This is a genomic window from Actinomadura sp. BRA 177 (assembly GCF_013372625.1).
Lineage (GTDB): Bacteria > Actinomycetota > Actinomycetes > Streptosporangiales > Streptosporangiaceae > Spirillospora.
This window is the reverse complement of the sequence record NZ_JABXFD010000489.1, coordinates 1-46,986: the sequence shown is the minus strand read 5'-3', so window position 1 is coordinate 46,986 and position 46,986 is coordinate 1. Positions and strand designations below refer to the sequence as shown.

The window sequence follows — 46,986 nt, the reverse complement described above, 5'->3', positions numbered from 1 at the left end:
ATTCCGACGGACATGGGCCGTGTCACTGCTGGAAGAGCGCTCGGCGGCGAGGCCGCCGAGCGCTCTTCCAGCAGTGACACGGCCCATGTCCGTACCTCCTGTATGACCAACTAGTCAGTAACCTACGGGCAACGCCACCACAAATTGACGGCGTAGTCCACCTCGAGACCGGGATGCTCGCGCAGGCAGGCGTCCGCGAGGTCGGGCGGGAACTCGATCCGCAGTACGGCGGCGAGATCGTCCCGGTTCTGGAAGACCCACCGGATCGTGAGGGGCTCGCGGGAGAAGCCGCGCCGCGTCCAGAATCGCTCGACGGCCTCCGGGTCGTATTTCGGCAGGCCGCGCCGGAACCAGCGGCCGAACGTGGAGCGGGTGGCGTCGTTGTCGATGATGAAGATCGCTCCGCCGCGCCGGACGACCCGGTCGAGTTCGGAAAGGCCCGGTTCGCAGCCCGGTCCGAAGAAGTAGGCCCAGCGGGCGTGGACGACGTCGATCGAGGCGTCCGGAAGCGGCAACGCCTGGGCCGCGCCCACACGGACGGTGACGTTGGGGAGATCGCGGGTCCGGCGGGCGGCGGCGGAGGCGAGGCCCGCGTGCGGCTCGACGCCGATCACGCGGTGCGCGTCGGCGGCGAAGAACGGCAGGTGGAAACCGGTGCCGCAGCCGAGGTCCAGGACGTCCGCGCCCGTCCACGGGCGGACGGCGCGCATCGCGGAGACCAGCACCCCGTCGGGGTCGACGGCGCGGTTCTCCAGTTCGTAGACCTGCGGGGAGTTCCAGATGTTGGGGCTCGGCACGGCGCCCGGCGCGATATCGGCCACGGGAACAGAGCGTAGCCAGTCAGGGGGGCAGAGCAATCAGGATCACTCCGGGCGGTTGTTTCAGCACGGCCGCCGCCGCATAGGCTTTACGGTGCGAACCTTGATGACCATCGTCGAGCGATCATTCCTGGCGAGGAAGCCTTGATCCCGCAGCACAACGGCGTCAGTACACCGGCTCTGCGTGTACCGGACGCGCCGATCACGCTCTCCACCGCGTCGGTCTACCCGGAGAAGGTACCGAGCGCGTTCGAGATCGCTGCGCTGCTGGGCTACGACGGTATCGAGGTCATGGTCTCCACGGACGCCTCGTCGCAGGACCTGAACGTCCTGCGCCGCCTGTCCGACTACCACCAGGTGCCGATCAAGTCGATCCACGCGCCGTGCCTGCTGCTCACTCAGCGGGTGTGGGGACGCGAGCCCTGGGGCAAGCTCGTCCGCTCCAAGGACGTCGCCGAGGAACTGGGCGCGGACGTCGTCGTCGTCCATCCGCCGTTCCGCTGGCAGCGCGACTACGCGAAGGAGTTCGTCGAGGGCCTCGCCCGCATGCAGGACGAGACCGATGTGCTGTTCGCGGTGGAGAACATGTTCCCGCTCAAGGCGCGCGGTGCCGAAGCGGGCATGTACCTGCCCGACTGGAACCCCGTCGACCAGGACTACCCGTACGTCACCCTCGACCTGTCCCACACCGCCGTTTCGGGGTCGGACCCCATCGACATGGCGGGGAGCCTGGGCGACCGTCTGCGGCATGTCCATCTCGCAGACGGCGTGGGCATCACGAACAAGGACGAGCACCTCGTCCCCGGCCGGGGCAACCAGCCGTGCGGGACGATGCTGGAGAACCTCGCCGAGGGCGGCTTCCGGGGGCACATCGTGCTGGAGGTGAACACGCGGCGCGCGTCCAGCCGGGTCGAGCGGATGGAGGACCTCGCCGAGGCACTGGCGTTCGCCCGCCTGCACCTGGCCGCCGCCGACCACACGTGGGAGGTCACGCCGGCCGGGGAGGTCTCCCGCCGGGGCGTCCGGTGACGGACACGTCCGCACCGCGCGGCCGCCGGCCCGGCCCGACCGAGACGCGCGAGAAGATCCTGGCCGAGGCGCGCGACCTGTTCGCCGAGAAGGGCTACGACGGCGCCTCGCTGCGCGCCATCGCCCGCGCCGCCGGCGTCGACCCGGCCCTCGTCCACCACTTCTTCGGCAACAAGGAGGGCGTGTTCATCGAGGCGATGCGCTTCCCGGTGGACCCGTCGGTGGTCCTGCCGCGCATCATGGGGGCGCCGCGTGACCGGCTCGGCGAGGCGCTGGTCCGCACCTTCCTGGACGTGTGGGGGGACGAGGACCGCCGCGCCCCCATGCTCGCGATGCTCCGCTCGGCGATGACGAACGAGCGGGCGGCGGCGCTGCTGCGCGAGTTCGTCACGGTCGCCCTGTTCGGGCGCGCCCGGCAGGCCACGGATGCGCCGCCGCTCGGCATCCAGGCGGCCGCCGCGCAGATGATCGGCCTGATGATCCTGCGCTACGTGCTGCGCATCGAGCCGCTGGCGTCCGCCACGGAGGACGAGCTGATCGAACTGGTCGCCCCGGCCATCCAGCGCTACCTGACCTCCTGAACCTTTCTGGAACCCCTTGACCGGACCCCCGTGGCCGCTTAAATTCAACACATGATGAGTTCTAGCTCGGAAGGCGGCGCCGAGGCGGCCGTGCGCGTCCGCGATCTGCGGGTCGTGCGCGGCGGCCGGGAGGTGCTGCACGGGCTCACCTTCGATGTCCCGCGCGGCTCGATCGTCGGGCTGGTCGGCCCGAGCGGCTGCGGGAAGAGCACGCTGATCAGGGCGCTCGTCGGCGTCCAGATCGTGAAGAGCGGCACGGTGACGGTGCTCGGCGCGCCCGCCGGGTCGGCCGGGCTGCGGCACCGCGTCGGCTACGCGACGCAGTCGCCGGCCGTGTACGCCGACCTGACGGTCGCGGAGAACCTGCGCTACTTCGCGTCCGTCCTGCGCGCGCCCCGCTCGGACGTCGACCGCGTCATCGACGAGGTCGGGCTCGGCCGCAGCCGCGACCAGACCGCGGCGACGCTGTCCGGAGGCCAGCTGAACCGCACCAACCTCGCCGTCGCGCTGCTCGGCTCGCCCGAGCTGATCGTCCTGGACGAGCCGACCGTCGGCCTCGACCCCGTCCTGCGGCAGGAGCTGTGGGAGCTGTTCCGGGAGCTGGCCGACCAGGGCGCCACCCTCGTCGTGTCCAGCCACGTGATGGACGAGGCGAGCCGCACCGACCGGCTGCTGCTGATGCGGGAGGGCGTGATCCTCGCCGACGGCACCCCGGAGGGGCTGCGCTCCCGCACCGGCACGTCCGACCTCGAAGCGGCGTTCCTGCACCTGATCACCGAGAAGACGGGGAGCCCGGCATGAGCGCGGCCGTCACGTTCGCCACGATGCGGCGCATCCTCGCGCAGCTCAAGCACGACCACCGCACGCTGGCGCTGCTGGTCGCCGTGCCGACGCTGCTGATGATCCTGCTGCGCTACGTCTTCGACCAGCCGATGGTCTTCGACCGGGTCGGCCCGATGCTGCTCGGCCTGTTCCCGTTCACCGTCATGTTCGTCGTGGCCAGCGTCGCCACCCTCCGGGAGCGGACGAGCGGCACCCTCGAACGGCTGATGACCATGCCGCTCGGCAAGCTCGACCTGCTCCTCGGGTACGCGCTCGCGTTCGGGCTGATCGCGCTCGTGCAGGTCGGTGTCGTCCTGGTGATCTCGCTGACCTGGCTGGGCCTCGACCTGAGCGGCTCGCTCGGGTCGCTGGTCCTGGTGTCCCTGCTGGACGCCCTGCTCGGGATGTCGCTCGGCCTGTTCGCGAGCGCGTTCGCGCGGACCGAGTTCCAGGCCGTCCAGTTCATGCCCGCGTTCGTCCTGCCGCAGGCGCTGCTGTGCGGGCTGATCATGCCGCGCGACGAGATGGCGTCCTGGCTGAACGCGATCTCGGACGTCCTGCCCCTGTCGTACGCGGTCGAGGGCATGCAGGAGATCAGCGGCCGCCCCGACTTCACCGGCACCCTGATCGTGGACGTCGCCGTCATCGCGGCCTTCACGGTCGTGGCACTCGTCCTCGGCGCCGTCACCCTCCGCCGCCGCACCGTGTGACCCCTGAAGGGCGCGTCCGGTTTACACGGAACGACGAGTTCCGCCTTAATCGGACAGGTGGGCTGAAGCGGGCCATCCCCGGTCGATCCTGCTGGTAGCTTCTGCGCCATGACCGCGCCAGATCATCCCGGATCGCTGCCGCCGCAGCGAGCCGACCAGGGCCCGCAGGCACCGGCCGCGGCTCAGGCCACCGAGGCCCCGGCACCGGACGCCCCCGCGGGCCCGGACGCCCCGAAGAGCGACTCCGGGGACGCGTTCTGGGCGGGCGCGGACGGCGCGGAGCGCACGCGCAAGCGGCGGTGGCCGCGCGTCCTGATCGCCGTCGGGGTGTTCTTCGCGCTGGTCGTGGCCGGGCTCGGCGGGCTGGCCTGGCAGCGCCAGTCGTCCTACAACGGCAACATCGACCGGATCAAGGGCGCGCTGCCGACCGACCAGGCGAACCGGCCGGGCCCGAACGTGGAGGGCACCGAGAACTGGCTGCTCGTCGGGTCGGACTCGCGGGCCGACTCGGCGACGACCGGGGAGGGCAACCAGGTCTGGAAGCCGGGCCAGCAGCGCACCGACACGATCATGCTGCTGCACCTGCCGGCGGACCGGAAGAAGGCCTACCTCATCTCCTTCCCGCGCGACTCGTGGGTGGAGATCCCCGGCTACGGCAACCAGAAGATCAACGCGGCGTTCTCGTTCGGCGGGCCGAAGCTGCTGATCGAGACGATGGAGAACCTCACCGGGATCCGCATCGACCACTACGGCGCGATCGACTTCGAGGGCTTCAAGGCGATGACGGACGCGCTCGGCGGCGTGACCGTCAACATCAAGCAGAGCGTGTACGACCCGGCCCGCAAGAAGCACTGGACGGCGGGCAAGCAGAAGCTGAACGGCGAGGAGGCGCTGCTGTTCGTCCGGCAGCGCTACAACCTGCCGAACGGCGACTTCGACCGGATCAAGCGGCAGCAGGCGTTCCTCGGCGCGCTCGCCAAGCAGGCCGCCGACCGCGGCACGCTCACCAACCCGCTCAAGCTCGACCGGTTCCTGTCCGCGCTCACCAAGTCGATCAGCGTGGACGAGAGCGTGTCGGCGGGCGACCTGCGCTCGCTGGCGCTGAGCATGCGCAGCGTCCGCGTGTCGGACGTGATGTTCATGACGCTCCCGCACAAGGGCACCGGCACGCGCGGCAAGCAGAGCGTCGTGTTCGTGGACGCGACGAAGGCGAAGCAGCTGTTCAACGCCGTCAAGACCGCCCAGATGCCCGAGTACGTGAAGCAGCACGGCGGCGGCAACAGGCTCGGCACCGTGTCGTGATCGCCGGGACGGGACGGGCTTAACCTGGGAAGCAGGGCCCAGAACCGACCAAGGGGTGCGCACAGTGCTTCGTCAGGCGTTGCTCATCGCGTCGCGCAGTGGCGGCGCGCGCAGGGTCGTGGAGACCGCGCCGTTCACCGGGGACGTCGTCCGCCGCTTCATCGCGGGCGAGACGATCGAGGACGCGGCGCGCGTCACCGGGCGGCTCACCGGTGAGGGACTGCTCGTCACGCTGGACGTCCTGGGCGAGGACACACCCGACAAGGGCCACGCAGAAGCGAACGTCACGCACTACGTCGAGTTGCTCGAACAGCTAGGTGCCGCCGGGCTCGGTGCACGCGCCGAGGTGTCGCTGAAGCTTTCGGCCGTTGGACAGACGCTCGACGAAGACCTCGCCCTGGAGAACGCCAGGCGAGTGTGCGTGGCCGCCCGTTCCGCTGGCACGACCGTGACTCTCGACATGGAAGAGCACACCACCGTCGATTCGACGCTGCGGATCGTCCACGAACTACGGCGCGACTTCCCTGACGTGGGCGCCGTCATCCAGTCGTACTTGCGCCGGGCCGAGGAACACTGTGCGGAACTGGCCTACGAGGGGTCGCGCGTAAGGCTGTGCAAGGGCGCGTATGCGGCACCGGCGGCGGTGGCCTTCACCGATAAGGAAGAGGTCGACAGGTCGTACGTCCGCTGCATGAAGGTCCTGATGGCTGGCAAGGGCTACCCGATGCTCGCCACGCACGACCCACGGCTCATCGACATCGCCGGTGCGCTGTCGGTCCTGCACGAGCGTGACGCCGACACGTTCGAGTACCAGATGCTCTATGGGATCCGTCCGCAGGAGCAGCGCCGGCTGGCCTCCCAGGGTGCGCAGGTCCGCGTCTACGTCGCGTACGGGCGCGAGTGGTACGAGTACTTCATGCGCCGCCTGGCGGAACGTCCCGCCAACCTGCGCTTCTTCGTGCGCTCCCTCGCCGGACGGTCGTGACCCACCCGGCACTAAGCTGGACCGGTCGTTGAAACCCCACGTCAAGGTATGCCGATGATCGCGATTCTGGGTGCCGGGAAGATGGGCGAGGCGCTGCTGTCCGGGGTCCTCCGGGCCGGCCGCCGCCCGTCCGAGCTGATGGCGACCGCGCGACGGGAGGAGCGGAGCGCGCTGCTGCGCGAGCGCTACGGCATCGCGACCGTGCCGAACGCGGAGGCCGCCGCCAAGGCCGAGACGCTGATCCTCGCGGTCAAGCCGCAGGACATGGGCGCCCTCCTGGACGAGATCGGCGCGCACGTCCCGCCCGGCCGGCTCGTGATCTCGATGGCGGCGGGCATCACCACGGGGTTCATCGAGGCGCGGCTGCCGGAGGGCGTCCCCGTCGTCCGCGTCATGTCGAACACGCCCGTCCACGTCGACCAGGCGATGAGCGTCATCTCGCCCGGCTCGCACGCGGCGGAGGAGCACCTGAAGCTGGCCGAGGAGCTGCTGGCCCCGGTCGGGAAGGTGCTGCGCATCCCCGAGTCGCTGCAGGACGGCGCGACGGCCCTGTCCGGCAGCGGCCCCGCGTACTTCTACTACCTGGTCGAGGCGATGGTGGACGCGGGCATCCTGCTCGGCATGCCGCGCGCCGCCGCGCTGGAGATGGTGATCCAGTCGGCGGTCGGCGCCGCGATCATGCTGCGCGACTCCGGCGAGCACCCGGTCCTGCTGCGCGAGGCGGTCACCTCCCCGGGCGGTACGACGATCTCGGCGATCCGCGAGCTGGAGCGGCACGGCGTCCGCGCCGCCGTCCTGGAGGCGATCGAGGCGGCCCGCAACCGCGGCCGTGAACTCGCGAGCGGCTGAATCGTGGGGCTTTCTCATCAAAAGTTCAGCTTTGAACATTGAGCCGGCCATGGGGGTCTGTTCGTGTTAGGGGTATGGGACTCATACTCCGACTGATCGTCGCCGCCGGGCTGGCGGCCGACGCCGTCGTGCACTGGATGTTCGCGCCCGACATGGCCTACGTCGAGGGCGGGTCCATCGGCGGCGACGACCTCTTCCGGATCCAGGCGGCGGTGGCGGGCGTGGTCGCCGTCATCGTCCTCACCTACGGCAGCCGCTGGGCGCACGCGCTGGCGTTCCTCGTCGCGGCGAGCGCGGCCGGCGCCGTCGTCCTCTACTACTACGTCGATCTCGGGGCGCTCGGCCCGCTGCCCGACATGCACGAACCGGTCTGGTACCTCGACAAGACGATCAGCCTGGTCGGGGAGGGCGGCGCCGCGCTGGCCGCCCTCGTCGGCTTCTTCGTCGCGGGCCGCAAGCGGCGCGCGGAGGACGATGTCTTCGAGCCCGAACCCGTCGGGCGCTTCTGACCGCTAGGCCGCCTTGGTGCGGCCGGGCGAGGCGTGGTGCGTGACCGCGCAGATGAACTCGGCCGCGGCGTCCATCGCCTCACCGGCCTCGGGCAGGACGCGGTTCAGGATCTGGAAGACGTGCATCTGGCCGTCCCAGACCTGCAGTTCGCAGTCGCCGCCGGCGGTGCGCAGCGCGTCCGCGAACGCCTCGGCCTCGGTGCGCAGGACCTCGGCGCCGCCGACCTGGATGAGGACGGGCGGGACGTCCGTCCAGGCGCAGGTGAGCAGGGCCAGCCGCGGGTCGTCGAATCCGGCCGGCCCCACCACGAGGCGGGCGACCCGGCGCGCCGACGCGGCGCTGATGTAGGGGTCGCGGGCGCGGTCCTGCGCCTGGGCGGAGAGTTCGCAGGTCAGGTCGACCCAGGGGGAGAACAGCGCGATCCCGGCGGGGGCCGGCAGGTCCAGCCGGCAGATCTCCCCGGCGAGCACGGCGGCGAGGTGGCCGCCGGCCGAGTCGCCCGCGATCACGATGCCGGACGCCGGGACGCCCCGCGCGAGCAGCCAGCGGTAGGCGGTGACGGCGTCCTCCAGCGGCGCCGGGAACGGGTGCTCGGGCGCCAGCCGGTACCGGGGCGCGAGGACGGGCAGGCCCGTGTCGTGCGCGAGCCGCGACGTGATCGGCCGGTGGGTGCGCGGCGAGCAGGCCACGTAGCCGCCGCCGTGCAGGTAGAGGACGGCGCCGTCCGGCCGGCCCTCCGGGGCGTCCCGGGGGATGAGCCACTCGCCCTTGATCGGGCGTTCGCCGAGGTCCTCGGCCGGCCGCTCGTTCAGCCCCTCGATCCGCACGCCCGCGCAGGGCCGCATCAGTAACGAGGCCGCGTCCATCGTGGAGCGGGCGGTCCGGATCCCGGTGGCATGGCCGGGGAGGTAGTGCAGGAGGGGCCGGACGCCCAGCCGCAGAGCGCTGCTGATCGCACGGCTGCGCACGCTCGGGCTGTCCATGTACCCCCCTTTGGTATTTTGACGTCGTGTGATCGGTATGCCCGTTTTTGGGCAGTAATTCACGTCACAGCCACGCATCGGTCCGAGGGGGCGGGCGAGTGAGCCGGGCCACGTGACGCTCGCGATACCGTGAGGCCATGAGCAGTCCCGATCCGTCCCGGCCCGCCGACCCCGAGAACTGCGGACTTGAGATCTTCTGGGACGAGAAGCTCATCTCCTACGACTTCGGCGCCGGGCATCCGATGAACCCCGTACGCGTCGAGCTGACGATGGCGCTGGCCCGCGCGCTCGGCGTCCTGGACCGTCCCAACGTGACGATGTCGGCGTTCGAGGCGGCCGACGACAAGCTGCTGCGGCTCGTCCACGAGGAGCCCTACATCGCGGCGGTCAAGCACACCGGCGCGACCGGGCTGCCGGAGATCCGGTACGGCCTCGGCACCACCGACAACCCGGCCTTCCTCGGCATGCACGAGGCGTCCGCGCTGGTCGCGGGCGCGTCGGTCGCCGCCGCCGAGGCCGTGTGGACGGGCCGTGCCGAGCACGCCGCGAACATCTCCGGCGGCCTGCACCACGCGCTGAGCGGCGCCGCCAGCGGCTTCTGCGTCTACAACGACCCGGCGATCGCGATCGCGTGGCTGCTGGAGAACGGCGCCGAGCGCGTCGCCTACGTCGACATCGACGTCCACCACGGCGACGGCGTCCAGGCCGCCTTCTACGACGACCCGCGCGTGCTGACGATCAGCCTGCACGAGACGCCGCGCACGCTGTTCCCCGGCACCGGCTTCCCGGACGAGACCGGCGCGGACGGCACGTCCGTCAACATCTCGCTGCCGCCCGGCACCGGCGACCGGCCGTGGCTGCGCGCGTTCGACGCGATCATCCCGCCGCTGCTGCGCCGGTTCCGTCCCGACGTCCTCGTGACCCAGCAGGGCGCCGACGGGCACGCGCTCGACCCGCTCGCGCACCTCATCCTCAGCGTGGACGGGCAGCGGACGGCCTACTCGCTGCTGCACCGGCTGGCGCACGAGACCGCCGGCGGCCGCTGGGTGCTCACCGGCGGCGGCGGCTACGAGCTGGTCCAGGTCGTCCCGCGCGCCTGGACGCACCTGCTGGCCGAGGCGGCGGGCGGGCCCCTCCCGCCGGACACGGCGACCCCGGAGGAGTGGCGCGACTTCGCCCGGCTGCGGACCGAGGAGATCGCCCCGCGCCGGATGACGGACGGGACCGAAGTGGTGGAGTACAGCAGGTGGGGAGACGGCTACGACCCGGCGAGCCCCATCGACCAGGCGATCCTGGCGACGCGCCGGGCAGTGTTCCCCGAGCACGGCCTGGACCCGATGACGAACGAGTGAGGCCGGCCCCCGTGACTTCCGCACCTACGCGTAGCGAGCTGCGCGCCCATCTCGTCCGGACGATGATCGCCGGCGACGTGGCGACGCCGCGCCAGAACAACCTGCTGCACTACCGGCGGATGGCCGCCGGCCACCCGTACTACCAGTTCGGCCTGGAACTGAAGCCGTCGTGGACGGAGCGGACCGTGCTGGAGATGATGGTCGAACGCTGCGGCGTCGACCCCGACCCCAGGCACATCTACGGGGACGACACCATCGACCCCGACATCACGATCGACACGCTTGAGGCGATGGGCGACCGCATCGGTCTCGCGGCCCGCCGCCGGGAGAACGTGGTCGTCGCGACCGGTCATCCGGCCACGCTGACGCCGCTGTACCAGGCGGTCGCGCGGGCGCTGGACGAGGCGGGCTGCCGGATCCTGACGCCGGCGGCCGGCTGGACGTACGAGATCGAGACCGGCTACGGCGGCTCGGACCTGCGCCGCATCGTCTACGCCGAGCCCGGTGTCGCGATGCTGGAGGGCGACGACTACCGGACGCACCACACGCACGATCCGCACCCGATGGAGGCCATGCTCCGGGAGCTGGCCACTAGCGCCTCCGAGCGATCCGCGGAGGCTAAACCTGATATTTGGCCGGATCTGGCCATCGCCGATCACGGCTGGGCCGGAGCCGCCGGTCAGGCGGGCATCGACACCGTGGGGTTCGCGGACTGTAACGACCCGGCGCTGTTCGCCGGGGCCGCCGAAGGCAAGATCGACGTGGTCGTGCCGCTCGACGACGGCGTCTCCCCGCACCACTACGCGCCGCTGACCGCCTACATCCTCGCTCGGGCGGGCCTGACCCCGGTCGCCTGACCTGCCTTACCTGCGCGCCGGTGCACTCTGGCGGCCGTCCCGTATGTCACTGCGTGTGACAGAACGGCCGTAACGGGGCGGATGGGCTTGCGCAACGCCATCGGGAACTGCGGAACCGCAGGTCAGCGCGGGATTGTGGTTGACAACCGTTCGTCGCGACACGCGTAGTGCTGCCATGTCCACGCTGCGTACGGAATCAGCACTGTCACCCGCGAGTCAGGTCGGGAGACGGAAATGTGCGGAACTCCCCTCTTGCGACTGCCGATACGCGATTTACGCTGGAGGAAGTACACGTGCGTGATCAAAGTCACCCGAAGGGCCGGTGCGCGGCACGTGTGGAAGAGGGCGTCCGATGACCTCAGGCGAGCGACCTCTGAGCGAGGTCAGGTTCCTGACCGTGGCCGAAGTGGCGGCGGTGATGCGGGTGTCCAAGATGACCGTCTACCGCCTCGTCCACTCGGGCGAGCTACCCGCGATCCGCGTGGGCCGCTCGTTCCGGGTTCCCGAGCAGGCCGTTCACGACTACCTGCGCGACGCGTACATCGAAGCCGGATAGCGGGTAAGGGCGGGGGATGAACCACGACCCCGCCGCGAACTCCACACCCGGCCGTGCAGGGGGCGGCGGGACGATCCTGCGGGACCGTCCCGAAGCTGGGGAAGCAGGACGAGGACCGGCCGGCGACCGCGAGGCCGCCGGAGCCGGCGTCGGGGGAACGGAGGCAGCGCCTCCGCCCGCCCCGATCCGGCGGGACGGTCCGGACACCGAACGGGACGGGCAGTCGATGACAGTGCCCGCCCCGGCGGAACGGTGCCCGGCGCCGTGCGACGCGCGGTGCCGGACGCCGGGTACGCCGCGCGCGGGCGACGCCCGGTGCGGCGAGCGGGCCGTGCCCTGCCACGGGACGGGCCGCGGCGTGATCTCCGTCCGTTCGGCGGTAGTCTTGGGCGGCGGACCGTGCGCGCTCTTCGAGCCATGCTCTCCCGCGGCACGTCCGACTCCTGCACAACACCCGATTCGCCGAGCGAGGTCCCGTGGGCTCTGTCATCAAAAAGCGTCGCAAGCGGATGGCCAAGAAGAAGCACCGCAAGCTGCTGAAGAAGACGCGTATCCAGCGCCGCAACAAGAAGTGATCACACCGGCAACTCAGCCGTGAAGGGGTGGGGCGCACAGTGTCCTCCATGCCCGCCGCCGCGGCCCGTGTCGTCCTCGTCACGGGCGTGTCCCGTTTCCTGGGGGCGCGGGTCGCGAACACCCTGCAGGCGGACCCGGGCATCGAGCGGGTCATCGGCGTGGACACGGTGCCGCCCGCCGAGTCCCTCGGCCGCACCGAGTTCGTCCGCGTCGACATCCGCACGCCCGGCATCGCGAAGATCATCGCGTCCGCGGGCGTGGACACGGTGGTGCACCTCAACCTGGTGACCTCCTCGGCCGCCTCGCGGGCGAAGGTGAAAGAGCTCAACGTCATCGGCACGATGCAGCTGCTCGCGGCCTGCCAGCGCTCGCCCGACATGCGCAAGCTCGTGGTGCGGTCCTCGGCCGCCGTGTACGGGTCCTCGCCGATGGACCCGGCGGTCTTCACCGAGCGGGACCAGCCCGCCGAGGCGCCGAAGACCGGCTACGCCAAGGACGCCGTCGAGGTGGAGGGTTACGTCCGCGGGCTGATGCGGCGCCGCTCCGACCTCACCGTGTCGGTGCTGCGGTTCGCGAACTTCGTCGGCCCGGGCGTCGACTCGCCACTCACCCGGTACCTGCACCTGCCGGTCGTCCCGACCGTGCTGGGGTTCGACCCGCGGCTCCAGTTCGTCCACGAGGACGACGGCGTCGAGGTGCTGCGGCGCATGACCACCGAGGACCATCCCGGCTGCTACAACGTCGCCGGGGACGGCGTGCTGCTGCTGTCCCAGGCTTTGCGGCGGGCCGGGCGGCCGTACATGCCCGTCCCGGCGCCGTCCATCTCGGTGCTCGGCGACATGGGGCGCCGCTTCGCGGGCCTGTCCGGGTTCTCGCCCGAACTGCTGCGCTGGCTGACGTACGGCCGGGTCATCGACACCGCCGCGCTGGAGAACGAGCTGTCGTGGCGTCCCAAGTACAGCTCCGAGGCCGCCTTCGCCGACTTCGCCGCCGCGCAGGGCCTCGGCCACGGCCGGCTGACGCACCTGCTCGGACGCGCCTGAAAGGGGAGCCCGGATGATGAACGCCCGCCACCTGGATGACGACGGCGAGGACGCGCAGGTCATCCGGCTCGACACGGGCCACCAGCAGGATGACGGCTCGGATTCGGATGCCGAGCGGAGCCCGCTGGAGCGCGGCATCGCGTCCGGGCTGTCGTTCCTGCGCAGCCGGCTGGCCGGCGACTACGAGGTGGACGAGTTCGGCTTCGATCCCGAGTTCAACTCCACGGTCCTGCTGCCGTTCGCGCGCGCCCTGTACGAGCACTGGTTCCGCATCGAGCTCTCCGGTCTGGAGAACGTCCCCAAGGGCGGCGCCCTGCTCGTCGCCAACCACTCGGGCACCATCCCGCTCGACGCGCTGATGCTGACGGTCGCGCTGCACGACAACATCGACCGGTGCATCCGGCTGCTCGGCGCCGACCTCGTCTACCAGATCCCGGTGCTCGGCCACCTGGCCCGCAAGGCCGGCCACACCCTCGCCTGCCAGGCCGACGCGACCCGCCTGCTCGGCAAGGGCGAGCTGGTCGGCGTGTTCCCGGAGGGCTTCAAGGGCGTCGGCAAGCCGTTCAGCGACCGGTACAAGCTGCAGCGCTTCGGCCGCGGCGGCTTCGTCGGCACCGCGCTGCGCGCCGGCGTCCCGATCGTCCCGTGCGCGATCGTCGGCGCCGAGGAGACCTACCCGAAGATCGCCGACCTGCGGCCGCTGGCGCGGCTGCTCGGCCTCCCGTACTTCCCGATCACGCCGACGTTCCCGCTGCTCGGGCTCGGCGGGCTCGTCCCGCTGCCGTCCCGGTGGGTGATCCAGTTCGGCGAGCCCATGACGCTGGACGAGTACGCGGCCGACGACGCCGACGACCCGATGACGGTCTTCGAGATCACCGACCACGTCCGCGAGAACATCCAGCACATGCTGTACGAGGCGCTGCTGCGCCGCGGCCCGGCGTTCCTCTAGAAGCCGCCGAGCTTGGCCGGGTTCAGGACCCACAGCACCTGGTCGATGCCCTCGTCCGACGCGGTGATCGCGATGAGCGCGTAGGGCGCCCCGTCCCGCGAGACGAGCACCGCCGGACGCCCGTTCGCCTCGACCCACGAGATGGACGTGCCGGGCCAGAACCGGGGCGCGAACGCCGTGACGACCTTCGCGATCCGCTCGCGTCCGGCCAGGGGGATCCGGGACGCGCCGCGCACGGCGCCGCCGCTGTCGGCGTAGCTGACCGCGTCCTCGGCGAGGAGTTCCTCCAGCGCGCCGAGATCGCCCGTCCGGGCCGCCGCGAGGAACGCCTCCAGCAGCCGCCGGTGCGCGGCCCGGCTCACCGGGTTCCGGCGCTCCGCCGCCGCCCGCCTGCGCGCCCGGCTGACGAGCTGCCGCGCGTTGGCCTCGCTCACCCGCAGGATCGCCGCGATGTCACCGTACGGATAGTCGAACGACTCGCGCAGCACGTACGCCGCCCGCTCGGGTGGGGACAGCCGCTCCATCAGCAGCAGGACGGCCAGCTCCACGTCCGCCATCCGCTCGGCGCCCGCCTCGGGCCCGCCGCCGGTGTCGACCGGCTCGGGCAGCCACGGCCCGACGTACTTCTCGCGCCGCCGCCGCGCCGACCGGATCACGTTGATCGCCAGCTGCGTCGTCACCGTCACCAGGAAGGCGGCGGGGTCCCGGACGGCCGCGCGGTCCGCCGTCTGCCAGTTGACCCACGCCTCCTGGACGACGTCCTCGGCCTCGGCGACGCCGCCGAGCATCTGGTACGCGATGCCGAACAGCCGGGGCCGCAGCCCCGCGAACACCGAGGCGGCCTCATCGAGCGTCCCGTCCGTGATCGTCCCCCTCCGGTCCCGCCCAGTTTATGGGGACGAGCCGGACGCGGCGCAGAGCGGCGCGGCCCGCGATCTACGCCCCGGCCCGGTGCCCGCTCCGTTCTAAGGTGAGCGGATGCCGCCGATCCGAACTCGGATGGTCGCCCGTGACCTGGGTGAGCCGCACCGCGTGTCCAGCCCCCTTGAGCTGCTGTTCGACCTGACCTTCGTCGCCGCCGTCTCGCAGGTCGCCGGACGGCTCGCGCACGCGGTCGCGGAGGGCCACGTCGAGGACGCCGTCGAGCCGTTCCTCATGGTGTTCTTCGCCATCTGGTGGGCGTGGATGAACTTCACGTGGTTCGCGTCCGCGTACGACACGGACGACGTCCCGTACCGGGTCATGACATTCGTGCAGATGGCGGGCGTCCTGCTGCTGGCGGCGGGGGTGCCGGCCGCATTCGACGGCGACTTCACCACGGTCACCTTCGGCTACCTCGTCATGCGCGTCGGCCTGGCGAGCCTGTGGGTGCGCGCCGCGATCGCCCACCCCGAAGGGCGCGCCACCGCGCTCCGCTACGCGGCCGGCGTGTCGCTGCTCCAGGTCTTCTGGCTGTCGCGGCGCGCCCTGCCGGACGGCGGGCCGTCCTGGGTGTTCCTCATCCTCGTGCTGCTCGAACTGTCCGTGCCGCCGATCGCGGAACGTCCCCGCGTGACGACCTGGCACCCGCATCACATCGCCGAACGGTACGGCCTGTTCACGATCATCCTGCTGGGCGAGAGCGTCCTGGCCGCGACGAACGCCGTCCAGGACACGGTCGAGCACGGCCTGCACGCGGAACTCGTCGGCATCGCGCTGGCCGGTCTCGCCATCCTGTTCACGCTCTGGTGGATCTACTTCTCCGAACCCGCCGGCGAGGGCCTCGCCGACCGCCGCGACTGGTCCTTCGCCTGGGGCTACGGCCACTACCTGGTCTTCGCCGCGCTGGCCGCCCTGGGCGCCGGCCTGGAGGTGGCGGTCCTCTCCGCGGCCGAGCACCACACCGACGAGCACACCGTGATCGCCGCCGTCGCCGTCCCGGTGGCGGTGTTCCTCGTGATGCTGTGGGCGTTGCACGCACCGATGCGGCGCACGGCCGTCCGTCCCGCACTCATCGGGGCCGCGGCCGTCCTCACCCTGCTCACCACGTTCGCCGCCCCCACCATCGGCGTCACCGCGTGCCTCGCGCTAATCGCGACCCTGCTCATCCTGCTCCTATCCACCACCCTCGCCCGCCACCCGCGCTAGCACGGCAGGGAGAAGCGGATGCATCCGGAGATCGAGCCGTATGAGGCGGGGATGCTCGATGTCGGCGACGGCAACCTCGTGTACTGGGAGGTGTGCGGCAATCCGGACGGCAAGCCCGCGCTCGTCGTCCACGGCGGACCGGGTTCGGGCTGCCGCCCCGGCATGCGCCGCCACTTCGACCCGGAGCGCTACCGGATCGTCCTGTTCGACCAGCGCGGTTGCGGACGCAGCACCCCGCACGCGAGCGACCCGGCGACCGGCCTGCGGCACAACACCACCTGGCATCTGGTCGCCGACATGGAACGGCTCCGCGAGCATCTCGGCATCGACCGCTGGCTGCTGTACGGCGGTTCGTGGGGGTCCACGCTCCTGTTGGCCTATGCCGAGCGGTATCCGGAGCGCGTATCGGAGATCGTTATTGCCGCTGTCACCACCACGCGGCGGTCGGAGATCGACTGGCTCTACCGGGGTGTCGGACGATTCTTCCCCGAGCAGTGGGAGCGCTTTCTCGCGGGCGCTCCCGGCACCGGGCGGGACGGCGACGTCGTCGCGGCCTACGCGCGCCTGATGGAGCATCCCGATGCCGCCGTCCGGGAGAAGGCGGCGGCCGACTGGTGCGCCTGGGAGGACGCCGTCCTGTCCGGGGAGACGAAGGGCGCCGCGAACCCGTACGGCGATCGTCCTCCGGCCGCGCGCCTGGCCCTAGTGCGCATCTGTGCCCACTACTTCTCGCATGGCGCCTGGTTGGAAGAGGGCGTGCTGATTCGCGAAGCGGGCAGGCTGGCGGGCGTTCCCGGCTTCCTCGTCCACGGCCGGCTCGACATGGGCGGGCCCCTCGACACGGCGTGGGAACTCAACCGGGCCTGGCCGGGCTCGGAGCTGATCGTCGTGGCGGACGCGGGACATCTGGGCGGTGCGGCGACGCGGAGCCATGTGCTCCATGCGCTCGACGCCTTCGCGGCAAGACCCTGAGCCCCATACCGGTTGCACGGCGGGTGCGTTTTCTGCAAGATCAAGTTGGTGTTCCGTGCGATCGGGGAACCGCATCGCGCGACAGGACCTTTCACCGCAAGGCGTCCGGTCAGCGGGCGCCGGGACTGGAGTGAGTCTTGCCCGACGCCGTTTCGCCGACGCCCGCGGACGGAAGACGAGAGCGCCAGGAGCAGTTCGCCGGGGAGCTGCGGCGGCTGCGCGCCACGGCGGGCAACCCGTCGTTCCGGACGATGTCCGGCAAGGCCGGTAGCGTCAGCCATACGACGCTGCACGAGGCGGCGAAGGGGATCCGCTTCCCGAGCTGGCCGACGACGAGTGCGTTCGTCGAGGTGTGCGGCGGTGACGTGGAGGACTGGCGTGCGCGCTGGTGCGAGGCGTCCGGCGCAGGGGAGGCCGAAGCCCGGACCGTCGATGGCCCGGAAGAAGACACAATCGACATGGCGGGCGCCACCGATGCTCGCGCCTGGAGGTCGCCCCGCACGTACGTCGTCGTCAGCGCGGTCTGCGGAGTGCTGCTGATCGTCGGGGGGACTGCCCTGTACATGCGGCAGGGCCAGAACCCACGTACGAAGACGCGTTCCAGCGCGGCCGTGGAAACACCGCCTCCCGAGCCGCTCTTCCCCGGCGACAGAAGTGTCTTCGTCGGCGACGTCACCATTCCCGATGGGACGGCGGTGAAGGTCGGCGAGCGGTTCGTGAAAACGTGGGAGATCAAGAACGCCGGGACCGTCCCCTGGCACGACCGTTTCCTGCAAAGGGCCGACCTGCCGGCCGACAACGGAACCTGTTCCACTCCGGGAAAGGTGCGGATTCCCGACACCGCACCGGGACGGCAGGTGCGGATCAACGTTCCCGTCGTCGCGCCGAGCCGTCCCGGCTCATGCTGGGTCGGCTGGAAGATGGTGGACGGACGGGGACAGCAGTTCCTGCCGGGCGCCAGACCCATCTATTTCGTGGTCAACGTCGCCGAGTAGCGGCCGTCCGCCCGTCCGGCTGTCAGACCGTGTCATAGCTTGTCAGACGCGTAGCGGACAACAACACCCCACTGCCAGGCTCGCACCGTCCGCGCTGTGCGGACCCTGAACAGAAGGGGTCGACATGAGCAGAATCGCCAAGACGGCGCTGGCGGGATTCCTGGCGGTGCCGGCGGTCGTGGGAATTCCGGCCATCGCCCACGCCGAATCCGCTCCCGGGTGCTCCAGCACCGTGCAGATCGGCAGCACCGCGCACATCAATTCGGGCGGCCAGACGTTCGCCTCGGTGAAGCAGTTCAAGGGCTGCGGAAAGAACTGGGCCTACCTCTACGTCTGGGCGGGATACCGCAGCTCGCACAGTTCCTGGAACGCATGCGTCGCCGTCGGAGACAACAACACCCATTCGCTGGAAGGCACCCAGTGCCGGACCAAGACCAAGGAGATCTGGTCGCTCAGCGCCAACACGCTCGCCCACTGCACGCAGGCGGTCGGCTGGATCCCCAACGGCCCGTCCGCAAAGTCCAGCGAACGCTGCTGAGAATCCGTCCACTTCGGGGCGGAGGTCACCGGAGCGTAGCGTAGCCCCCTCGTCGCGGGAGAGGTTCTTGCGTATGATCACCATGACCCCCGAGACGGAGGTGTCATGGCTTCGGAAACCGCACCGGGCGGCGTCGATGTGACCATTCCGAACGTCGCGCGGATCTATGACTGTTTCCTCGACGGGAAGGACAACTACGCGGCGGACCGCGCCGCCGCAGACAAGATCATCGCGGTGGCGCCCGCCACTCGCGCCACCGCGCTGGCCAACCGGCACTTCCTTGCCCGGGTGGTGCGGTTCCTCGCGGTCGAGGCCGGAATCGACCAGTTCCTGGACATCGGCTGCGGTCTGCCGACCCAGCAGAACGTGCACGAGGTGGCGCGGGCGGTGCGCCCCGACGCCCGTGTCGCCTACGTCGACAAGGACACGGTCGTCCTCGCTCACGCGCGGGCACTGCTGGCGACGCAGCCCAGGACCATGGTCATCGAGGGCGACCTCGACGACCCCGAGTCGATACTGCTCGCTCCGGAGCTGGCCGAGATCCTTGACCTCGACCGCCCGGTCGCCGTCCTGATGCTGTCGGTCCTGCACTGCATGCCGGACGACGACCGGGTGCGCGGCGCCGTCCGCCGGCTCCGGGACGCGCTCGTGCCCGGCAGCCACCTGGCGATCTCGCACATCACCAGGCCCGACCCCGCGTCCGGCTACCGGCAGGCCGCCGAGGAGGGGGCGCGGACCTACCGGGATCTGGGCGCCGACACCGGCATGACCTTCCGCGACCGGGATGTGGTCGCCGGGCTCTTCGACGGGATGGAGCTGCTGAGCCCGGGACTGGTCAATCTGTCCGATTGGCGGCCGGACCCGGCGCTGGGGCCGGTGTCCGGCCAGGGACTTCCGGCGACGTACCTGTGCGGCGTCGCGCGCAAGGACGTCCGGTGACCGCGCCGCACGTCCCCTTCGACCCGTTCGGCGAGCCGGGGCCCGCCGGCCGGGCCCATGCGGGGCTGGACGAGCTGCGCGAACTCCATCCGGCGTTCCGCAGCACCGGAGGTCGCGGGTTCTGGGTGCTGACGCGCTACGCCGACATTCTCGCCGCGTTCCAGGACCCGGAGACGTTCTCCAACCGCGCGATCGCCGTCATCGACCCCGATCCGCCGTACCAGTGGATCCCCATCATGCTGGATCCGCCGCTGCACACGACCTGGCGGCGGCTGCTGCGGCCACTGTTCACCCCCGCGTCCGCCGCCGCGCTGCGGGAGCGGATCACCCGGCACTGCGTCGCGCTGATCGACGGTCTCGTCGGCCGGAACTCGTGCGACTTCGTCACCGACTTCGCACGCCTGTACCCCACCACGATTTTCCTGGAACTGGTGGGCCTGCCCGTCGAACGGCTGGGGGAGTTCCTGGCCTGGGAGTACGCCATCCTGCATCCGCCACCGTCCGGCGCCGGACGGGCCGAGGCGATGGCGGCGGTGATGGCCTGCTTCACCGAACTGATCCAGGACCGCCGGACGCATCCGCGGGACGACCTCATCAGCGCCGCGACCGCCTTCACCATCGATGGACGGCCGGTCACCGACGACGAGCTGCTGCAGCTGTGCATCCTGCTGTTCCTCGCAGGCCTCGACACCGTCGCCGCCCAGCTGTCCTATTCCTTCTGGCACCTGGCCCGGCACGACGCCGACCGGGCGCGCATCACCGCGGACCCGTCCGTCATCCCCGACGCGATCGAGGAACTCCTGCGCGTCTACGCCCTCCCGCTGCCCGCGCGCAAGCTCACCACCGACGTCGACCTGCACGGCTGCCCGATGAAGGCCGGCGACATGGTGATGCTCCCGCTCGCCATGGCGACCCGCGACCCCCGCGCCGTCCCCGCCGCGTCGACGGTCGACTTCGACCGGCCGCCGACCAAGCACCTCGCCTTCGGCGCGGGACCGCACCGCTGCCTCGGCGCGCACCTCGCCCGCCTCGAACTCCAGATCGCCCTGCGCGAGTGGCATGCCCGCATCCCCGACTACGGCATTGCTCCGGGCGCGCAGCCCCTCGAACACGCCAGCCTCGTCCTCGGCCTGGACACCCTCCCCCTGTCCTGGTGACCCGCCCGCGCGGATGCCGAGATCAGAACATCGCCCGGTGCCGGCCGACGTACCTCGGGCGCCGCCATTCGGCTACGAACAGCGTTGCGGACCCCGCCAGGAAGGCAGCGCCCACGACGGCGGCGAGGACGAGCATGGTCACAGCGAACCTCCGGCAGCCACGGCCGTCACCAGGTAGCGGGGAAGAGACGGTGCTTGAGGAGGCGGTCGATCTGCGCGGCGGCCGTCTCGGTGTCGCCGCAAAGGCACAGGTAGCCGTGCCGTCCGCGCTGGGCGTCGTGATAGGCCCAGGCGCGCCCGGGGACGGCGAGGACGCTGACCACGATGCCGACGTCCTTGGTCGCCCGCGCGTGGACCCACAGCAGCGGGACGGGGACGGGGAACTCCTCGCGCCGGTAGAACCTCACGAACCGCCAGCCCTGCGGGGCGAGCGCCGCAGCGAGTTCGTCCAGATACCGCATGGCCGTCCCGTGGCCTCGCCGGGTGCGCCACCGCAGCAGGTGGCGTTCCGCCTGGACGGCTAGAGTCCGCACTTCGCCCACGCGAGCTTCCCTCCTTCCACCAGCGGCCGCGTCCCCCAGTCGTGTGCGAGACCGGCCACCAGCAGCAGCCCGCGCCCGCTGGTCGCGGCGTAGTTCTCCGGCTGGACGAGCGGGCGCCCGTCCCCGCCGTCCCGGACCTCGATCGTGGGCAGGCCGTCGCGCTCGTCCCGGAAGACGCGGAGGAAGATCGGCCCCTCCCCGTGCAGCAGCGCGTTCGTGACGAGCTCCGAGGCGATGAGCCGCCCGGTGTGGTCGTCGGCGATGCCCCACTCGGCGAACCGCTCGGCGAGGAACCGCCGCGCCTTCGCCGGCGCCTCCTTGTCCGGCTCGAGGACGAGCGTCGAATCGTCCTCGTCGCACATCCCGGCGCCGTCCTTTGTGAATTGATACATCACGGCACGCCACTCCGTCCTGTCCGATTTGCCCGACAGATTGCGAAAATGCATTCCGCTTTGCCCGTTTCGGGGGGAACTGTCAAAACGTTCGCGTCGAACATTCCGACCTTCGTTTCCGTCATCCCCTGGTCGAGCATCGCGCAGAGTGTCATGCTGGGAAATGCGAAAGGAACCCCACAAGGCAAACATGGACCATGGCCCCCGACCACTGGTCGTCACTGGTCATGGCTGGTGATAGGGAGAAGCGATGCCGCAGCCCCCCAAGCGCCTCACCCCGTCGAACAGCGCTCTCGACCTGTTCGGATCAGAAGTCCGCAGGTACCGCGTGCTCGCGAACTACAGCATCAAGCAGCTCGGGGACAAGATCCCCTACAGCCCATCGTTCATCGGCGCTGTCGAACGCGCCGAATCCCACTGCGAGCGAAAGTTCGCCGAACACTGCGACAACGTCCCCGACACCAAGCAGGCCCTCGCCCACCTCCACGACGGCCTGTTCGGCGACAAGAAGGACGGCTTCCCCGAGTGGTTCCGCAAGTGGCCCACCGTCGAGGAGGAGACGGGGACCCTCAAGGTCTACAGCCCGATCGTGGTTCACGGACTGTTTCAAACGATGGAGTACGCAAGTAGCCTGCTGTTTGATGACAGCCAGGCTGTAGAGTCGCGAATGGCGCGGCAGGCAATCCTCTCCCGCACGACCCCCCAACCGCCTCGCCTGCTGTACATCCTCCCCGAGTCTGTTCTCTGGTACGACGTGGGCGGTCCAGAGGTGATGCGACCTCAACTCCAGCGTCTTGCGCAGGCCAACTCGGCTCGTGTCAGTGTCCAGGTCGTGCCGAGTGGCGCTCGTCATCCTGGCAACGAGGGCGAGTTCATGATCGCGACTCTGCCCAGCGGCGAGGAAATTTCTTATGTTGAGACGCCTGCGCGTGGGATCATGATGGACGCACGACAGGACATCTCCAGACTCAGGGACAGGTTCGACGCGATCTCCATACAGGCCCTCCCGGTCAACCTGAGCGTCGACTTGATCAACCGTACAATCGAAGAGAAGTGGAAAGATGGAAAGCGAACTCACCTGGCGTAAGTCAAGCCGCAGCGGTAGCTCTGGCGGATCCTGTGTCGAGTTGGCTGGCGCGAAGGATTGCGTGGCCGTCCGGGATTCGAAGGACCCGGACGGGCCGGTCCTCCTCGTCCCACGTCCTGCCTTGCGTGCGGCCCTTCGCGGTCCGGCCGGTCGTTAGTCCGGCAGGATGCTCGACCGGTACGCCGAGAGCCGTGCGGGCGCTCTCTCGCCAAGCCGTCAAGGAGTGAAGAGTGGCGCGTACCGAGTATTACGACGACCCGGCCGCACCAGCTCCGAATTCACTGGTCGTCGCCGCCTCGGCGGTGGTGGCCAACGAGCGCGGTGAAGTGCTCATGCAACGACGAGCCGACTCGGGGCTGTGGGCGCTGCCAGGCGGGGGGATGAACCTGGACGAGTCTCTACCGGGCACGGCGGTCAGGGAGGTCAAGGAAGAGACCGGGTACGAGATCGAGGTCACGGGCCTGGTCGGCACCTACACTGACCCGCTCCACATCATCGCCTACTCGGACGGTGAGGTCCGCCGGCAGTTCAACGTCTGTTTCAAGGCTCGTCTACTCGGAGGCGAACTTCAGGTGAGTACTGAGTCCCTGGAGGTCCGTTGGGTGCCGATGGGTGAGTTGGACGACTTGCCCATGCACCACACCCAGCGGTTGAGGTTGCGCCACTACCGCGAAGACCGGGACACGCCCCACCTTGGCTGACGGGCCACACCCGGCCTGCATCCTCGCCCTTCGGCCAAAGCGGGTGAAGGCGGAGTGAAAGTGGGGTGAAGGCGCGGGGCTTCAGGGTGTTCTGCATGGAAAATTCGGCTGGGCAGACGGCCATTTCGGTGGTGGGGCTGCGGAAGGTGTTCGGAGAGAAGGCCGTCCTCGATGGGCTTGACCTTGAGGTGGCGCGCGGGACGGTGTTCTCGCTTCTTGGGCCTAATGGGGCCGGGAAGACGACCGTTGTGCGGATTCTTTCTACGTTGATCCGGGCGGACGGGGGTGAGGCGCGGGTCGCTGGGTGCGATCTGGGGCGGGATCCGGACGGAGTGCGCAGGGCCATTGGGGTAACTGGGCAGTACTCGGCGGTGGACGGGCTGCTCACCGGGCGGGAGAACCTCATTTTGATGGCGGATCTGCATCATCTGGGGAAGCGCGCGGGGCGCAGGGCCGCTGATGAGTTGCTGGAGCGGTTCGACCTGGTGGAGGCGGCGGGGAAGACCGTCGCTACGTATTCGGGTGGGATGCGGCGCAGGCTGGACATCGCGATGACGCTGATCGGGAATCCGCAGATCATCTTTCTGGACGAGCCGACGACCGGGCTTGATCCGCGCAGCCGGCGGACGACGTGGGAGATCATTCGCGGCCTGGTCAGGGGCGGTGTGACGATCTTCCTGACGACGCAGTACCTGGACGAGGCCGACCAGCTCGCCGACCGCATCGCGGTGCTGGACGGCGGCCGGATCGTCGCCGAGGGGACGTCCGAGGAACTCAAACGGCTGGTGCCGGGCGGGCATGTCCGGCTGCGGTTCGCCGGGCCGGGGGAACAGGACGCGGCGGCGCGCGTGCTCGGTGCGGTGACCAGGGACGACGACGCGCTCGCCCTGCAGGTGCCGAGTGACGGCGGCGTCCGGTCGCTGCGGGAGCTGCTCGGGCGGCTGGAGGACGCGGCCGTCGAGGTCGACGAGTTGTCCGTGCACACGCCCGACCTGGACGACGTGTTCCTCGCCCTCACCAGCCAGAAGGTTTCACGATGAGCGCGCTCGCGTCGGCGATGACCGACTCCGCGACGATGTTGCGCCGCAACCTGCGGCACGCGCTGCGCTACCCGTCCCTGACGGTCGCCGGGATCATGATGCCGATCTTCATCATGGTGCTCTTCGTCGGCGTGTTCGGGAACGCGCTCGGCGCCGGCGTCGGCGGCCCCGCCAAGGGCGACTACATCAACTACGTGGCGCCGGGGATCATCCTGATGGCGATCGCGTCCGGGTGCCTGCAGACGTCGGTCTCCGTGTGCGTCGACATGACCGAGGGCATCGTGGACCGGTTCCGGACGCTCGGGATAGCGCGGGCGTCCCTGCTGACCGGCCATGTGATCGGCAGCATGATCCAGACGTTGCTGAGCACGGTCGCGGTCATCGGGGTGGCCGTCGCGATGGGGTTCCGGACGAGTGGCGGCGTTCTCGACTGGCTCGCCGCGGCCGGGCTGCTGGTGGCGCTCACGTTCGCGCTGACCTGGGTGGGCGTCATGCTCGGGCTGCTGGCGAAGAACCCCGAGGGCGCGAGCAACACGCCGATGATCGTGCAGTTCCTGCCGTTCTTCGGCAGCGCGATCGTCCCGCCGGAGTCGATGCCGGCGGGGGTGCGGTGGTTCGCCGAGTACCAGCCGTTCACGCCGATCATCGAGACGCTGCGCGGGCTGCTGACGACGTCGCCGGACGGGGCCGACGCGGTGGCCGCCGCGGCCTGGTGCGCGGGGCTCGCCGTGGTCGGCTACGCGGCGTCGAAGGTGCTGTTCAACCGGAAGGCGCCCCGGTAGCGAGCGACCGCGCGGCGTCCCAGAGACCGGCGCGGGACAGGCCGGCGTACTCCGCCACGGCGGCGCGGTACGCCGGCTCGTCGGCGTCGAGGGCGGCGCGGCGGGCGGCCGCGGGGGACATGGTCGGCTGGAAGGAGCGGCTGAAGTGCACCCGCTCCGCCAGCGCGATCCGGCGCGCGGCGCGGGTCCGGTCGTCGTCGACCATGGCCAGCGCCAGCAGGAGCGCGCCGCAGATGGGCAGGTCCATGACGGCGGGCGGCAGCGGGTGCGCCGCCTCGGCGAGCAGCGCGGACAGCTTGCCGCGCAGCCCCTCGGCGAGGTCCTGGACGAGGTCGAGCCGCCCGTGCCGCGCGTGGGCGATGACGGCGGCGCAGTGGGTGTCCACCGTCCACGGGTCGAGGCCGGGCGCCGGGGCGGGGATCTCCTCGTCCGCGAGGCGTGTTGCCGCCTCCCGCCACAACCGCAGGCCCGTCTCGGCGTCGCCGCGTCCGAATGCGATCTCCGCGCGCACGCCGAGGCTGAAGGTGGCCATGCCCGGCGAGTCGTACGGGCCTTCGGCGATGGACTGCTCCAGCAGCCGCTCCGCCTCGTCGAACTCGCCGAGGTGGAGGTGGACGGCCGCGAGCGCCCACAGCAGCCCGAACATGTCGGGCCAGCCGTACCGGCCGAGGAAGTCCAGCGACACCTGCAGGTGGTGGGCGGCCGCTCCCGGCCGGTCGGTCTGCATCAGCAGCTCGCTGAGCCGCGAGTGGGCGATCAGCCGCAGCCACGGCGAGGGGGCGGTCTCCGCCGCGGCCGCCATCGCCTCCGTGACGTCCAGCGCGCCCGCCAGATCGCCCTCGTGCTCGCGGACGTAGCCGGTGACGCAGTCCGCGAGGGCCGCGAGCAGCGGGTGGTCGCCGGCGCGCATCCGGTCGAGCGCCGCGCAGTCCGGGCCGAGGATCTCGGGCGCGGACCCCACCAGGACGGCCAGCGCCCGGACGAGCCCGTCCGGCGGTGCGGGCGGGAGGCGGCGCAGCGCGACGAGCGCGCGGGTGACCCGCGGCCCCTTCAGCATGACCGTGGTGAGGACGCTCAGCGCCAGCGCCGTCCGCGTGGTGTCGACGTCCTGCGGGCCGGGACGGAACCGGCTCAGCACGCCGGCGGTCTCCTCGACCACAGTGATCATCCGGGTGAAGGCGGACTCCAGTGTCCACAGCCCGCCGAGCACCGCCGTGGCCGCGGCGACCGCGGGACCGTCCCGCCGGGCGAGCCCGTGCCGGAGCGACTGGAGGAGGTTGTCCTGCTCGGCCCGGACGCGTTCCAGCGGCGCGACGGGATCGGCCCCGAACAGCGCCTCGTGGTGCGCCGCCCCGAACTCGCGCGCCCAGGAGAGCAGCCCGTCCACCGCGCGTTCCGTCTCCCCTTCGGCATCGCGGTGGGACGCGCTGAACTCGCGGACGCTCTCCAGCATCAGGAACCGCGTGCCCGTGCCGTCCTCGGTCATGGTGAGCAGTGACTGGCCGACGAGGTCTTCCAGGACGTCCAGCGCGTCGCCGTCCAGCAGGTGGCGTGCCGCGTCCAGGGTGAAGCCGCCGGAGAAGATCGACAGCGCACGCATGGCGGCCCGGCCGGACGGCGTCAGCAGGTTCCAGCTCCAGTCGACGACGGCGTGCATCGTCCGGTGCCGGGACGGCGCGTCGCGGGCGTTGCCGCGCAGCAGCGCGAACCGGTCGTCCAGCCCGCGCGCGATCTCCGGCACCGACATCACGCGGACGCGCGCCGCCGCCAGCTCCACCGCGAGCGGCAGCCCGTCCAGGTGCCGGCACAGCTCCGCGACCGTAACGGCCGGCAGGCCCACCCCGGGACGCGCCGCGAGCGCCCGCTGCCGGAACAGCTCGGCCGCCGCCTCCAGAGCGAGCGCGGGCAGCGGATACACCGACTCCGACGTCAGGCCCAGCGGCGCGCGGCTCGTGGTCAGCACCCGCACGTCCCGCGTCATCGACACCAGGGCGCCGACGAGGCCGGCGACGCCGTCGACGACGTGCTCGCAGTTGTCCAGGACGAGCAGGACCGGGCCGGGGCCGAGCGCGTCCACGATCCCGGGGAGCGTCCCGCCGGGGCGGCGCGGCGCCTGCCGGGCCTCGCCCACGCCGAGCACCGACGCGACCTCGCCCTCCACGTCCCCGTCCCGCGCGACGCCGGCCAGCGCGACGACGTGCACGGCCCGCTGCGGCACGTCCCGCGCGACCGCGTTCGCCAGCCGCGTCTTGCCGAGCCCGCCTGGCCCGACGATCGAGGTCACGCGGGACGCCCGCAGCAGGTCCAGGACGGCGGCGAGGTCATCGGCGCGGCCGAGCAGCGGGTTCGGCTCATGCGCGACACCCCGCCGCACGGCCGGCGCCTCGTCCCGCAGAAGCTCTTGCTGGACGCCCTGCAAGACCGCGCCCGGATCCGTCCCCAGCGAGTCGCGCAGCGAACGCCGGTAGGACTCGTACCGGCCCAGCGCGGCGGACGGCCCGGCCGTCGCCGCCTCGCAGCGCAGCAGTTCGGCGAGGACCTCCTCGTCCCGTGGACACTCGCCGGCCACGGAAGTGAGCGCCTCGAACCCCTCGGCGTGCCGCCCGAGCCGGGCCAGGGCCAGCCCACGGGCCCGGCGCAACGTCCAGTACGTCGAGGCCCGCTCCGCGCGCAGGACGGAGAGGGCATCGTCCCCTTCATCCGGCTTCGGCGGCCCGACCCACAGCGCAAGCCCCTCCTCGGCATGCGACAGCGCCCCGGCATGGTCACCGTCGCGGGCGCATCGCGCACTCGCGGACGCGGCGAGCACCACCGCGCACGCGTCCACCTCGGACTCGTCCAACCCCAGCCGGTATCCGGTCGGCGTACTCGCGATGACGTCCGCACCCAGCTGAGACCGGGCCCGCGACACGACGACCTGGAGCGCCTTGGCCGGGTTCTCCGGACGACCGTCCGCCCACAACCCCTCGACCAGCCCCACGACGGACACACCCCCGCGCGGCTCGCCCGAGAGCAGCGCGAGAAGATCACGCACGCGCGGACTCGTAACGTCCCGCCCACGGCACGCGACCCGCGACAGCAAGGTCAGCTCCACAGGAGACAGGGTAGGACGAAGCCCCACAAACACGATAGATCTCGACTTCCCCGCCCCGCCTGAGGATCGGGGTCGCGTGGAAGTCGGTCGCGTTGCGGGGGTGGGTCAGTTGGTGCGGTAGTGGCGGCGGAGGGCTATTCCGGCGGCTACGCCGCCTGCCAGGGCGCCGGCGCCGGCGGCGGCTGGTAGGGCGACCATCGTTACCTTGCGGCCGGTGCGGAAGTCGTGGATCGGCCAGCCGTGCTCCTTGGCGTGGGCGCGCAACTCGGCGTCGGGGTTGACGGCGTGCGGGTGGCCGACGGCGGTCAGCATCGGCAGGTCGTTGATGGAGTCGCTGTAGGCGGAGCAGCGGGCGAGGTCGAGGCCCTCGCGGTTGGCGAGGGCGCGGACGGCCTCCGCCTTCGCCGGGCCGTGCAGCAGGTTGCCGACGAGGCGGCCGGTGTAGAGGCCCTCGCGGGTCTCGGCGACGGTGCCGAGTGCGCCGGTGAGGCCGAGGCGGTGCGCGATCGTCCGGGCGACCTCGACGGGCGTGGCGGTGACGAGCCACACCTGCTGGCCGGCGTCCAGGTGCTGGAGGGCGAGGGTGCGGGTGCCGTGCCAGATGCGGTCCGCCATCACCTCGTCGTAGATCTCCTCGCTGAGCTTGACGATGTTGGCGACCTTCTGGCCGGCGACGAACGCGAGCGCGGCCTCCTTGGCGCTGCCGATGTGCTCGGAGTTCTCGGTGCCGCGCATCCGGAACAGGGCCTGCCCCCACGCGAACATCGCGAGGTCGCGCATGGTGAACAGCTTGCGCGCGGCGAGCCCGCGCGCGAAGTAGTAGATGGACGCGCCGCGCATCATCGTGTTGTCGACGTCGAAGAACGCCGCCGCGGCGGGGTCGGGCACGGGGAGCGGACCGGGCGGGGCCGCGGCCGCGGCGGCGGCCTCCCCGGCGGTCTTGTGGTCCACGTCGCGCTGCCAGAATCGCCGCATGAGGCAGAAGCCTAGTCAACCGCCTCCCCGCGGCCATCGCCCCGGCGATGATTGCGACACTCTTCACTCCTGTCGTTCGCGGCCGCCACCAGCCGTTCACGCAGGACCTCGCGGAACCGCGGATCCGGCCCCGTCCCGCTCGCCCGCAGCCGGGTGAGCACGTCACTCTGCTCGCTGATCCGTCCTCGCCTCGTCTTCACCTGATCCTCCGAAGGATGTCCCGGTCTTCAGGCCGGGGAGGAATTCGGATTCCGCCGGGGAACGGCGCGGCGCGGCGCGGCCAGGACCCTCCAGGAACCGAGCCCCATGACATCGGAAAGTCATCACATGGATACTGAGTGTAGGTAAAGTGACGGTCATGCGGACCGCGTACAAGTGCCGGGCCTACCCCGACCCCGAGCAGGCGGCGATCTTCGCCCGCACGTTCGGCTGCGTCCGCCTGGTGTGGAACAAGACCCTCGCCGAACGCCGCCGCGCCTGGCAGACCGACCGCACGCCCACCACCTACAAGCAGACCGACGCCGCGCTCACCGCCTGGAAGAAGACCCAAGACCTGGCATTCCTGAACGAGGTCTCCAGCGTTCCGCTGCAGCAGGCGCTGCGCCACCAGCACACCGCGTTCGCCAACTTCTTCGCCGGACGCGCCCGCCACCCCCGCTTCAAAAGCCGCACCGGCCGCCAGTCCGCGCACTACACCCGCTCGGCGTTCCGGATGAAGGACGGGCATCTGTGGATGGCCAGGACCACCGCGCCGCTTGCGTTCATCTGGTCCTTCCAGGACGTGGACCCGGCCGGGCTGAACCCCACCATGGTCGTGATCTCCCGCGAGCCGGACGGCCGCTGGTATGTGACCTTCGCCATCGACGCCGACGTCCCCGAACCCCTGCCCGCCACCGGGCACGCCATCGGCATCGACCTGGGGGTGAAGGATTTCGCTGTCACCTCCGACGGGGACCGGGTCGCCAATCCCCGGCATCTGGACCGCAAGGCCGCCAACCTGGCCCGATACCAGCGGCGCATGGCCCGCAAGCAGCCCGGCAGCAACAACCGGCGCAAGGCCAAGACCAAGGTCGCCCGCGCCTGCCGCAAGGTCCGCAACGCCCGCCACGACTTCCTGCACCGCACCAGCACCAACCTCGTCCGCCAAGCGGACATCATCGTGATCGAAGACCTCGCGGTCGCCAACATGGTCAAGAACCGCAGCCTGGCCCGCGCGATCTCCGACTGCGGGTGGGGCGAGTTCCGCCGCCAACTGGAGTACAAGGCCGGACGTGCCGGACGCGTTTTGATCGTCATCGACCGGTGGTACCCCTCGTCCAAGACCTGCTCGGCCTGCGGGCACCTGCTCACCAAGCTGAGTTTGTCCACCCGGCACTGGACGTGTCCGGGCTGCCGCACCCGGCACGACCGGGACCACAACGCGGCCAAGAACATCCTTGCGGCTGGTCGAGCCGTAGCCGGGGCAGGCCCCGGCGATGTCTGTGGAGCCGATGTCAGACGGCAAGGGCCTTCCCTTCCGCAGTCGGCTGCGAAGCAGAAACCCCCACGGCGCGAGCCGTAGGAATCCCTTCCATCCGGGGAGGGGAGGAAGTCAAAGCCCGGTTCTCATTGGCCGCTCCCTTGCGGGTCCCGGCGCGTAGGGCGCCTCTGACCCGCAAAACGAGCGGGTGGCGCGGCGGGTTACGGCCCGGGGATCAATTGGTCAGTGGCGCAGGTCGGCCGGGAGCATGCGGCCCAGCGACCGGACGGCACGATACTGCAGTGCCTTGATCGCGCCCGGTTTCTTGTCCATGACCAGTGCGGTCTCGGCGACGGACAGGCCGTGCAGGAAGCGCAGGACGACGCACTCCTGCTGCTCCGAGCCGAGCCGCCGGACGGCCAGCAGCAGCGTGCGGTTGGTCATGGCGTCCAGGACGGTCCGCTCCGGCCCCTCGTGGTGGCGGTCCGGCTCGACCAGCTCGGCGGTGCAGACCTCCAGCCGGTAGCGGCCGGACTTGAAGTGGTCGGCGACGAGGTTCCGGGCGATCGTCACCAGCCAGGCGCCGAAGTCCTTGCCCTGCCAGTGGAAGTCGCAGATCCGGCGGAGCGCGCGCAGGAACGTCTCGCTCGTCAGGTCCTCGCTGAGGGAGTGCGTCCCGACCCGGTAGTAGATGTACCGGTAGACGAGCTCGACGTAGTGGTCGTAGAGGGAGCCGAACGCGTCGGCGTCGCCGTCCCGGGCGCGGAGCACCAGCGCCTTGAGGACCTCCGCCCGGTCGGCCCCCGGCTCGCCGGAGCGGGTGCGGGAAGGCCGAGGAAGCGGGATGACCCCGGCATCGAGGGTCAAGCTGCTCATGCAGTTCTCCTCGGGGCGTACGCGACCTCCGGCGTGATCTGCCACTCTAGATACCGGAAGGTACGAGAGGCAATGGCCGTTCCATGCCGCGATGCCCCGTCTTCCACGGTGCGGTTACCCGTCCGCTCGCGGCATCGGGCACCATTAGGCGCGATGGTCGATGCTCTTCTCGCGCTCCTGGCGACCCTTGGTGCCTTAACGGCCACCGGGTTGCTGGTCCAGCGCGCCCAAAAGGACCGGCTGCTCTACCTCATCGCCTGGTCGTTCACCCAGGTCGGGCTGACGCTCGCGCTGCTGTGCATGACGGTCGGGTTCATGGCGGGGTTCAACGGCCCGCTGTTCCGCGTCATGGAACTCGGCGCCGCGCTGATCGGGCCGGTCTGGCTCGCGCTCGGCATGGTCGAGCTGATCGCGCGGTACGTGCAGGTGCGGTTCGCCGCGTGGCTGTTCGCGATCTCCTACACGGTCGTCGCGATCGTCATCCTGCTCCTGGACCCGCTCAAGGGCTCGCTGTCCAAGAGCCTGCCCAAGCCGAGCGCCACCTACGACGCGCTGCCGCTGCTGCTGATCGACGGCGCGCACGTCATCGCGGTGATCTGCCTGGCCGCCTGCACCGGTGTGACCGCGTGGCTGGCGAGCAAGCAGGACCAGGAGGCCGCCGAGCTGCTGATCCCGATCGCGCTGATCGCGCTCGCGGGCGTGCTCGTGGTCAGCGGCACCCGCGGGTTCCTGCCCGCGCCGCTCGCGGTGATCGCGGTCGGCGCCGCCGCGGGCCTGGTCTGGTACGGCGCGATGCGCACGATCCCCGTCTACGACGAGGACGAGGGCTACGACGACTACGACGGTTACGGGGACGAGCCCGCGACCGGCTACGAGGAGCCGGCGTTCGCGGCGAAGGCCGAGCCGGTCCCGGCGCCGACCCCGTCGCCCGAGCCGCGGCGCGGCGAGCTGCGGTTCCCCGAGCCGGCCGCCGAGGAGCTGCGCTTCCCGTCCGACAACCCGGCCGGGCCCACCGCCGTCGATCCGCTCGGCGGCCCGTCCCGCGTGCCCGCGCCCGCCGCCCGGGAGCTGGCGAACGCGTGCGGCCAGATCACCGTCTACACGCTGCTGGACGGACGCGAGGAGGCGTTCGACCGGCTCGCCACCGACCTGGTGAAGGCGGCGCTCGCCGCCGAGCCGGACACGGTGATCTTCGCGTGCCACGAGGTGGTCGGCGGCCCCACGCAGCGGATCTTCTACCAGCTGTTCAAGGACGAGGCGGCGTTCGCCGCGCACCGCGGGCAGGCGCACCTGCGCCGCTTCCTGGCGGATTCCCGCACGCACGTGCTGGCCACGAACGTGATCGAGCTGAAGCTCGGCCCCGCCAAGGTGCCGCTGCCGGCCCCGGACTTCCCCGGGCGGTGACATGCCGGACGAGATCATGATCACGCTGCTCGGCAAGCCGGGCTGCCACCTGTGCGACGACGCCCGCGCGGTGATCGAGCGAGTAGCCGCCGACCTAGGCGTGTCCTGGAACGAACGTGACATCACGCAATCGGCGGACGACTACGAGCGGTACTGGGAGCAGATCCCGGTAACGCTGATCAACGGCGTCCAGCACGACTTCTGGCGCGTAGACGAGCCCCGCCTCCGCGAGGCCGTCACCGACCTCCAGACCCGTTGACTTGCGGCGTGTTGCCCTTATGCGGCTGCGGATAAGGGCAACACGCCGCAAGTCAACGGAGGGGCGGGTGTCGGGTCGGTCACATCCGAACGACATTCGGGTTGCCGCGGCGTAGGCTGCAAGTCCCTGTTGGACGGGCTTTCCGCGGCGCCGTCCGGCCCATGCGACCGGGGGGTGACTTTGTGCGCGTGTTCACAAAGGCTTAACCTGGTGGCCAGCCCTGGGGGCGGTCGAGCCGCGGTCGTCAGGCCGTTACCGAGCCGCGCGCACCGGGGCGAGGGGCTCACCGAGCGCCCCGTCCCCAGCGTCGAGCCCGAAGAGCAGGCCGTGACATCTCGACAGAACCGGCACCGCGAGCGCGGCGGCCGCGGCATCCCCGAAGCCACCGTGGCGCGGCTCCCGGTGTACCTGCGCGCCCTGACCGGGCTGCAGGAGCGCGGCGTCGCCACCGTCTCCTCCGAGGAACTGGCGGCGGCGGCCGGGGTGAACTCGGCCAAGCTCCGCAAGGACCTGTCCCACCTCGGCTCCTACGGGACGCGCGGCGTCGGCTACGAGGTCGAGTACCTCGTCTACCAGATCTCCCGCGAGCTGGGCCTCACCCAGGACTGGGTGGTCGCGATCATCGGGGTCGGTAACCTGGGCCGTGCACTGGCCGGCTACGGCGGCTTCGCGTCCCGCGGCTTCCGCGTGGCCGGCCTGCTCGACGCGGACGAATCCATCGTCGGCCAGGAGATCTCCGGCATGACGGTGCAGCACATCGACCGGCTGGAGGACATCATCGCGGGCCACGGCGTGTCCATCGCCGTGATCGCGACCCCCGCGGGCGCGGCCCAGGGGGTATGCGATCGCGTGGTCGCCGCGGGCGTGACGAGCGTGCTGAACTTCGCCCCGGTGGTCCTGTCGGTGCCCGACGGCGTCGACGTCCGCAAGGTCGACCTGTCCATCGAGCTGCAGATCCTCGCGTTCCACGAGCGGCGCAAGGCCGGCGGGCCGGACGGGGCCGCCCCGCTCGCCGCCGGCGACACGCCGCCGGGGACGTCGCAGTACGTAGAACCGGTGGAGGCGTGAGTCGGGTGACGATGAGCGAGGAAGCGGCATGAGCATTCTGGTGGTGGGGCTCAGTCACCGCAGCGCGCCCGTGGCGGTGCTGGAGCGGGCGGCGGTGGCCGGGGACGACCTGGCCAAGCTGCTGCACGCGGTGCACGACGCGCCGAACATCGCCGAGTCCGCGATCGTCTCGACGTGCAACCGGGTCGAGATCTACGCGGTGGTCGACAAGTTCCACGGCGGCGTCTCGGCGATCTCCGAGCTGCTGGCGCTGCACTCCGGCGTCCCGCTGGACGACCTGTCGCGGCACCTGTACGTCCACTACGAGGAGCGGGCCGTCCAGCACGTGTTCGCGGTGGCGTGCGGGCTGGAGTCGATGGTCGTCGGCGAGGGGCAGATCCTCGGCCAGATCCGGCAGGCGTTCAAGCTCGCGCAGGACGAGGGCACGCTGGGCCGCGACCTGCACGACGTCCTGCAGCAGTCGCTGCGGGTGGGCAAGCGCGCCCACCATGAGACCGGCATCGACAAGGCCGGCGCGTCGCTGGTCAGCGTGGGGCTGGACGTCGCCGTCCGGCATCTGGGCCCGCTGGACGGCGTCCGCGCGCTGGTGGTCGGCGCCGGTTCGATGAGCTCGCTGGCCGCGGCCACGCTGAGCCGCGCGGGAGCGCGCGAGGTGGTGGTCGCCAACCGCACCCATGAGCGGGCCGTCCGCCTCGCCGAGTCGCTGGACGTCCCGTCCCGCGCGGTCGAGCTGTCCGCGCTGGACACGGCGATGGCCGACGCCGACCTGGTGGTGTCGTGCACCGGCGCCGCCGGCCTGGTGGTGACCGCCGGCCAGCTGACCGCGCGCGGCGTCGGGGACGACGGGCGCCGCCGGTTCTTCCTCGACCTGGCGCTGCCGCACGACATCGAGCTGACCGTCCGCGACCTCGACGGCGTCGAGCTGGCCGGGCTGGACGATCTGCGCACCGAGCAGGAGGCGGCGAAGGCGATCGGCCCGGCGGCGGTGGACGCGGCCCGGCGGATCGTGTGCGAGGAGGTCGAGGCGTTCCTCAGCGCGGCCCGTGCCGCCGCCGTGGCGCCGACCGTCGTCGCGCTGCGCAGCATGGCCGCCGAGGTGGTGGACGCGGAACTGTCCCGGCTGACGGGCCGGCTGCCCGAGATGGACGACCGGGACCGCAGGGAGATCGAGCAGACCGTACGGCGCGTGGTGGACAAGCTGCTGCACGCGCCGACCGTCCGGGTCAAGGAGCTGGCGTCGGCGCCGGGCGGCGACTCCTACGCCGACGCGCTGCGCGAGCTGTTCGACCTGGACCCGAAGGCGCCCGAGGCCGTGGCCCGCGCCGATGTGAACGTGGAGACGGTGAACGCCCGGGCCGCGAGCGCCCGGGCGGTCAGTGCCCGGGACGCGGTCCCGGCGCGTGAAGGAGACGAGACGTGAGTACTGGCAAGGGCCCGCTGCGGCTCGGCACCCGCAAGAGCCTGATGGCGACCACGCAGTCGCAGGGCGTCGCGGACGCGTTGACGCGGCTGACGGGGCATGCCGTCGAGCTGGTCGGGGTAACCACGCAGGGTGATGTCTCCAAGGCCCTGCTCGCCCAGATCGGCGGAACGGGCGTGTTCGTCAACGCGCTCCGCGACAAGGTCCTGTCCGGTGAGGTGGACTTCGCCGTGCACTCGCTGAAGGACCTGCCCACGTCCGAGACGCCGGGGATCGCGCTGGCCGCGACGCCGCTGCGCGACGACCCCCGGGACGCGCTGTGCGGGCCGAGCAAGCTGGCCGACCTGCCGCGCGGCGCCCGCGTCGGCACGGGCTCGCCGCGCCGGGTCGCGCAGCTGCGCGCGCTCCGCCCGGACCTGGAGATCGTCCCGATCCGCGGGAACGCCGACACCCGGCTGCGCAAGATCGCCGACGGTGAGCTGGACGCGATCGTGCTGGCGCACGCGGGCCTGAAGCGGATCGGCCGGCTGGCCGAGGTCGGCGAGGTCTTCGACACCGACCAGATGCTGCCCGCGCCGGGCCAGGGCTCGCTCGCCCTCGAATGCCGCGCCGACCGCGACGACCTGCGCGAGCTGCTCGCGGAGGTCGACGACGCCGCGACCCGGCGCGCGGTCACCGCCGAGCGGACGATCCTCGCGGTGCTGGAGGCGGGTTGCTCCGCGCCCGTGGGAACATACGCTGCCGAAGTAGATGAAGAGCTGCATCTGACGGCGACCGTCGCGGCGATCGACGGAAGCCGGCAGATCAGGATGTCCGCAAGCGGCCACCCGGATGCCGCCGAGCAGATCGGCCGCGACCTCGCGGCCCGGCTGCTCGCGCAGGGGGCCGACCAGTTGATGGGGGAGCGCGATTGAGCCCCGCCGCGAAGAGCATCGCGGCGAGCAAGACCGCTGAGACCGAGAAGAGCACGGCGCTGAGCCGGACCACCGACCCGGGGACGGTCGCGATCGTCGGCATGGGCCCGGGCGATCCGGGGCTGCTGACGCTGCGCGCCGCCGCCGAGTTGGAACGCGCCGACACGGTCATCGTGAGCCGCGCGCACTGCCCCGCCGACGTCCTCGCGCACTGCCGCGCGGACGCCGAGATCATCGACACCGCCGAGGGCGACCCGGTCAAGCTCGCCGTCCGCGCCGCGAAGGCCGGCCGCCGCGTCGTCCGGATGTTCGCCGGCGACCCGGGCGTCGCCTGCGGCCTGGCCGCCGAGGGCGCCGCGCTGCACAAGGCGGGCGTGCCGTTCGAGGTCGTCCCGGGCGTGTCCGCCGTGACCGGTGTGCCCGGGTACGCGGGCATCCCGCTCACCGACCCCGAGCACCGCGAGTTCCGGTTCGTGGACGCCTCGGCGGGCGGCGTCGACTGGGAGCGGTTCGCGACGTCCGGCGCCACGCTCGTGATCGCCGGCGCGGAGGGCGCGGTCGCCGAGGTCGCCAAGGGCCTGGTCGCGGCCGGACGCGCCGACTCCACCCCCGCCGCGATGACGAGCCTCGGCACGACCACCGAGCAGGAGACCGTCGTGTCGACGCTGGGCAAGCTGGCGTCCGACACCAAGGGCATGGAGTCGCCCGCGCTGATCATCGTCGGGAACGTCGTGAAATGGCGTGACAAGTTGTCCTGGTTCGAGACCAAGCAGCTGTTCGGCTGGCGCGTCCTCGTGCCGCGCACCAAGGAGCAGGCCGCGTCGCTGTCGGACCAGCTGCGCGGGTACGGGGCCGTCCCGGACGAGGTCCCGACGATCTCCGTCGAGCCGCCGCGCACCCCGCAGCAGATGGACCGCGCCGTGAAGGGCCTCGTCACCGGACGCTACTCGTGGGTGGTGTTCACCTCCACCAACGCGGTGAAGGCCGTCCGGGAGAAGTTCACCGACTACGGCCTCGACGCCCGCGCGTTCGCCGGGCTGAAGGTCGCCGCCGTCGGCGAGCAGACCGCCGCCGCGCTGGTCGAGTTCGGCGTGCAGCCCGACCTCGTCCCGGCCGGGGAGCAGTCCGGGGAGGGCCTCGCGGCCGAGTGGCCGCCCTACGACGAGGACCTCGACCCGATCAACCGGGTACTGCTGCCGCGCGCCGACATCGCCACCGACGTGCTGATCGCCCGGCTGACCGAGCTGGGCTGGGAGTGCGAGGACGTGACCGCCTACCGGACGGTCCGGGCCGCGCCGCCGCCCGCGCCGATCCGCGAGGCGATCAAGGGCGGCGGGTTCGACGCCGTGCTGTTCACCTCGTCCTCCACGGTGAAGAACCTGATCGGGATCGCCGGCAAGCCGCACAACGTGACGGTGATCGCCGTGATCGGCCCGCAGACGGCGAAGACCGCCGAGGAGTACGGGCTGCGCGTCGACGTCATGGCGGACAAGCCGTCCGTATCGGCCCTCGCCGAGGCGCTCGCGGAGTACGGTGCGAAGCGGAGGGCGGCCCAGATCGAGGCGGGAGACCCGCTCCGCAAGCCCAGCCAGATGCGCCGGGGGGCCCGGCGCCGGAAGTAGATCCGTACAGAGGGAATCCATGTCCGCACAGTTCCCCGTCGCACGCCCGCGGCGGCTGCGCCGCACGCCCGCGCTGCGCCGGATGGTCGCCGAGACGCGGCTCGCGCCGGCCGACCTCGTCCTGCCGATGTTCGTCAAGGAGGGCATCGCCGAGCCGCAGCCCGTCGCGTCCATGCCGGGCGTGTTCCAGCACACCCGCGACAGCCTGCGCAAGGCCGCGCACGAGGCGGCCGAGGCCGGCGTCGGCGGCATCATCCTGTTCGGGATCCCGGCGGTGAAGGACGGCACCGGGTCCGCCGCCGACGACCCGGACGGCATCGTCCAGCTCGCGCTGCGCGACCTGGCGTCCGACCTCGGCGACGCGGCCGTGGTCATGACGGACCTGTGCCTGGACGAGTACACCGACCACGGGCACTGCGGCATCGTCACCGGCGCCGGCGAGATCGAAAACGACGCCACGCTGGAGCGGTACGCGTCCATCGCGGTCGCGCAGGCTGAGGCGGGCTCGGCGGTCGTCGGCCCGTCCGGGATGATGGACGGACAGGTCGCCGCGATCCGCCGGGCCCTCGACACGGCCGGCTTCGCCGACACGGCGATCCTCGGGTACTCGGTGAAGTACGCGTCCGCCTACTACGGCCCGTTCCGCGACGCCGCCGAGTGCGCGCCCCAGTTCGGCGACCGCTCCACCCACCAGCAGGACCCGGCGAACGCCGACGAGTCGCTCCGCGAGGTCTTCCTCGACCTCGACGAGGGGGCCGACATGGTCATGGTGAAGCCGGCCGGCGCCTACCTCGACATCGTCCGCCGCGTCCGCGACGCCGTCGACGTGCCCGTGGCCGCCTACCAGGTGAGCGGCGAGTACGCGATGATCGAGGCCGCCGCCGAGAAGGGCTGGATCGACCGCGACCGCACCATCATGGAGTCCCTCACCTCCATCCGCCGCGCCGGCGCCGACATCGTCCTCACCTACTGGGCGACGGAAGCGGCCCGCCGGCTGTCCTAGGACGCCTCTAGTTACTTAGGGTCGTTTTACGGGGGGTGGCGTGTCTGGGCGTGACACGGGCGGGCATCATCGGTAGCCAGGGAACCACGCGCGACCTTGGGCTATTGGGGGGCGAGATGCTGGCGGTCACGGGGCACAGGCGGCAGAAGGCGGCACGGAACCGGATGGCCGCGGTGGCGCGGGAGTACGCCGATCTCGGGTGGCCGTGCTATCCGGGGGCGCACGCCGGCGCCGTCCGGGCGTGTTCGTGCGACCGGATCGGGTGTCCCGACCCGGGCGCGCATCCGGTATCGGCGGCCTGGGCGCACCAGGCCACCGTCGACCCCGAGGTGATCGAACGCTGGTGGGGGAAACGCCCGGAGGCGAACATCATCCTGCCGACGGGCCGGGTCTTCGATGTCTTCGACGTCCCGGCCGCCGCAGGCGCCATCGCACTCGACCGGATCGAGCGGGAGGAACGTCCCGTCGGTCCGGTCGCCTCGTTCGGGGGCGAGCGGCACCTGTTCTTCGTCGCGACGCGCGGCGCGCCCGCCGACGAGGACGAGTGGTGGTCGTGCCACCTCGACACGCTGCCGGAGGACGTCGCCGAGACGCCGGGGATGCGGTGGCACTGCCGCGACAGCTACGTCGTCGCACCGCCGTCCGTCCTGCCGTACGGGCGCGAGGTCGCCTGGCTGCGGCCGCCGGGCCGGGACGCACTGCCCGACCCGCTGCGGCTCCTGGAGGTCCTCGCGGACGCCTGCGAGGACGCCTGAGCCGGGACGCCTACGCCGCCGAGCGCGGCGCCTTGATGGCGGGCTTGGCGCCCCACTTGGAGTAGGTGCCGCGCTGCATCTGGTTGCGGCCCTTCTCCGGCCCGGCGCGGACCCAGAACGCGACGGGCCGGTGGCCCGCGTCCAGCTTGATGGCGAAGGCGATCTGCTGGGCGCCGGTCGCCTGCGCCATCCGCCCGTACATGGGGCCGAGCTCGGGCGCCTGCGCCAGCGTCGCCGCCGGGGCCTCGCCCTCGTAGATGCCCTTCGCCAGCGTCAGCTTCGTCGCCGACCGCAGCAGCGTCGTCAGGTTCGTGACGGAGCTGCCCTGCCGGACCTGGTCGGCCGCCGCAGGGTAGCCGCGCCCGCCGAGCGCGGACGACTTCCACTTCTTGCCCACGCGCACGTAGAGCCGGTCCTGGACGAGGACGGCGGGCAGCGCCTTGCGGGCCGACCCGGAACCGGCGAGCGACATCGAGAAGGACACCTGCCCGCCCTGCACCGCGAACGTGCCCCGGCTGGTCACCGGGAAGCCGCAGCAGCCCGTCTGCCGGTAGCTGAACGCGGCGCCGGGGGCCTGCACGACGGCCTGGTCGATCTGCGCGATGAGCGGCGCCGGGTTGACGCCGCCGACGGGCAGCGTCGGCTGCGGGGTGCTGCTCTGCGCCGGGGTCGGCTCGGGCGGCGGCGTCTTCGCCTGGTCCTTCTGCAGCAGCATCACCGCGCCCGCGCCGCCTCCGGCGACGACCACGACGGCGGCGGCCACGGCGAGCCAGCGCAGCCGGGACGCGCCGCCGGGCTGCTTGCCGGCGACGACCGGGTTGCGGCCGCTGCTGCGGGCCGGCTTCGGCTTCGGCGGCTCGGGCTGCAGCGCGGCCTGCGCGGCGAGCTCGGTGAGCCGGCCGCGGCCCTGCGCCTCCCACGACGGCCCGTAGGCGGACACGGCCGCGTCCTCCAGCGCGCCGAGGAAGTCGGCGGCGGACTTCGGCCGCTCCTGCGGCTCCTTCGCGAGGCCCTGGTGGACGAGGGCGCGCAGCGGCCCCGGCACCTCATCCGCGGGGATCGGCGCCTCGCGGTGCAGCCGCGCCATGTTGCGGCCCGCGTACGCGGGCCGGCCGGTGAGCGCCTCGTAGAAGATCGCGGTGGCGGCGTACACGTCGGTGGCCGCGGTGGCGGGCTCGCCGTCCCACAGCTCCGGTGCCGCGTACTGCGCGCCGAACCGCACCTCGGTGCCGGCGGGCGCGGTCGCGAAGTCGGTCAGCTGCGCGTTGCCGTCCGCGTCCAGCAGGATGTTCGCCGGGCGGAGCGCGCCGTGCACGACGCCGCGCTCGTGCGCGGCGGCGAGGCCGAGCAGCACGCCGCCCAGCACCGACAGCGCCGCGAGCGGCCCGGCGGGGCCCTGCGCGGCGAGCACCCGCCGCAGGCTGACGCCCTCGACCCACTGCATCACGATCGCGGCGCCGTCCGCGGACTCCACGAAGTCGTAGAAGTCGACCACGTTGGGGTCCTCGAGCTGGGACAGGGGGCGCGCGGCCGCCCGGAAGCGCGCCAGAAACGCCTCGTCGGCCGCGAGCGCGCCGTCGAGGTATCTGATCGCTACCTTCGTGCCGGTCTGGTCGTCGACCGCCAGCACCACCCGGCCCGAGGCTCCGCCGCCCAGCTCCCGCTCGTGGGTGAACCCCGGGACCGTCCAGCCGTCAACCACGTTGAAAGCCCATCCCTCCGATGTCGTACTTGGTGGAATATCGGCCCGTACGCCGCGAGGTCAAGGCAAGTCGCCGAACTGCAACTGAGAGACTGCAACCGTGACTGATTTCGACCGTTCCCAGCAGCTGTTCGACCGTGCCGCCGGAGTCGTCCCCGGCGGCGTCAACTCCCCGGTGCGGGCCTTCGGAGCCGTCGGCGGGACGCCCCGCTTCATGGCGTCCGCGCGCGGCCCGTACCTGACGGACGCCGACGGGAACACCTACGTCGACCTGGTGTGCTCGTGGGGCCCGATGATCCTCGGGCACGCGCACCCGGCCGTGCTCGAGGCGGTGCGGGACGCGGCGGGCCGCGGCACGTCCTACGGCGCGCCGACGCAGGGCGAGGTGGAGCTCGCCGAGGAGATCGTGTCGCGGACGCCGGTGGGCAAGGTCCGCCTCGTCAACTCGGGGACCGAGGCGACGATGTCGGCGATCCGGCTGGCGCGCGGCTTCACCGGACGCACCAAGATCGTGAAGTTCGCGGGCTGCTACCACGGGCACGTCGACTCGCTGCTCGCCGCGGCAGGGTCCGGCGTCGCGACGTTCGGGCTGCCCGACACGCCGGGCGTGACCGGCGCGACCACCGCCGACACGCTGATCCTCCCGTACAACGACGTCACCGCCGCCGAGATGGCGTTCGACGAGCACGGCACCGACATCGCGTGCGTCATCACCGAGGCCGTCCCGTGCAACATGGGCGTGGTGCCGCCGCTCGACAACTTCAACGCGCTGCTGAAGCGGCTGTGCGAGCGGTACGGGGCGCTGCTCGTCATCGACGAGGTCCTCACCGGGTTCCGCGCGTCCCGGTCCGGGTGGTTCGGAATCGAGGGCGTGGCCGGCGACCTGATGACGTTCGGGAAGGTGATGGGCGGCGGGCTGCCCGCCGCCGCGTTCGGCGGCCGCGCCGACGTCATGGACCACCTCGCCCCGGCCGGCCCCGTCTACCAGGCGGGCACGCTCTCGGGGAACCCGCTCGCGACCGCCGCCGGGCTCGCCACGCTGCGCAACGCCACCGACGAGGTGTACGCGGCGATCGACCGATCGGCGGAGACCGTGTCGAAGGCGGCGTCGGAGGCGCTGGAGCGGGAGGGCGTCCCGCACTCGCTGCAGAACGCCGGCAACCTGTTCTCGATCTTCTTCAGCGAGGCGCCGGTGGGCGACTTCGCCGCCGCGCAGCGCCAGAACTCCAAGGCGTACGCGGCGTTCTTCCACGCCGCGCTGGAGCACGGCGTCTACCTGCCGCCATCGGCGTACGAGGTGTGGTTCCTGTCGGCCGCGCACGACGAGGAGGCGCTGGGACGCATCCTGGACGCCCTCCCGCACGCCGCCCGCGCCGCCGCCCAGGCGTCCTAGAGGGCCTGGAAAGCCCTCATCGCGGCGGCGACCGACTCGGGACGCGGTGCGCGCAGGGGAGCGCGCACCGCCGGGTCGTCGATCAGCCCGATCTCGGCCAGGCACGCCTTGAGGACGGCCGGCGCCGGTTCGCTGAACAGCGCCTCCACCATCGGCAGCAGCCTGTTGTGCGTGGCCAGCGCGTCGCCTCCGAGGGTGTGCATCGTCGCGTAGGCGGACGGCGCGAGGCACGCGCACGCGGCGATGCCCCCGGCCGCGCCGAGTCGCAGCATCGGGTAGATGTACGCGTCGTCCCCGCAGAGCACGGCCTTGCCGGGGTTGGACGCCAGCATGGTGAGGGTGTCGGCGTCGATGCCGCCCGCGCAGTGCTTCATCCCGACGACGCAGTCGAGCGCGAGGATCTTGAGGAGGGTGTCGGCGCTGAGATGCTTCCCCGTCCGGTACGGGATGTTGTACGGGACGAGCGGGACGTCCACCGCCGCGCCGATGGCGGCGAAGTGCTCGACGACGGCCTCGTCCGACGGGCGCAGGTAGTACGGGACGACGACGAGCAGCGCGTCGGCGAACGCGGCCCTCTCGCGGGCTTGCCGGATCGAGTCGGCGGTGCCCATCGTCCCGGCGCCGACAATGAGCGGCGTCCCGTGCTCGTCGCTGACGGCGCGGCACACCTCCAGCGCCGTCCGCTGCTCGTCCGGGGTCAGCATGGCGGCCTCGCCGGTCGTGCCGAGCGCGACGAGGCCGTCCACGCCGTTCTGCAGGCAGTGGACGGCGAGCCGTTCGAGCGACTTCGCGTCCACCTCGCCGGAGCGGGTGAACGGCGTGACGAGCGAAGCGTGGATTCCGTGCATGTCAGGTCACCTCGTTGGTCGGAGCCGGGGCGATGCGCCACCGCGACGGCAGCCGGACGCTCCCGGCGGCGACCCCCGCGATGATCAGCGCGGCCCCGGCCAGCCGCGTCGCGTTCACGTGCTCGCCGAGCAGGAGGGCCGCCGACACGAGCCCGAACGGCGGGACGAGCAGCGAGTACATGGCGACGGTGCCCGCCTCGTACCGGCGTATCAGCCACCCCCACGCGCCGAAGCCGAACAGCGTGGCGACGTAGGCGATGAACGCGAGCGACGCGACGCCGGCGACCGACAGGTGCCGCGCGGAGTCCGGCAACGCACCCGGCCCCTCGAAGATCAGCGACAACACGAACAGTGGGACGGGCGGCACCAGCGACATCCACACCATGAACCCGAACGCGTCGACCGGCTGCTCGGTGACCTGGTTCATCCGCCGCATCCCGACGTTCGCCAGCCCCCAGCCGGCCGCACCGCCGAGGCAGATCAGGAACGCCGCCACCGGGGAGCCGCCCTCGGCCTGCGCCACGCCGAGCAGCGAGACGCCGGCGAACGCGACGACCATCCCGGCGACCTGCCGGGCGCCGAGCCGCTCGCCCAGCAGCAGGCCCGCGAACAGCGCCGTGAAGACCGCCTGGACCTGGAGCACGACCGACGCGAGACCCGCCGGCATGCCCATGTTCATCCCGATGAACAGCAGCCCGAACTGCCCGACGCCGAGCGGCACGCCGATCAGCACGAACCAGCGCGCGGCGACGGGCGGCCGGCGGACGAAGAAGACCGCCGGCAGTGCCGCGGCCGTGAACCGGAGCGCGGCCATCAGCAGCGGCGGGAAGTCGTCCAGGGCCACCTTGATCGGGACGAAGTTGAGCCCCCACAGCGCCGCGATCACGGTGGCCAGCAGGACGTGGCGCGATCTCATCCCCCGATCGTGCGCGCGCATTTTATTTAGGACAAGCGAGTAATGCTTGACACCTCGTTTTAGTATTGCTTCATGCTTGATCTGGAACGGCTGCGCGCCCTCCACTCGGTCGCGACCTACGGCTCGGTCAGCGCCGCCGCCGACGTCCTGCACGTCACCACGTCCGCCGTGTCCCAGCAGCTCGCGAAGCTGGAGCGGGAGACCGGGCAGAAGCTCCTGGAGCGCAACGGCCGCGGCGTCCGGCTGACCGACGCCGCAGAACTACTCGTCGCGCACGCCGAGCGGATCCTGTCGCTCGTCGAGCAGGCGCAGGCCGACCTGGAGGCGCACCGCGGCTCCGTCGTCGGCCAGCTCACCGTCGCCGCCTTCCCGACCGCCGTCCGCGGGCTGATGCCCTCGGCGCTGTGCGCGCTCCGCGTCGACCACCCCGAGCTGCGCGTCCTGCTCCGCGAGGAGGACCCGATGCGCAGCATGCCGCTCGTCTCGCGCGGCGACATCGACATGGCCGTCGTCCAGGACTGGAACAACGAGCCGCTGCCCTTCCACGACGGCCTGCACAAGGGCGTCATCTGCGACGACGTCGCGGACGTGGCGCTGCCCGCCGACCACCCGCTCGCCGGGCGCGACACGATCGACCTCAAGGAACTGGCCGGCGACCCCTGGATCAGCTCCGTGCCGGACAGCATCTGCTGCGACTGGCTGCTGCGCACCCTCCGCGCCGTCGACAGCGAGCCCCGCATCGACCACATGGCCTACGAGTTCGCCACGCAGCTGTCCCTGGTCGCCGCCGGGCTCGGCAACGTGATCCTGCCGCGCCTCGGCCGCTGTGACGTCCCGCCGGGCGTGGCCGTCGTGCCGCTGTCCGCGCCGCTGTCGCGCCGGGTGTACGCGGTGTGGCGGGAGGAGGCGGCGCGGCGCCCGGCGATCCGCGCGGCCGTCACCGCGCTGCGCGCCGCCGTCCCGGCCGGCGTCCCCGCGGTCACCCCCGTACCGGTCTGACCTGTTCCGTCCGGCTCGCCGCGAATGATCGCCGTTCGGTAGGTTCGTCGCGATCATGGACTTGCGGAGGGGCGGCGTGGACGGGGAGTGGCGGGTCGACGGGTACACCGAGGTGCGCGAGCTCGGCGCGGGCGCGCAGGGGCGGGTGGCACTGGCCCGGCACGACCGGTCCGGGACGCTCGTGGCGATCAAGTACCTGGCGACCCGGGCGGACGAGGCGGACCGCGAGCGGCTCCGCCACGAGGCCCTGATGCTCGGGCGGGCCGGCAGCCCGCACGTGGCGCGCCTCTTCCGGCTCGTCGAAGGGCCGGAGACGTCCGCCATCGTCATGGAGGCCGTCGACGGCGTCTCCCTGAAGGAGCTGCTGGAACGGCACGGCGCGCTCGGGCCGGAGGCGTCGCTGGCCGTCCTCAAGGGTTCGCTGCTGGGTCTGGCCGCGGCGCACGCGGTCGGTGTCGTGCACCGCGACTACAAGCCCGCGAACGTCGTCGTCCCCGCGGACGGGCGCAGCCGCCTTGTCGACTTCGGCATCGCTACCCCGGCCGGGCAGGAGGCGGGCGGCGCCGGCACCCCGTACTACATGGCGCCCGAGCAGTGGAGCCGGCACGTCGCCACGCCGTCCACCGATGTGTACGCGGCCACCTGTGTCTTCGTGGAGTGCGTGACGGGGCGGCGGCCCTACACGGGCAATCGCGCCGAGTTGATGAACGCCCACCTCAGCGGCGAGGTCCCCGTTGAGGCGGTGCCGGAGGCGCTGCGGCCGCTCGTCCTGCGCGGCATGGCCAGGGCGCCGGAGGACCGGCCGGCAGGTGCGGCCCTCTTCGTGGACGAACTGGAACGCACCGCCCGCAAGACCTACGGCCAGGACTGGGAGGCGCGCGGCGTCCACGCCCTGTCGGCGGGCGCCGTCGCGCTCGCCGCGCTGTTCCCGCTCGCCGCCTGGCCCGCCCCGGCCCCCGGGGCCGTCTCCTAAAACACTCTGAACCCGCCCACGAAGCGGCGAGTCGCAATCTCGGTGCGCCACGCCGCCACTAACACAACAACCACAACACCATACACCACACCACCACACACCACCACACAAA

48 protein-coding genes are annotated in these 46,986 nt (G+C 71.6%); 37 read left to right on the top strand and 11 right to left on the bottom strand.

The annotated features are described in order from the left end of the window. Positions 1 to 122 precede the first annotated feature (122 nt). Positions 123 to 821 carry a class I SAM-dependent methyltransferase gene (locus tag HUX53_RS28435; protein ID WP_176406280.1) on the bottom strand — a complete coding sequence of 233 codons (699 nt, stop codon included), beginning with the start codon at positions 819 to 821 and terminating at the stop codon, positions 123 to 125. Positions 822 to 962: 141 nt separating this feature from the next. Between HUX53_RS28435 and HUX53_RS28430 the strand changes: the two genes are divergently transcribed. The 8 genes from HUX53_RS28430 to HUX53_RS28395 all read left to right on the top strand — a co-directional run bounded on the left by HUX53_RS28430 (position 963) and on the right by HUX53_RS28395 (position 7,605). Then, positions 963 to 1,847 (top strand): sugar phosphate isomerase/epimerase, encoded by an 885-nt coding sequence (locus tag HUX53_RS28430; protein ID WP_176406279.1) that lies wholly within the window; start codon positions 963 to 965, stop codon positions 1,845 to 1,847. Further along, a complete protein-coding gene (locus tag HUX53_RS28425) occupies positions 1,844 to 2,428 on the top strand; it encodes a TetR family transcriptional regulator (RefSeq protein WP_176406278.1) in 585 nt (194 codons plus the stop codon). The genes HUX53_RS28430 and HUX53_RS28425 overlap by 4 nt, the downstream gene beginning before the upstream one ends. A 51-nt stretch (positions 2,429 to 2,479) precedes the next feature. After that, on the top strand, positions 2,480 to 3,229 hold the full coding sequence (locus tag HUX53_RS28420) for an ABC transporter ATP-binding protein (RefSeq protein WP_217920010.1): 750 nt from the start codon (positions 2,480 to 2,482) through the stop codon (positions 3,227 to 3,229). Continuing rightward, complete coding sequence (locus HUX53_RS28415) at positions 3,226 to 3,960, top strand: ABC transporter permease (protein ID WP_176406277.1); 735 nt, start codon at positions 3,226 to 3,228, stop codon at positions 3,958 to 3,960. The genes HUX53_RS28420 and HUX53_RS28415 overlap by 4 nt, the downstream gene beginning before the upstream one ends. Positions 3,961 to 4,068: 108 nt before the next feature. Continuing rightward, positions 4,069 to 5,262, top strand: a complete 1,194-nt coding sequence (locus tag HUX53_RS28410; RefSeq protein ID WP_176406276.1) for an LCP family protein — start codon at positions 4,069 to 4,071, stop codon at positions 5,260 to 5,262. Between the two features lie 64 nt (positions 5,263 to 5,326). Continuing rightward, positions 5,327 to 6,247: a proline dehydrogenase family protein gene (locus tag HUX53_RS28405; RefSeq protein ID WP_176406288.1), complete on the top strand. Its 921-nt coding sequence runs from the start codon at positions 5,327 to 5,329 to the stop codon at positions 6,245 to 6,247. A 48-nt stretch (positions 6,248 to 6,295) separates the two neighbouring features. Next, positions 6,296 to 7,096: a pyrroline-5-carboxylate reductase gene (proC, locus tag HUX53_RS28400; RefSeq protein WP_303623185.1), complete on the top strand. Its 801-nt coding sequence runs from the start codon at positions 6,296 to 6,298 to the stop codon at positions 7,094 to 7,096. Positions 7,097 to 7,170: 74 nt separating this feature from the next. After that, positions 7,171 to 7,605, top strand: a complete 435-nt coding sequence (locus tag HUX53_RS28395; RefSeq protein WP_176406274.1) for a hypothetical protein — start codon at positions 7,171 to 7,173, stop codon at positions 7,603 to 7,605. A gap of 3 nt (positions 7,606 to 7,608) precedes the next feature. On the opposite strand, the gene HUX53_RS28390 is transcribed toward HUX53_RS28395, so the two are convergent. Continuing rightward, positions 7,609 to 8,589, bottom strand: a complete 981-nt coding sequence (locus HUX53_RS28390; RefSeq protein ID WP_255205717.1) for an alpha/beta hydrolase — start codon at positions 8,587 to 8,589, stop codon at positions 7,609 to 7,611. Between the two features lie 137 nt (positions 8,590 to 8,726). Here HUX53_RS28390 and HUX53_RS28385 point away from each other — a divergent pair, with 137 nt between their 5' ends. The 6 genes from HUX53_RS28385 (at position 8,727) to HUX53_RS28360 (ending at position 13,922) form a co-directional block, all read left to right on the top strand. Further along, positions 8,727 to 9,941: an acetoin utilization protein AcuC gene (locus HUX53_RS28385; protein WP_176406272.1), complete on the top strand. Its 1,215-nt coding sequence runs from the start codon at positions 8,727 to 8,729 to the stop codon at positions 9,939 to 9,941. 11 nt (positions 9,942 to 9,952) lie between these two features. Further along, positions 9,953 to 10,798 carry a phosphatase gene (locus HUX53_RS28380; RefSeq protein ID WP_309237474.1) on the top strand — a complete coding sequence of 282 codons (846 nt, stop codon included), beginning with the start codon at positions 9,953 to 9,955 and terminating at the stop codon, positions 10,796 to 10,798. Between the two features lie 352 nt (positions 10,799 to 11,150). Next, positions 11,151 to 11,354, top strand: a complete 204-nt coding sequence (locus HUX53_RS28375; protein WP_021591693.1) for a helix-turn-helix domain-containing protein — start codon at positions 11,151 to 11,153, stop codon at positions 11,352 to 11,354. A 476-nt stretch (positions 11,355 to 11,830) separates the two neighbouring features. Further along, entirely contained in the window at positions 11,831 to 11,929 is a 99-nt protein-coding gene (locus HUX53_RS28370) for an AURKAIP1/COX24 domain-containing protein (RefSeq protein WP_018654693.1), read from the top strand. Between the two features lie 48 nt (positions 11,930 to 11,977). Further along, positions 11,978 to 12,973 carry an NAD-dependent epimerase/dehydratase family protein gene (locus tag HUX53_RS28365; protein WP_176406271.1) on the top strand — a complete coding sequence of 332 codons (996 nt, stop codon included), beginning with the start codon at positions 11,978 to 11,980 and terminating at the stop codon, positions 12,971 to 12,973. Between the two features lie 13 nt (positions 12,974 to 12,986). Continuing rightward, entirely contained in the window at positions 12,987 to 13,922 is a 936-nt protein-coding gene (locus tag HUX53_RS28360) for a lysophospholipid acyltransferase family protein (protein WP_369009219.1), read from the top strand. On the opposite strand, the gene HUX53_RS28355 is transcribed toward HUX53_RS28360, so the two are convergent. Further along, complete coding sequence (locus HUX53_RS28355; protein ID WP_176406285.1) at positions 13,919 to 14,788, bottom strand: RNA polymerase sigma-70 factor; 870 nt, start codon at positions 14,786 to 14,788, stop codon at positions 13,919 to 13,921. The genes HUX53_RS28360 and HUX53_RS28355 overlap by 4 nt on opposite strands. A gap of 112 nt (positions 14,789 to 14,900) precedes the next feature. Here HUX53_RS28355 and HUX53_RS28350 point away from each other — a divergent pair, with 112 nt between their 5' ends. From HUX53_RS28350 to HUX53_RS42695, 6 genes are all read left to right on the top strand, one after another. Further along, entirely contained in the window at positions 14,901 to 16,049 is a 1,149-nt protein-coding gene (locus tag HUX53_RS28350) for a low temperature requirement protein A (protein WP_217920009.1), read from the top strand. An 18-nt stretch (positions 16,050 to 16,067) separates the two neighbouring features. Beyond that, on the top strand, positions 16,068 to 17,021 hold the full coding sequence (gene pip / locus HUX53_RS28345) for a prolyl aminopeptidase (RefSeq protein ID WP_176406270.1): 954 nt from the start codon (positions 16,068 to 16,070) through the stop codon (positions 17,019 to 17,021). A 137-nt stretch (positions 17,022 to 17,158) separates the two neighbouring features. Beyond that, positions 17,159 to 18,016 (top strand): NBR1-Ig-like domain-containing protein, encoded by an 858-nt coding sequence (locus HUX53_RS28340; RefSeq protein WP_176406269.1) that lies wholly within the window; start codon positions 17,159 to 17,161, stop codon positions 18,014 to 18,016. Between the two features lie 124 nt (positions 18,017 to 18,140). Next, entirely contained in the window at positions 18,141 to 18,554 is a 414-nt protein-coding gene (locus HUX53_RS28335) for a hypothetical protein (protein ID WP_176406268.1), read from the top strand. A gap of 105 nt (positions 18,555 to 18,659) precedes the next feature. Next, positions 18,660 to 19,493 carry an SAM-dependent methyltransferase gene (locus HUX53_RS28330; RefSeq protein WP_176406267.1) on the top strand — a complete coding sequence of 278 codons (834 nt, stop codon included), beginning with the start codon at positions 18,660 to 18,662 and terminating at the stop codon, positions 19,491 to 19,493. Continuing rightward, entirely contained in the window at positions 19,490 to 20,650 is a 1,161-nt protein-coding gene (locus HUX53_RS42695) for a cytochrome P450 (protein ID WP_176406266.1), read from the top strand. The genes HUX53_RS28330 and HUX53_RS42695 overlap by 4 nt, the downstream gene beginning before the upstream one ends. 167 nt (positions 20,651 to 20,817) lie before the next feature. Here HUX53_RS42695 and HUX53_RS28320 read toward each other — a convergent pair whose 3' ends face one another. Both HUX53_RS28320 and HUX53_RS28315 read right to left on the bottom strand, forming a co-directional pair. Beyond that, positions 20,818 to 21,192, bottom strand: a complete 375-nt coding sequence (locus tag HUX53_RS28320) for a hypothetical protein (RefSeq protein ID WP_176406265.1) — start codon at positions 21,190 to 21,192, stop codon at positions 20,818 to 20,820. Continuing rightward, positions 21,171 to 21,584, bottom strand: coding sequence for an ATP-binding protein (locus tag HUX53_RS28315; protein ID WP_176406264.1), 414 nt, complete (start codon positions 21,582 to 21,584; stop codon positions 21,171 to 21,173). Before HUX53_RS28315 ends, HUX53_RS28320 begins: the two co-directional genes overlap by 22 nt. A 250-nt stretch (positions 21,585 to 21,834) precedes the next feature. Between HUX53_RS28315 and HUX53_RS28310 the strand changes: the two genes are divergently transcribed. The 5 genes from HUX53_RS28310 (at position 21,835) to HUX53_RS28290 (ending at position 25,194) form a co-directional block, all read left to right on the top strand. After that, complete coding sequence (locus HUX53_RS28310) at positions 21,835 to 22,671, top strand: DUF5753 domain-containing protein (protein WP_176406263.1); 837 nt, start codon at positions 21,835 to 21,837, stop codon at positions 22,669 to 22,671. Further along, positions 22,646 to 22,828, top strand: coding sequence for a DUF397 domain-containing protein (locus HUX53_RS28305; protein WP_176406262.1), 183 nt, complete (start codon positions 22,646 to 22,648; stop codon positions 22,826 to 22,828). The genes HUX53_RS28310 and HUX53_RS28305 overlap by 26 nt, the downstream gene beginning before the upstream one ends. 73 nt (positions 22,829 to 22,901) lie before the next feature. After that, positions 22,902 to 23,372: an NUDIX hydrolase gene (locus tag HUX53_RS28300; protein WP_176406261.1), complete on the top strand. Its 471-nt coding sequence runs from the start codon at positions 22,902 to 22,904 to the stop codon at positions 23,370 to 23,372. Between the two features lie 95 nt (positions 23,373 to 23,467). Beyond that, positions 23,468 to 24,412 carry an ATP-binding cassette domain-containing protein gene (locus tag HUX53_RS28295; RefSeq protein WP_176406260.1) on the top strand — a complete coding sequence of 315 codons (945 nt, stop codon included), beginning with the start codon at positions 23,468 to 23,470 and terminating at the stop codon, positions 24,410 to 24,412. Continuing rightward, entirely contained in the window at positions 24,409 to 25,194 is a 786-nt protein-coding gene (locus tag HUX53_RS28290; RefSeq protein WP_176406259.1) for an ABC transporter permease, read from the top strand. The genes HUX53_RS28295 and HUX53_RS28290 overlap by 4 nt, the downstream gene beginning before the upstream one ends. Here HUX53_RS28290 and HUX53_RS28285 read toward each other — a convergent pair. Together HUX53_RS28285 and HUX53_RS28280 are read right to left on the bottom strand one after the other, a co-directional pair. After that, positions 25,172 to 28,228 (bottom strand): BTAD domain-containing putative transcriptional regulator, encoded by a 3,057-nt coding sequence (locus HUX53_RS28285; protein WP_217920007.1) that lies wholly within the window; start codon positions 28,226 to 28,228, stop codon positions 25,172 to 25,174. The two genes, HUX53_RS28290 and HUX53_RS28285, sit on opposite strands and share 23 nt — an antisense overlap. Positions 28,229 to 28,393: 165 nt before the next feature. Further along, positions 28,394 to 29,263 (bottom strand): HAD family phosphatase, encoded by an 870-nt coding sequence (locus HUX53_RS28280; RefSeq protein ID WP_176406258.1) that lies wholly within the window; start codon positions 29,261 to 29,263, stop codon positions 28,394 to 28,396. A 358-nt stretch (positions 29,264 to 29,621) separates the two neighbouring features. On the opposite strand from HUX53_RS28280, the gene HUX53_RS28275 reads away from it, so the two are divergent. Then, the gene (locus tag HUX53_RS28275; protein WP_176406257.1) at positions 29,622 to 30,824 is read left to right on the top strand and encodes an RNA-guided endonuclease TnpB family protein; all 1,203 of its coding nucleotides are present in this window, start codon (positions 29,622 to 29,624) and stop codon (positions 30,822 to 30,824) included. 141 nt (positions 30,825 to 30,965) lie between these two features. Here HUX53_RS28275 and HUX53_RS28270 read toward each other — a convergent pair whose 3' ends face one another. After that, the gene (locus tag HUX53_RS28270; protein WP_176406256.1) at positions 30,966 to 31,598 is read right to left on the bottom strand and encodes a sigma-70 family RNA polymerase sigma factor; all 633 of its coding nucleotides are present in this window, start codon (positions 31,596 to 31,598) and stop codon (positions 30,966 to 30,968) included. A gap of 153 nt (positions 31,599 to 31,751) precedes the next feature. Between HUX53_RS28270 and HUX53_RS28265 the strand changes: the two genes are divergently transcribed. The 8 genes from HUX53_RS28265 (at position 31,752) to HUX53_RS28230 (ending at position 40,043) form a co-directional block, all read left to right on the top strand. Beyond that, a complete protein-coding gene (locus tag HUX53_RS28265) occupies positions 31,752 to 33,002 on the top strand; it encodes a putative quinol monooxygenase (protein WP_176406255.1) in 1,251 nt (416 codons plus the stop codon). A 1-nt stretch (position 33,003) separates the two neighbouring features. Beyond that, on the top strand, positions 33,004 to 33,261 hold the full coding sequence (locus tag HUX53_RS28260) for a glutaredoxin family protein (protein ID WP_176406254.1): 258 nt from the start codon (positions 33,004 to 33,006) through the stop codon (positions 33,259 to 33,261). Between the two features lie 327 nt (positions 33,262 to 33,588). Continuing rightward, on the top strand, positions 33,589 to 34,329 hold the full coding sequence (locus HUX53_RS28255; protein ID WP_176406282.1) for a redox-sensing transcriptional repressor Rex: 741 nt from the start codon (positions 33,589 to 33,591) through the stop codon (positions 34,327 to 34,329). Between the two features lie 28 nt (positions 34,330 to 34,357). Then, the gene (locus HUX53_RS28250) at positions 34,358 to 35,749 is read left to right on the top strand and encodes a glutamyl-tRNA reductase (RefSeq protein WP_176406253.1); all 1,392 of its coding nucleotides are present in this window, start codon (positions 34,358 to 34,360) and stop codon (positions 35,747 to 35,749) included. Between the two features lie 44 nt (positions 35,750 to 35,793). Then, complete coding sequence (gene hemC / locus HUX53_RS28245; RefSeq protein WP_217920013.1) at positions 35,794 to 36,663, top strand: hydroxymethylbilane synthase; 870 nt, start codon at positions 35,794 to 35,796, stop codon at positions 36,661 to 36,663. A 59-nt stretch (positions 36,664 to 36,722) separates the two neighbouring features. Beyond that, entirely contained in the window at positions 36,723 to 38,285 is a 1,563-nt protein-coding gene (locus HUX53_RS28240; protein WP_255205718.1) for a uroporphyrinogen-III synthase, read from the top strand. A gap of 19 nt (positions 38,286 to 38,304) precedes the next feature. Beyond that, the gene (hemB, locus tag HUX53_RS28235; protein WP_176406251.1) at positions 38,305 to 39,288 is read left to right on the top strand and encodes a porphobilinogen synthase; all 984 of its coding nucleotides are present in this window, start codon (positions 38,305 to 38,307) and stop codon (positions 39,286 to 39,288) included. A 116-nt stretch (positions 39,289 to 39,404) separates the two neighbouring features. Continuing rightward, positions 39,405 to 40,043, top strand: a complete 639-nt coding sequence (locus tag HUX53_RS28230; protein WP_176406250.1) for a bifunctional DNA primase/polymerase — start codon at positions 39,405 to 39,407, stop codon at positions 40,041 to 40,043. 10 nt (positions 40,044 to 40,053) lie between these two features. On the opposite strand, the gene HUX53_RS28225 is transcribed toward HUX53_RS28230, so the two are convergent. Next, on the bottom strand, positions 40,054 to 41,745 hold the full coding sequence (locus HUX53_RS28225; RefSeq protein WP_176406249.1) for a serine/threonine-protein kinase: 1,692 nt from the start codon (positions 41,743 to 41,745) through the stop codon (positions 40,054 to 40,056). Positions 41,746 to 41,845: 100 nt separating this feature from the next. On the opposite strand from HUX53_RS28225, the gene hemL reads away from it, so the two are divergent. After that, a complete protein-coding gene (gene hemL / locus HUX53_RS28220) occupies positions 41,846 to 43,138 on the top strand; it encodes a glutamate-1-semialdehyde 2,1-aminomutase (RefSeq protein WP_176406248.1) in 1,293 nt (430 codons plus the stop codon). Here hemL and HUX53_RS28215 read toward each other — a convergent pair. Next, positions 43,135 to 43,986: a dihydrodipicolinate synthase family protein gene (locus HUX53_RS28215; protein ID WP_176406247.1), complete on the bottom strand. Its 852-nt coding sequence runs from the start codon at positions 43,984 to 43,986 to the stop codon at positions 43,135 to 43,137. The genes hemL and HUX53_RS28215 overlap by 4 nt on opposite strands. 1 nt (position 43,987) lies before the next feature. Then, positions 43,988 to 44,902, bottom strand: a complete 915-nt coding sequence (locus HUX53_RS28210) for an EamA family transporter (RefSeq protein ID WP_176406246.1) — start codon at positions 44,900 to 44,902, stop codon at positions 43,988 to 43,990. Between the two features lie 72 nt (positions 44,903 to 44,974). Between HUX53_RS28210 and HUX53_RS28205 the strand changes: the two genes are divergently transcribed. Both HUX53_RS28205 and HUX53_RS28200 read left to right on the top strand, forming a co-directional pair. Further along, entirely contained in the window at positions 44,975 to 45,901 is a 927-nt protein-coding gene (locus HUX53_RS28205) for a LysR family transcriptional regulator (RefSeq protein WP_176406245.1), read from the top strand. Between the two features lie 55 nt (positions 45,902 to 45,956). After that, the gene (locus tag HUX53_RS28200; RefSeq protein ID WP_176406244.1) at positions 45,957 to 46,874 is read left to right on the top strand and encodes a serine/threonine-protein kinase; all 918 of its coding nucleotides are present in this window, start codon (positions 45,957 to 45,959) and stop codon (positions 46,872 to 46,874) included. Positions 46,875 to 46,986 lie beyond the last annotated feature (112 nt).

Bases quoted from the DNA above. Each gene is read 5' to 3' on its own strand.
- HUX53_RS28420 (WP_217920010.1), top strand. From the start codon at position 2,480: ATGATGAGTTCTAGCTCGGAAGGCGGCGCCGAGGCGGCCGTGCGCGTC.
- HUX53_RS28415 (WP_176406277.1), top strand. From the start codon at position 3,226: ATGAGCGCGGCCGTCACGTTCGCCACGATGCGGCGCATCCTCGCGCAG.
- HUX53_RS28410 (WP_176406276.1), top strand. From the start codon at position 4,069: ATGACCGCGCCAGATCATCCCGGATCGCTGCCGCCGCAGCGAGCCGAC.
- proC (WP_303623185.1), top strand. From the start codon at position 6,296: ATGCCGATGATCGCGATTCTGGGTGCCGGGAAGATGGGCGAGGCGCTG.
- HUX53_RS28395 (WP_176406274.1), top strand. From the start codon at position 7,171: ATGGGACTCATACTCCGACTGATCGTCGCCGCCGGGCTGGCGGCCGAC.
- HUX53_RS28390 (WP_255205717.1), bottom strand. From the start codon at position 8,589: ATGGACAGCCCGAGCGTGCGCAGCCGTGCGATCAGCAGCGCTCTGCGG.
- HUX53_RS28385 (WP_176406272.1), top strand. From the start codon at position 8,727: ATGAGCAGTCCCGATCCGTCCCGGCCCGCCGACCCCGAGAACTGCGGA.
- HUX53_RS28375 (WP_021591693.1), top strand. From the start codon at position 11,151: ATGACCTCAGGCGAGCGACCTCTGAGCGAGGTCAGGTTCCTGACCGTG.
- HUX53_RS28365 (WP_176406271.1), top strand. From the start codon at position 11,978: ATGCCCGCCGCCGCGGCCCGTGTCGTCCTCGTCACGGGCGTGTCCCGT.
- HUX53_RS28360 (WP_369009219.1), top strand. From the start codon at position 12,987: ATGATGAACGCCCGCCACCTGGATGACGACGGCGAGGACGCGCAGGTC.
- HUX53_RS28350 (WP_217920009.1), top strand. From the start codon at position 14,901: ATGCCGCCGATCCGAACTCGGATGGTCGCCCGTGACCTGGGTGAGCCG.
- pip (WP_176406270.1), top strand. From the start codon at position 16,068: ATGCATCCGGAGATCGAGCCGTATGAGGCGGGGATGCTCGATGTCGGC.
- HUX53_RS28335 (WP_176406268.1), top strand. From the start codon at position 18,141: ATGAGCAGAATCGCCAAGACGGCGCTGGCGGGATTCCTGGCGGTGCCG.
- HUX53_RS28330 (WP_176406267.1), top strand. From the start codon at position 18,660: ATGGCTTCGGAAACCGCACCGGGCGGCGTCGATGTGACCATTCCGAAC.
- HUX53_RS28315 (WP_176406264.1), bottom strand. From the start codon at position 21,584: ATGTATCAATTCACAAAGGACGGCGCCGGGATGTGCGACGAGGACGAT.
- HUX53_RS28310 (WP_176406263.1), top strand. From the start codon at position 21,835: ATGCCGCAGCCCCCCAAGCGCCTCACCCCGTCGAACAGCGCTCTCGAC.
- HUX53_RS28305 (WP_176406262.1), top strand. From the start codon at position 22,646: ATGGAAAGCGAACTCACCTGGCGTAAGTCAAGCCGCAGCGGTAGCTCT.
- HUX53_RS28295 (WP_176406260.1), top strand. From the start codon at position 23,468: ATGGAAAATTCGGCTGGGCAGACGGCCATTTCGGTGGTGGGGCTGCGG.
- HUX53_RS28290 (WP_176406259.1), top strand. From the start codon at position 24,409: ATGAGCGCGCTCGCGTCGGCGATGACCGACTCCGCGACGATGTTGCGC.
- HUX53_RS28280 (WP_176406258.1), bottom strand. From the start codon at position 29,263: ATGCGGCGATTCTGGCAGCGCGACGTGGACCACAAGACCGCCGGGGAG.
- HUX53_RS28275 (WP_176406257.1), top strand. From the start codon at position 29,622: ATGCGGACCGCGTACAAGTGCCGGGCCTACCCCGACCCCGAGCAGGCG.
- HUX53_RS28270 (WP_176406256.1), bottom strand. From the start codon at position 31,598: ATGAGCAGCTTGACCCTCGATGCCGGGGTCATCCCGCTTCCTCGGCCT.
- HUX53_RS28265 (WP_176406255.1), top strand. From the start codon at position 31,752: ATGGTCGATGCTCTTCTCGCGCTCCTGGCGACCCTTGGTGCCTTAACG.
- HUX53_RS28260 (WP_176406254.1), top strand. From the start codon at position 33,004: ATGCCGGACGAGATCATGATCACGCTGCTCGGCAAGCCGGGCTGCCAC.
- HUX53_RS28250 (WP_176406253.1), top strand. From the start codon at position 34,358: ATGAGCATTCTGGTGGTGGGGCTCAGTCACCGCAGCGCGCCCGTGGCG.
- hemC (WP_217920013.1), top strand. From the start codon at position 35,794: ATGGCGACCACGCAGTCGCAGGGCGTCGCGGACGCGTTGACGCGGCTG.
- hemB (WP_176406251.1), top strand. From the start codon at position 38,305: ATGTCCGCACAGTTCCCCGTCGCACGCCCGCGGCGGCTGCGCCGCACG.
- HUX53_RS28230 (WP_176406250.1), top strand. From the start codon at position 39,405: ATGCTGGCGGTCACGGGGCACAGGCGGCAGAAGGCGGCACGGAACCGG.
- HUX53_RS28215 (WP_176406247.1), bottom strand. From the start codon at position 43,986: ATGCACGGAATCCACGCTTCGCTCGTCACGCCGTTCACCCGCTCCGGC.
- HUX53_RS28210 (WP_176406246.1), bottom strand. From the start codon at position 44,902: ATGAGATCGCGCCACGTCCTGCTGGCCACCGTGATCGCGGCGCTGTGG.
- HUX53_RS28205 (WP_176406245.1), top strand. From the start codon at position 44,975: ATGCTTGATCTGGAACGGCTGCGCGCCCTCCACTCGGTCGCGACCTAC.
- HUX53_RS28200 (WP_176406244.1), top strand. From the start codon at position 45,957: ATGGACTTGCGGAGGGGCGGCGTGGACGGGGAGTGGCGGGTCGACGGG.